This window comes from Gordonia caeni (genome assembly GCF_039537105.1).
GTDB classification, from domain to species: Bacteria; Actinomycetota; Actinomycetes; order Mycobacteriales; family Mycobacteriaceae; genus Gordonia; species Gordonia caeni.
This window is the reverse complement of record NZ_BAAAZW010000001.1, coordinates 508,791-566,461: the sequence shown is the minus strand read 5'-3', so window position 1 is coordinate 566,461 and position 57,671 is coordinate 508,791. Positions and strand designations below refer to the sequence as shown.

General features: G+C 70.5%; 47 protein-coding genes (2 of these 47 cut by a window edge). 19 read left to right on the top strand and 28 right to left on the bottom strand.

Annotated features, from left to right (window positions below):
* Positions 1 to 3,652 carry the 3' portion of an alpha-(1->3)-arabinofuranosyltransferase gene (locus ABD732_RS02600; RefSeq protein WP_425552965.1) on the top strand. Its footprint begins 794 nt before the window's first position, so only the last 3,652 of its 4,446 coding nucleotides appear in the window; the start codon falls outside the window, past its left edge; it ends in the stop codon at positions 3,650 to 3,652.
* 122 nt (positions 3,653 to 3,774) lie between these two features.
* Positions 3,775 to 4,173, top strand: a complete 399-nt coding sequence (locus ABD732_RS02595; protein WP_344780271.1) for a hypothetical protein — start codon at positions 3,775 to 3,777, stop codon at positions 4,171 to 4,173.
* Here ABD732_RS02595 and ABD732_RS02590 read toward each other — a convergent pair whose 3' ends face one another.
* Positions 4,174 to 5,382: an acyltransferase family protein gene (locus tag ABD732_RS02590; protein ID WP_344780269.1), complete on the bottom strand. Its 1,209-nt coding sequence runs from the start codon at positions 5,380 to 5,382 to the stop codon at positions 4,174 to 4,176. It lies immediately after the preceding gene.
* Positions 5,383 to 5,476: 94 nt separating this feature from the next.
* Between ABD732_RS02590 and pgfA the strand changes: the two genes are divergently transcribed.
* A complete protein-coding gene (pgfA, locus tag ABD732_RS02585) occupies positions 5,477 to 6,580 on the top strand; it encodes a cell envelope lipid trafficking protein PgfA (RefSeq protein ID WP_344780267.1) in 1,104 nt (367 codons plus the stop codon).
* Here pgfA and ABD732_RS02580 read toward each other — a convergent pair.
* Complete coding sequence (locus tag ABD732_RS02580; RefSeq protein WP_344780265.1) at positions 6,534 to 7,742, bottom strand: polysaccharide biosynthesis protein; 1,209 nt, start codon at positions 7,740 to 7,742, stop codon at positions 6,534 to 6,536. The two genes, pgfA and ABD732_RS02580, sit on opposite strands and share 47 nt — an antisense overlap.
* A 150-nt stretch (positions 7,743 to 7,892) precedes the next feature.
* Here ABD732_RS02580 and ABD732_RS02575 point away from each other — a divergent pair, with 150 nt between their 5' ends.
* A complete protein-coding gene (locus ABD732_RS02575) occupies positions 7,893 to 8,807 on the top strand; it encodes an HpcH/HpaI aldolase/citrate lyase family protein (protein ID WP_344780263.1) in 915 nt (304 codons plus the stop codon).
* A gap of 97 nt (positions 8,808 to 8,904) precedes the next feature.
* Complete coding sequence (locus tag ABD732_RS02570) at positions 8,905 to 10,623, top strand: MmpA family trehalose lipid delivery protein (RefSeq protein ID WP_344780261.1); 1,719 nt, start codon at positions 8,905 to 8,907, stop codon at positions 10,621 to 10,623.
* Positions 10,624 to 10,690: 67 nt separating this feature from the next.
* On the opposite strand, the gene ABD732_RS02565 is transcribed toward ABD732_RS02570, so the two are convergent.
* Positions 10,691 to 11,833 (bottom strand): glycosyltransferase family 4 protein, encoded by a 1,143-nt coding sequence (locus ABD732_RS02565; protein WP_344780259.1) that lies wholly within the window; start codon positions 11,831 to 11,833, stop codon positions 10,691 to 10,693.
* A 29-nt stretch (positions 11,834 to 11,862) separates the two neighbouring features.
* Here ABD732_RS02565 and ABD732_RS02560 point away from each other — a divergent pair, with 29 nt between their 5' ends.
* Positions 11,863 to 12,606: a class I SAM-dependent methyltransferase gene (locus tag ABD732_RS02560; RefSeq protein WP_344780256.1), complete on the top strand. Its 744-nt coding sequence runs from the start codon at positions 11,863 to 11,865 to the stop codon at positions 12,604 to 12,606.
* Positions 12,607 to 12,619: 13 nt separating this feature from the next.
* Here the strand turns inward: ABD732_RS02560 and ABD732_RS02555 are convergent, their stop codons facing one another.
* The 7 genes from ABD732_RS02555 to ABD732_RS02525 all read right to left on the bottom strand — a co-directional run bounded on the left by ABD732_RS02555 (position 12,620) and on the right by ABD732_RS02525 (position 21,112).
* A complete protein-coding gene (locus ABD732_RS02555; RefSeq protein ID WP_344780254.1) occupies positions 12,620 to 13,351 on the bottom strand; it encodes a hypothetical protein in 732 nt (243 codons plus the stop codon).
* 43 nt (positions 13,352 to 13,394) lie between these two features.
* A complete protein-coding gene (locus ABD732_RS02550) occupies positions 13,395 to 15,971 on the bottom strand; it encodes an ABC transporter permease (RefSeq protein ID WP_344780252.1) in 2,577 nt (858 codons plus the stop codon).
* A gap of 3 nt (positions 15,972 to 15,974) precedes the next feature.
* Positions 15,975 to 16,739, bottom strand: coding sequence for an ABC transporter ATP-binding protein (locus ABD732_RS02545; RefSeq protein WP_344780250.1), 765 nt, complete (start codon positions 16,737 to 16,739; stop codon positions 15,975 to 15,977).
* Positions 16,740 to 16,856: 117 nt separating this feature from the next.
* Positions 16,857 to 18,683, bottom strand: coding sequence for a phosphoenolpyruvate carboxykinase (GTP) (locus tag ABD732_RS02540; protein ID WP_344780248.1), 1,827 nt, complete (start codon positions 18,681 to 18,683; stop codon positions 16,857 to 16,859).
* 131 nt (positions 18,684 to 18,814) lie between these two features.
* Positions 18,815 to 19,177, bottom strand: a complete 363-nt coding sequence (locus ABD732_RS02535; protein ID WP_344780246.1) for a DUF6802 family protein — start codon at positions 19,175 to 19,177, stop codon at positions 18,815 to 18,817.
* Positions 19,178 to 19,187: 10 nt separating this feature from the next.
* A complete protein-coding gene (locus ABD732_RS02530; protein ID WP_344780244.1) occupies positions 19,188 to 20,354 on the bottom strand; it encodes a hypothetical protein in 1,167 nt (388 codons plus the stop codon).
* A complete protein-coding gene (locus ABD732_RS02525) occupies positions 20,351 to 21,112 on the bottom strand; it encodes a hypothetical protein (protein ID WP_344780242.1) in 762 nt (253 codons plus the stop codon). The genes ABD732_RS02530 and ABD732_RS02525 overlap by 4 nt, the downstream gene beginning before the upstream one ends.
* Positions 21,113 to 21,194: 82 nt before the next feature.
* On the opposite strand from ABD732_RS02525, the gene trmB reads away from it, so the two are divergent.
* The 5 genes from trmB (at position 21,195) to ABD732_RS02500 (ending at position 27,659) form a co-directional block, all read left to right on the top strand.
* On the top strand, positions 21,195 to 22,022 hold the full coding sequence (trmB, locus tag ABD732_RS02520; protein ID WP_344780239.1) for a tRNA (guanosine(46)-N7)-methyltransferase TrmB: 828 nt from the start codon (positions 21,195 to 21,197) through the stop codon (positions 22,020 to 22,022).
* Positions 22,019 to 22,678 carry an NYN domain-containing protein gene (locus ABD732_RS02515; RefSeq protein WP_344780237.1) on the top strand — a complete coding sequence of 220 codons (660 nt, stop codon included), beginning with the start codon at positions 22,019 to 22,021 and terminating at the stop codon, positions 22,676 to 22,678. Before trmB ends, ABD732_RS02515 begins: the two co-directional genes overlap by 4 nt.
* Before the next feature lie 121 nt (positions 22,679 to 22,799).
* Complete coding sequence (locus ABD732_RS02510) at positions 22,800 to 25,898, top strand: MMPL family transporter (protein ID WP_344780235.1); 3,099 nt, start codon at positions 22,800 to 22,802, stop codon at positions 25,896 to 25,898.
* Between the two features lie 42 nt (positions 25,899 to 25,940).
* Positions 25,941 to 27,161: a lysylphosphatidylglycerol synthase transmembrane domain-containing protein gene (locus ABD732_RS02505; protein ID WP_344780233.1), complete on the top strand. Its 1,221-nt coding sequence runs from the start codon at positions 25,941 to 25,943 to the stop codon at positions 27,159 to 27,161.
* A 27-nt stretch (positions 27,162 to 27,188) separates the two neighbouring features.
* Entirely contained in the window at positions 27,189 to 27,659 is a 471-nt protein-coding gene (locus ABD732_RS02500; RefSeq protein WP_344780231.1) for a DUF3054 domain-containing protein, read from the top strand.
* Between the two features lie 202 nt (positions 27,660 to 27,861).
* Here ABD732_RS02500 and ABD732_RS02495 read toward each other — a convergent pair whose 3' ends face one another.
* Complete coding sequence (locus tag ABD732_RS02495; RefSeq protein WP_344780352.1) at positions 27,862 to 29,493, bottom strand: NTF2-like N-terminal transpeptidase domain-containing protein; 1,632 nt, start codon at positions 29,491 to 29,493, stop codon at positions 27,862 to 27,864.
* 99 nt (positions 29,494 to 29,592) lie between these two features.
* Between ABD732_RS02495 and ABD732_RS02490 the strand changes: the two genes are divergently transcribed.
* Genes ABD732_RS02490 through ABD732_RS02475 form a run of 4 tightly spaced genes read left to right on the top strand, consistent with a single transcriptional unit; the run spans position 29,593 to position 35,016 of the window.
* Positions 29,593 to 30,315, top strand: coding sequence for a pirin family protein (locus tag ABD732_RS02490; RefSeq protein ID WP_344780229.1), 723 nt, complete (start codon positions 29,593 to 29,595; stop codon positions 30,313 to 30,315).
* A gap of 26 nt (positions 30,316 to 30,341) precedes the next feature.
* Positions 30,342 to 32,336 carry a M13 family metallopeptidase gene (locus ABD732_RS02485; RefSeq protein WP_425552964.1) on the top strand — a complete coding sequence of 665 codons (1,995 nt, stop codon included), beginning with the start codon at positions 30,342 to 30,344 and terminating at the stop codon, positions 32,334 to 32,336.
* Entirely contained in the window at positions 32,330 to 34,453 is a 2,124-nt protein-coding gene (locus ABD732_RS02480; protein ID WP_425552968.1) for an MMPL family transporter, read from the top strand. The genes ABD732_RS02485 and ABD732_RS02480 overlap by 7 nt, the downstream gene beginning before the upstream one ends.
* 14 nt (positions 34,454 to 34,467) lie before the next feature.
* Positions 34,468 to 35,016, top strand: coding sequence for a potassium channel family protein (locus ABD732_RS02475; RefSeq protein WP_344780225.1), 549 nt, complete (start codon positions 34,468 to 34,470; stop codon positions 35,014 to 35,016).
* Positions 35,017 to 35,140: 124 nt separating this feature from the next.
* On the opposite strand, the gene ABD732_RS02470 is transcribed toward ABD732_RS02475, so the two are convergent.
* Positions 35,141 to 36,001: an alpha/beta fold hydrolase gene (locus tag ABD732_RS02470; RefSeq protein ID WP_344780223.1), complete on the bottom strand. Its 861-nt coding sequence runs from the start codon at positions 35,999 to 36,001 to the stop codon at positions 35,141 to 35,143.
* 51 nt (positions 36,002 to 36,052) lie between these two features.
* Here ABD732_RS02470 and ABD732_RS02465 point away from each other — a divergent pair, with 51 nt between their 5' ends.
* Together ABD732_RS02465 and ABD732_RS02460 are read left to right on the top strand one after the other, a co-directional pair.
* Positions 36,053 to 36,349 carry a hypothetical protein gene (locus ABD732_RS02465; RefSeq protein ID WP_344780221.1) on the top strand — a complete coding sequence of 99 codons (297 nt, stop codon included), beginning with the start codon at positions 36,053 to 36,055 and terminating at the stop codon, positions 36,347 to 36,349.
* Positions 36,346 to 36,675 carry a hypothetical protein gene (locus ABD732_RS02460; RefSeq protein ID WP_344780219.1) on the top strand — a complete coding sequence of 110 codons (330 nt, stop codon included), beginning with the start codon at positions 36,346 to 36,348 and terminating at the stop codon, positions 36,673 to 36,675. Before ABD732_RS02465 ends, ABD732_RS02460 begins: the two co-directional genes overlap by 4 nt.
* 66 nt (positions 36,676 to 36,741) lie before the next feature.
* Here ABD732_RS02460 and ABD732_RS02455 read toward each other — a convergent pair whose 3' ends face one another.
* On the bottom strand, positions 36,742 to 37,293 hold the full coding sequence (locus ABD732_RS02455) for a hypothetical protein (protein WP_344780217.1): 552 nt from the start codon (positions 37,291 to 37,293) through the stop codon (positions 36,742 to 36,744).
* On the bottom strand, positions 37,290 to 38,012 hold the full coding sequence (locus ABD732_RS02450) for a hypothetical protein (protein ID WP_344780215.1): 723 nt from the start codon (positions 38,010 to 38,012) through the stop codon (positions 37,290 to 37,292). Before ABD732_RS02450 ends, ABD732_RS02455 begins: the two co-directional genes overlap by 4 nt.
* A 160-nt stretch (positions 38,013 to 38,172) precedes the next feature.
* Here ABD732_RS02450 and ABD732_RS02445 point away from each other — a divergent pair, with 160 nt between their 5' ends.
* The gene (locus ABD732_RS02445; protein WP_344780213.1) at positions 38,173 to 39,135 is read left to right on the top strand and encodes a R2-like ligand-binding oxidase; all 963 of its coding nucleotides are present in this window, start codon (positions 38,173 to 38,175) and stop codon (positions 39,133 to 39,135) included.
* Positions 39,136 to 39,148: 13 nt separating this feature from the next.
* On the opposite strand, the gene ABD732_RS02440 is transcribed toward ABD732_RS02445, so the two are convergent.
* The 8 genes from ABD732_RS02440 to iolC form a co-directional block, all read right to left on the bottom strand.
* Positions 39,149 to 40,024: a sugar phosphate isomerase/epimerase family protein gene (locus ABD732_RS02440; RefSeq protein WP_344780211.1), complete on the bottom strand. Its 876-nt coding sequence runs from the start codon at positions 40,022 to 40,024 to the stop codon at positions 39,149 to 39,151.
* 25 nt (positions 40,025 to 40,049) lie between these two features.
* Positions 40,050 to 41,066 carry a Gfo/Idh/MocA family protein gene (locus tag ABD732_RS02435; protein ID WP_344780209.1) on the bottom strand — a complete coding sequence of 339 codons (1,017 nt, stop codon included), beginning with the start codon at positions 41,064 to 41,066 and terminating at the stop codon, positions 40,050 to 40,052.
* 41 nt (positions 41,067 to 41,107) lie between these two features.
* Positions 41,108 to 42,031, bottom strand: a complete 924-nt coding sequence (locus tag ABD732_RS02430; RefSeq protein ID WP_344780207.1) for a sugar phosphate isomerase/epimerase family protein — start codon at positions 42,029 to 42,031, stop codon at positions 41,108 to 41,110.
* Between the two features lie 87 nt (positions 42,032 to 42,118).
* Positions 42,119 to 44,047 (bottom strand): 3D-(3,5/4)-trihydroxycyclohexane-1,2-dione acylhydrolase (decyclizing), encoded by a 1,929-nt coding sequence (iolD, locus tag ABD732_RS02425; RefSeq protein WP_344780205.1) that lies wholly within the window; start codon positions 44,045 to 44,047, stop codon positions 42,119 to 42,121.
* The gene (gene iolB / locus ABD732_RS02420) at positions 44,044 to 44,973 is read right to left on the bottom strand and encodes a 5-deoxy-glucuronate isomerase (RefSeq protein ID WP_344780203.1); all 930 of its coding nucleotides are present in this window, start codon (positions 44,971 to 44,973) and stop codon (positions 44,044 to 44,046) included. Before iolB ends, iolD begins: the two co-directional genes overlap by 4 nt.
* Positions 44,974 to 45,020: 47 nt before the next feature.
* Complete coding sequence (locus ABD732_RS02415) at positions 45,021 to 46,541, bottom strand: CoA-acylating methylmalonate-semialdehyde dehydrogenase (protein ID WP_344780201.1); 1,521 nt, start codon at positions 46,539 to 46,541, stop codon at positions 45,021 to 45,023.
* Positions 46,542 to 46,594: 53 nt separating this feature from the next.
* Positions 46,595 to 47,509, bottom strand: coding sequence for a Cgl0159 family (beta/alpha)8-fold protein (locus ABD732_RS02410; protein WP_425552963.1), 915 nt, complete (start codon positions 47,507 to 47,509; stop codon positions 46,595 to 46,597).
* Position 47,510: 1 nt separating this feature from the next.
* Positions 47,511 to 48,464 carry a 5-dehydro-2-deoxygluconokinase gene (gene iolC, locus ABD732_RS02405; RefSeq protein ID WP_344780199.1) on the bottom strand — a complete coding sequence of 318 codons (954 nt, stop codon included), beginning with the start codon at positions 48,462 to 48,464 and terminating at the stop codon, positions 47,511 to 47,513.
* Between the two features lie 245 nt (positions 48,465 to 48,709).
* Between iolC and ABD732_RS02400 the strand changes: the two genes are divergently transcribed.
* Complete coding sequence (locus ABD732_RS02400) at positions 48,710 to 49,459, top strand: GntR family transcriptional regulator (protein ID WP_344780197.1); 750 nt, start codon at positions 48,710 to 48,712, stop codon at positions 49,457 to 49,459.
* A 6-nt stretch (positions 49,460 to 49,465) separates the two neighbouring features.
* Here the strand turns inward: ABD732_RS02400 and ABD732_RS02395 are convergent, their stop codons facing one another.
* The 6 genes from ABD732_RS02395 to ABD732_RS02370 form a co-directional block, all read right to left on the bottom strand.
* Entirely contained in the window at positions 49,466 to 52,138 is a 2,673-nt protein-coding gene (locus ABD732_RS02395; RefSeq protein WP_344780195.1) for a bifunctional acetate--CoA ligase family protein/GNAT family N-acetyltransferase, read from the bottom strand.
* On the bottom strand, positions 52,131 to 53,372 hold the full coding sequence (locus ABD732_RS02390; protein WP_344780193.1) for an acetoin utilization protein AcuC: 1,242 nt from the start codon (positions 53,370 to 53,372) through the stop codon (positions 52,131 to 52,133). Before ABD732_RS02390 ends, ABD732_RS02395 begins: the two co-directional genes overlap by 8 nt.
* Before the next feature lie 9 nt (positions 53,373 to 53,381).
* Positions 53,382 to 53,810 (bottom strand): universal stress protein, encoded by a 429-nt coding sequence (locus tag ABD732_RS02385; RefSeq protein WP_344780191.1) that lies wholly within the window; start codon positions 53,808 to 53,810, stop codon positions 53,382 to 53,384.
* A 44-nt stretch (positions 53,811 to 53,854) separates the two neighbouring features.
* The gene (locus ABD732_RS02380; RefSeq protein WP_344780189.1) at positions 53,855 to 55,357 is read right to left on the bottom strand and encodes a sugar porter family MFS transporter; all 1,503 of its coding nucleotides are present in this window, start codon (positions 55,355 to 55,357) and stop codon (positions 53,855 to 53,857) included.
* 252 nt (positions 55,358 to 55,609) lie between these two features.
* Positions 55,610 to 56,602: an inositol 2-dehydrogenase gene (gene iolG, locus ABD732_RS02375; protein WP_344780187.1), complete on the bottom strand. Its 993-nt coding sequence runs from the start codon at positions 56,600 to 56,602 to the stop codon at positions 55,610 to 55,612.
* A gap of 69 nt (positions 56,603 to 56,671) precedes the next feature.
* A protein-coding gene (locus tag ABD732_RS02370) for a Gfo/Idh/MocA family protein (RefSeq protein ID WP_344780184.1) crosses the window boundary here: on the bottom strand, positions 56,672 to 57,671 show its 3' portion. It continues 167 nt past the right edge of the window; the window shows 1,000 of its 1,167 coding nt (coding positions 168-1,167); the start codon falls outside the window, past its right edge; the stop codon is at positions 56,672 to 56,674.

Below are 57,671 nucleotides of genomic sequence, written 5' to 3'. Positions count from 1 at the left end.
CTTCATCGAATCGGCACGGGTGACCACCGAGTGGAGTTCGCTCACCGAGGTGCTGCGCGGCACCAGCTCGTGGACGCCGTTCGTCTCCACCGAGCGGGCGGCCGGGGCCGCCCTGGTGTCCGAGTCGGCCGCGGTCCTGGCCACCGGCGCGCTCGCGGCGGCCGGGCTGGCCGGCCTGGCGATGTCGCGGATGCCGTTCCGCCGCCGGCTGGCCGCGATCCTGGTGGCCGGAGTGGTCATCATGTGCCTGGGGTACCCCGGGTCGCTCGGGTCGCCGCTGGCGGAGTGGTACCGCGACTTCCTCGACGGTGCGGGGGCGCCGCTGCGGAACCTGCACAAGTTCGACCCGTTCCTGCGGATCCCGCTGGCCCTGGGCATCGCGCATCTCCTGGCCCGGGTACCGGTTCCGGTGGGCGCCGGCTCCTGGCGCGCGGTGAACCGGTCGGTCACCGGGAGCCGGCGCCTGGCGGCGGCGCTGGTGGTGGTGGTCGCGGCGATCTCGACCGCAGGCCTCGCCTGGACGGGCGGGATCGCACCGCCCGGCAGCTACCGCGCGATCCCCGGGTACTGGCAGCAGACGGCCGACTGGCTGGCCGGGCAGAGCCGGGACCAAGCCGCACCGGACCGCGCCCTGGTGGTTCCGGGCGCCCCGTTCGCCGATCAGCTGTGGGGCCTGACCCGCGACGAGCCGCTGCAACCGGCGGCCACCACCCCGTGGGCGGTCCGCGATGCGATACCGCTCACCCCGCCGGGCGCCATCCGCGCGCTCGACTCGATCCAGCGGGAGCTGGCCGCCGGGCGCGGCAGTCCCGGGCTGGCGCCGACGCTCGCGCAGCAGGGCGTCGGCTATCTGGTCCTGCGCGCAGATCTGGAGCCGTCCTCCTCCCGGTCGGCCCGGCCCCTGCTGGTGGCCCAGGCGCTGCGCGACTCCCCGGGGATCACCCGGACCGCCACGTTCGGCCCGCCGACCACGCCTCCGGCGGCGGACGGCTTCGTCGTCGACAACGGTTTGCGGCCGGAGCTGCCCGCCGTCACCGTCTACCGGGTCGACGCGACGACGGGGACGGCGCCGCGGCTGACTCCCCTGGAGGAGATGCCGCGGGTGTCCGGCGGTCCGGAGTCGCTGCTGGCGATCAACAACGCGCGGGCCCGTTCGGGCCTGCCGCCGCTCGGACCGGCACTGCTCGCCGGGGACGCCCGGCGCGCAGGACTCGGAGAGGGACCGGGACTGATCGTCACCGACACCCCGGTCCTGCGCGAGGTGGACTTCGGCCGCGTCGACGACCATTCCTCGGCCATCCGCGCCCCCGACGATCCGCGGCTGACCAAGAACACCGTCGCCGACTATCCCGTCGACGGCCAGGAGCCGGTGGCCGCGCAGTGGCTGCTGAACGGCGAACCGGGCGGGGTGCGGGTGCGCACCAGCGGCTCCGCCTCGGATGCGACGCAGCCGGGCCAGACCTCCCCCGCCGCCTCGGCGGCCGCCGCATTCGACGGTGATCCCCGCACCGCCTGGGTCAGCCGGGGGCTGGACTCGGCGGTCGGCCGATGGCTGGCCGTGGAGTTCGACGAACCGGTCAGCAACCTCGCGGTGACGGTGACCACCGCGAAGGCGATCGGCGCCGACGTGAGCTCGATCCTGGTCACCACCGACGCCGGAAGCGCGGTGGCGCAAGGACTCGAGCCCGGGGAACCGACCCGGATCGTCGCCCCGTCCGGGCCCACCACCCGCGTCCAGATCCGGGCGATCGAGACCGAGAACGGCGGCGGCAACCAGTTCGCGCTCGCCGAGGTGGAACTGTCGAGCGCGGCGACCGGGCTCCCGGTCTCCATTCGGCAGCGGGCGGTGCTGCCGGAGGTGAGCGGCGAGGTGTCCGACTGGGTCCTGGGCCCCGAGCTCGGCGGCCGCGCACAGTGCGTCACCGACGAGTCCGCGGGGCCGGACGGAACCGACCGGATCCGCTGCGCGGCGGCGCTGGGGCTGGACTCGGAATCACCGGGGGTGTTCACCCGGACGCTGTCGGTGCCCCGGCCGGAGACCGTGACCCCGTCGGTGACGCTGCGGCCGCTGCCCGGCGCCACCCTGAATCAACTGCTGGCCCAGCCCGGTGGTCTGCGCGCGGAGGGCCCCTCCGCGGTGACCGATGCGCGCGGCACCGCGGCGGCCGCCGTCGACGGCGCCCAGAACACCGCCTGGATCGCCCCGGAGCCGACCGATCAGCGCAGTCGCCGTCCCACCCTGACCGTGCACCTGCCGCAGCCGGCCCGAGTGGGTGCTCTGCGGCTGAGCGTCCCGGACGATTATCCGGCGCGGCCCACCGAAGTCTCCGTCGACCTCGGCGACGGTAGCCAGACCCGCAAGGTCGGCGACGACGGCCTGGTGCGACTGGATCCGGCGCGCACCGACACCGTGAAGATCACCGTCACCAAGACCGAAGACCTTCTCGACACCAACGATCTGGGCTTCACTACGCGTGCCCCGGCCGGGATCAGCGAGGTGGAGGTGCTCGAGACGTCCGGGGAGGGGACGGCAGCGGTCGCCGCCGCACCGTTCGACCCGCAACGACCGATCGTGATCGGCTGTGACAGCGACCCGGCCGGTCCTCTCGGACTGGGCATGACCGCCTCCGGGCGGCTGATCCGGCTGCAGGTGGCGACCACCGCGGGTGCGCTGCGGGACGGCCGCCCGGTCGTGGCGCAGCCGTGCCCCGGTGAACCGCTCGAGTTGGCCGCGGGGCAACAGGAGATCGCGGTGAACCCGGGTGAGGCGTTCACCGTCGACGCCGTGGAACTGCGCACGCCCGCCGCCGCGGCGACCGCGGCGACCACCACTCCGCCGGTAACGCAGTGGGAGGCGACGCGGCGCAGCGTGGACGTGGCCGCGTCGCCGCAGGCGCAGGTGCTGTCGGTGCCGGAGAGCACCAACCCGGGATGGCACGCGCGCCTGGCCGGGCAGGAGCTGGAGCGCATCGTGGTCGACGGCTGGCAGCAGGGCTGGGTGGTGCCGGCCGGGTTGGGCGGCACCGTGACGCTCACCTACGACCTCGACGGCGCCTACCGCTGGTCCCTCGGTCTGGGGCTGCTCCTCGTGGTCGTGCTGTTCGTGGCAGCGGGCCGGCGCCGGCGGGGCACCCCCGGTTCCGGCTTCGACTCGGGACCTCCGCAAGCTCCGGTCCCGGCTCAGCCTGCGGGGAGCACTGTGCCGGGTGCTGAGCCGGGCGACGCAGGAGCCCGTGTCGAAGTACCGGGTGCTGAGCCGGGCGACGCAGGAGCCCGTGTCGAAGTAGCGGTTGCTGAGCCGGGCGACGCAGGAGCCCGTGTCGAAGTAGCGGTCCGAATCGCCGGGGCGCTCGCCGGTCTCGCCGCCGCCTGGCTCCTCTGCGGCTGGTGGGGACTGGCCGCCGGACTCCTCGCCGGCGCGGTCGCCGCGCGAGCGGGCCGGACCGCGCGGGTGGTCGCCGTCTTCGGCGCGATGTTCGTCGCCACCGTGCTGCTCGCGGCCGGTCCGTGGCATTCGGGCCTGCCGTACACCGGCTACGACCCGTGGCCCCAACTGGCGGCACTCGTCGCACTGTCGGTGCTGGTCGCCGGGCTCGTCGTACCGCCGCGGGAACCACCCGCACGGCCCGAACCGAGCGGTGAAGGCGCGTGATCGGCTGACTGCCCGGTCACGACAGGGCACAATGACAAACCATGTGAACCGCGCCGCGCGCGCAGAGCCACCGACAGCACGATCCACCGACAGCACCAACCATCGACAAAGGGGATTCCACGATGTCGCGAGTCAAGGCAGCCGTCGTCGCCGGATGCGCCGCAGCGGCGGTCGCCGCCACCCTGACGGCCGCACCGGCACAGGCCGCACCGCAGGGCAAGGTCGATCCGGGAATCGGCTTCTTCTCGGTGAATCACGGCGTCGGCTGCTCGTACAGCATGACGGTGCCGGTGAACTCCTCCGGCATGGTGAGCTTCTACGACTGGAAGGGCCCCGGCTATCCGCCGCTGTTCATCGGGCGGGCGATGGCCAGCGGCGGCAATGCCGCGGTCACCTGGTGGCCGAAGCGGCAGGGCCTGCGCAAGATCTACGCCGTCCAGAACGGGCAGAAGTCCGCGATCACCAAGGTCCGGGTGACGCAGGGTTACGGCAGCGGCGGCACCTGCTTCGCGTTCCCCTGATCAGTCGGAAGCCGACCCGGCGCGCTCTCGCAGCGCGACCGGCTGCGGCGGGTGCGCGCGGCGGCGCCGTTCCCAATTGGCCAGCCACCGGCGGCACGGATCCTCGACGAAGGCGTAACTGGCCGCTGAGACGCCCAGGGTGAGCACCACCGTCAGCACCCAGACCACCACGAAGTCGCCGGCGAACGGGGTGATCCCGAAGAGACCGAACACGCAGGTCAAGACAGCGAGATGCCAGATGAAGATGGCGTACGACCAGCGTCCCATCGCCGTCATCGGTCCCGAGTCCAGGAAGCGGAAGGGACCGGCGGAACAGACCAGCGGTGCGAGGATCGCGTAGGCGGCGACCGCACCGAAGACGATCTTGCCGACGTACTGCCCGTTGCCGAGGTCGCCCAGGCCGACCGGGCCGCTGAGCGGGGTGCACGCGAGGCCGTAGAAGACGACGGCCACCGCCAGCATCAGCGGGCGGTTGGCCGACACCGCCACCGTGCGGCGGACCATCCGCGAGGGCCGGTCGGTGAACTCGACGGTGGCAGTCAGTTCCGCCAGGATCAGTCCGGCCAAAAACCAGGGCAGATGCCCGAACACCCAGTTCTTGCCCTCGATCCCGTCGGGCAGGTTCATGGCGGTCACCGCCCAGGCCCAGCCGAGGCTGAGCACGCCGAGCCCCAGCAGGAGCGGGATCCGGAATCGGGCGCGGTCGCCGCGCAGCACCAGCAGGGCGTAGCCGATCAGCGGCAGCAGCAGGTAGAACGCCACCTCCACCGACAGGCTCCACATCTGGGTGAGGCCGGGAGCCAGGGTCAGCGGCACGAACACCTGCGTCAGCGTCAGGTTCGCCAGCCACACCTCCAGTGAGGCGCCGCGCGCCTGCGGGAGGAGGGTGAAGACCGCGACGACGGCCACCGCGTACGCCGGCCAGATCCGCACGAAACGGTGCCGCAGATACCGCGCGATGCCGGGTTCGTGCAGGTCCGCGTGCCGGGCCGCGGCGGCGTAGGGGCGCCACAGCAGAAAGCCCGACAGCGCGAAGAACAGGGCGACCGCCAAGTCGAGGCGGCCCAGGATGGGCCCGAGCACCGGCCATTCGACGGCCCGGGTCTGGAAGGCGACGTGGGTGGTGAGCACGCCGAGCGCGGCGACGGCGCGCATTCCCTCCAACTGGGGAAAGAAGCGCAGTCGCGGCGGGCTCACGGTGGTCGTCATGCTGACCGCCAGCGTAGCCCGGCCGGCCCCGGAGCCGACTCCGCTCGCGGTGTCGGCGGCGGCCGGCGCCGCGGCCGGGCAGTAGGCTCTGGCCATGCACGACCAGCGACCGCGCCTGTCCACGCGCGACCTGCTCGGTCCCACCGCAGTGTTCTTCGGGGCCCTACTCCTCGCCGTCGCCGTGGCGATCGGGCCGCTGCTGGGTGACGATCTGCGCAACGTGCCACTCGACGTCGACCAGACCCGGGTCGCCGACGGCTCCGACGGCACCCGGCTGCTCGACCGCTGTTCGCTCACCGACCCGCGGGCCCGCGTGGCCGAGGGCACGGTGCAGCAGCAGCGGCGCATCCTCACGGTGCGACCGGCCGACGGCGAGGTGGTGACCCTGCAGGCGGGCACGGCCCTGGGCGTCGATCGTCTGATCGTCGACGGCCGGTCCGTCGAACCCGACGAGACGTGCAGCGAACCGACGATCGCCGCCACCCTCGACCGCGTCACCCTCGACCGCCGCACCGCCGCCCCGACCGGCGAGTCGGAGGTCCAGTACGACGACGAGCGCGCCGCCGTCCCCATCACCGGCCGGGAGGGGTACACCTATCTGCTGCCGTTCGGATTCGATCCGGACGGCGCCCGGTACTTCGACGTGGTGACCCGGCACTCGCTGCCGATGACTCCGGTGGGGACGGCGACGATGGGCGGCCGCGAGGTGACGCACTTCGTGGTCGAGGTTCCCGAGACCGATCTGGCCGCCGTGCAACAAGATCCGCGGGCGGTGATCGAGAAGCCGGCCTCCTGGTTCGGCGAGTTCCCCGGGGTCGCACCGTCCGACCGGCTGGTGGCGACACTGCACCACCGCGCGAAGCGGGACCTGTTCGTCGATCAGAAGACGGGCGTGATCGTCGACGAGCGGGCCGAGATCGACGAGGCCTACCGCTTCGCGCCGGAGGTGCGGGCCCGCAACGATCGGCTGGCCGACTACTCGCTGACCAATGTGCGCACCACGCTGTCGTGGGATCAGCAGAGTGTGCGCGAGGCGGCCGCCTATGCGTCCAGCCGGGCGTGGCCGGTGGTGGTGACCACGCGCGTGGTGCCGATCGTCGCGGGAGTCCTCGGCGTGGTGTTGCTCGCGCTCGGCGGCCGGTTGATCCGGCTCAGCGGCCGGCGCCCCGCTGGGTCAGTGCGATCCACAACCGGGTGACGATCACCGAGACCGTCGCGCAGGCCGCGGCGATCACCGCGAGCGAGACGACGGAGTCGGCGACGGTCAGGATCAGGACGATCTCGCCGATCAGCACCACCGAGGCGGGAATGCCGCCGCGGGCGCGGTCGCGGGCGATCGCGGCCAGGAGCAGCAACTGCAGTACCGCCAGGGTGGCCCCGGTGTAGGCGAAGAGCCACAGCAGGTTGGCCACCGGCCGGTAGTCGGCGGAGATCACCGTCGGGACCAGCGGTCCGGCCGCCGCCGCGACCAGAGTGACCAGCACCCCGATCGCGGCCAGCATCCGGCTCGCCGAGCGCAGCGTCGCCCCCGACCGCACCGGATCGGCCAGCCGCGGATAGACCACGACACCCACCGCCTGCGGCAGCCAGAACGCGGCTTTGGTGGCGACCGCGCCCAGCGCGAACAGCCCGGCGTCGTGGGCGCTCAGCACACTGCGGGACAGCAGCAGGTCGGCGGACACGGCCACGATGATGACCAACTGGACCCCGGACGCCCACAGCACCGTCGCCGCCGGCACCCCGCGACCGTCCTCCGCGGTCTCAGCGGATGCACCTCGTGTCGCGGCGATACCCACCACCACGGCGGCCAGCACCGTGCCGGCGGTCCCCGCCGCGAGCGCCTCCGCGGCGCCGCCGCCGGCGACCACCGCGACGATCACCGGGACACTGCGCACGATGCCCACCCCGGCGAGCAGGCCACCGAGCTGCCCGAAGCGCCCGGCCCCCTGGATGAAACCCTGGCCACCGGCGATCACCGCGAGCGGCGCCGCTCCGGCCATCGCCGCGAACGCCGGTGCGGCACCCGTCTTCGCGATCCCCATCATCGCGAAGGCGCCGCCGACCGAGATCACCGCGACGGCGACGGTCACGATCGTGATCAGCCGCCACAGCGCGGTCCGGCTGCGGCCCCGGACCACCTCACGGGCCACCACGCTCTGCAACGCCAGCGCCGGCACCGACAGCACCAGCATCGCAGACAGCAGGACCGCGAACTCGCCGTACGCCGCCGGCCCGAGCAGCCGGCTGGCCGGCAGCTGCACCAGGTACGCGAGGAGGTTGGCCACCAGCGATCCGGCGGTCACCACCCCCATCGACCGCACGGTCGCCCCTCTCGGCGACGGTGACACGACGGCTGCCATACCGATCAGTCTGCCCTGCCGCTCCGGGCCGCCGGCATGGTGACCGGTCGGCGTGCCCCGCTCCCGCGAGGTCCATCCGGGGTGTGGGCACCTCCCCTATAGACTGCTAGCGCAGCATCCGCACTGAACAGACAGTAGGCAGCCGACCCGATGTACGACACCCAACCCTTCACCGAGCAAGACCCCACCGACATCGGTTCACGCATCGACCCGGTACTCGCCCGCAGTTGGCTCCTGGTGAACGGGTCGCAGGCGGATCGTTTCGAGTCCGCCTCCCGGTCGCGGGCCGACATCGTCGTCTTCGACATCGAGGACGCGGTCGCCCCGAAGGACAAGGACTCCGCGCGCGAGAACGTCGTCCGGTGGATGAATCACGGTCACTCGGACTGGGTCCGGATCAACGGTTTCGGCACTCCGTGGTGGGCGGCCGACATCGAGGCGCTCGCCAAGACCACGGTCGGCGGCGTCATGCTGGCCATGGTCGAGTCCGTCGACCACGTCACCGAGACGGCCCGGCGGTTGCCGAACGTGCCGATCGTCGCGCTGGTCGAGACCGCCCGCGGGCTGGAACGCATCACCGAGATCGCCGCCGCCAAGGGCACCTTCCGGCTGGCCTTCGGAATCGGCGACTTCCGCCGGGACACCGGCTTCGGCGAGCATCCGGCGACGCTGGCGTATGCGCGGTCGCGTTTCACCATCGCCGCCAAGGCCGCGAGTCTGCCGTCGGCGATCGACGGCCCGACGGTCGGCTCCAGCGCTCTCAAGCTCAGCGAGGCCACCGCGGTCAGCGCCGAGTTCGGGATGACCGGAAAGATCTGCCTCACCCCGGACCAGTGCGCCCCGGTCAACGAGGGGCTGTCGCCGTCGCAGGACGAGATCAGCTGGGCGCGTGAGTTCTTCGCCGAGTTCGAGGCCGCCGGCGGCGAGATCCGCAACGGCTCGGATCTTCCCCGTATCGCGCGCGGCACCAAGATCCTGGATCTGGCCCGCGCCTACGACATCGTGCAGAACGACTTCGACGACGCCGACCATCGGCCGCCGCCCACCGACACCTTCCACTACTGAAGAGCTCGCGCCCTGCGGTAGCCCAACCACACCGGGAACGACGTTGATCGCACGCAGCAGAGGCCGCCCGGCTTCCACCGCGTCCGAGGATCCGCCGGTGTCGCGCTCATCCCCGGCCCCGGTCGCTGCGCTCAGCGCGGTCCTGACCGCGGTGATCTGCTGGCCGCTGTTCGGCGGCTACCTGCTGCACCGCGATGCCGTCGCCACCCCGCGGTCGCCGCTGACCGCCGCCGCCTTCGGCATCGACGGCGCCCCGCCTCGGGCGATCCCGCAGGACGGCCTGCTCGCCCTCGCCTCGCAGGTGGTCGACGGCGGTTTCCTGGTCGCCGCAATCACCGCGCTCGCGCTCTTCGGCGCCGGTGTGGGCTACGGGCGTCTGGCGGGACGCCTGCTTCCCGGCGCGGGTACCGCCGGGATGCTCGCGGCCGCCGTCGCCGGCATCTGGAATCCCTTCGTGGCCGAACGCCTGCTGCAGGGGCATTGGAGTCTGCTCACCGGATACGCGGCGCTCGGCTGGATCGTGTGCGCGGTGCTCGACGTCCGGGACCGGCCCGGGTGGCGGTCGTGGGCGGTCCTGGCCGGCGCGTTCGCGGTCGCCGGGTTCACTCCGACGGGGGCGGTGTTCGCCCTGATCGTCGGGGCGGTGTGCGTCCTGTCGGCCCGCCCGACGCTCCCGCGGGCGGCGGCCGTCGCCGGGGTGTGGACGGCGACCGCGCTGCCGTGGCTGGTCTCGGCCGGATTCAGCGAGTCGCCGACCGGCCCGGTCGGCGGCGCGGAGGCGTTCGCGGCCCGCGCCGAGACGGGGCTGGGCACCGTCGGCTCGGTACTGGGCCTCGGCGGCATCTGGAACGCCGAGGCGGTGCCCGCCAGCCGCGCCGGCTGGTGGGCGGCGGTGGCGACCGGGTGCTTCCTGGTGCTGCTGATCGTCGGCTCGGTGCTGCTGGTGCGTACCCGCCGCGCGCTGCCGGCGGCGGTGCCGGCGCTGGCCGCCCTGGCCCTGGCCGTGGTGCTGCTGGTGACTCTGGCCGCCACCGGGCCCGGACTGGATCTCACCGGCGCCCTGCTCACGCACGTCCCCGGTGCCGGCCTGCTGCGGGACACGCAGAAGTATCTGGCGCTGGCGGTGCCGTTCGTCGTGCTCGCCGTGGCCGCCGTCGCTGGCCGGTTGCGCACCTGGGTGCCCACCGGTTTCGCGGTCGCCACGATCGCCCTGCTGCTGATCGCCCCGCTGCCCGACCTCGCCTGGGGTGTCGGCGGCAAGCTCCGCCCGGTCGACTATCCGCCCGACTACGCACGCGTCACCGCGCTGATCGGGCACGACGACCGCGCCGTCGCCGTATGGCCTGCCTCCCCCATGCGCGACTATCCGTGGAACCACGGTCCGTCGCTGTCCCCGCTCCCCCGGATGCTCGACGCTCCGGTGGTGCTCGACGAAGAGTTGGCCGTGGACGGTGAGGCGATCGATCGGTCCCCGCAGCGGGTGCGAGAGGTGATCGACGTGCTCGAGGCGGGCGGGGGGCCCGCGGAGCTGGCCCGGCTCGGCGTCGGCTGGGTGGTGATCGAACGCGACGCCGCCGGGAACGTGGCCGTTCCAGCGGCTCTCGATCGCCTCGCCGACGATTCCCGGTCGATGGCGCGGGTGTACGACGGGCGGGATCTGACGGTCTACCGGATCGACGCGGCCCGCGTCTACCCGCCGCCGGGTACCGGGGCCTGGATCGCAGCCGGGATCGCGCACGGGGTGTGGGTGCTGTGTCTGCTCGCGGGCCTGGCGGCCGCCGTCGCGCGGCTGTCCGCACGCCGTTCGCGCTACTAGCCCAGACCCAGCGCTCGTCCGCATTCCCAGCAGTCGCGACCGCTGGGTTTGCAGACGACTGCTGGGTTCAGCCCCGGCCGGCAGCAGCCGCGGACAGAACCTCGCCGAAGCGGTCGGCGGTGTCCGACCAGGAGTAGCCGGCCGCGCGGCGTCGTGCGTTCTCGCCGAGGCGGCGCACCTGCGCGGGGTCGTCGATGAGTGCGGCGACGGCCTCGGTCAACTGCGCGGGGTCGTCGACCAAGACTCCGGTCCGGCCGTCGACGATCGAGTCGGTCAGGCCCGCCGAACTGCGGTAGCCGAGGGTCGGGACGCCGTGCTGCGCGGCCTCGATCACCGCCAGTCCCCACCCCTCCTTGCGGGACGGAAGCAGGTGCAGGTCCGCCCGGGCGAGCAGCTGGTGTTTGGTGCGCTCGTCCACGTAACCGTGGAACTCGACCCTGTCCGACAGCCCGAGATCGTCTGTGCGGGACAGCAGTTCGGGCGACCACCAGCCGTCTCCCACCACGTCCAGGTGAACGTCCAGGCCGCGATCGCGCAACCGGGCCACCACGGCCAGCGCGTGCTCCACCTGCTTGTGCGGTACCAGTCGGGACACGACGATGAGCCGGTGGCGTCGGCCCTCGGTTTCGTCGTCGGCCACCCCGGCCGGCACCGGATCGATGCCCCCGCGCACCACCGAGATCCGGCCGCCGTCCACCCCGAGGGCCACCAGTTCGTCCGCCGACGGCCGGGAGACCGTGATGTACCGGCTGCGCCGGTGCACCCGCGGCGACAGCCACGATTCGACGAACCAGCCGATCCGGGCCAGCACCGGACCGGCCACCGGCCACTGCTCGCGGTGACAGTGGTGCACCAGCACCACCGTCGGCGCCCGGGCGACCAGGGTGGCGAAGAAGGGCACCCCGTTCTGCGTGTCGACCACCACGTCGGGCCGGTAGCGCGCCAGTCGGCCCACGCCGAGCCGCGCCCCCAGCAGCATCAGCAGGACACGCGGATAGACGGTGAGCCGCCCACCCGTGCGCAGGACGCGCATGCCGCCGTGCATCTGCTTGCGCGGGGCCCCCGGATAGGCGGCGGTGAGCAGAGTGACCCGCACTCCGCGCGCGGCCAGTGCGGCACCGACCCGTTCCAGGTAGCGCTCACTGCCGCCGCCCTGCGGATGTCCGGTGTCGCGCCAGCACAGCAGCAACACCTCGGTCGGAACGCTCACCGGATCCAGGATATGCGAGAGTGACAGCCATGCCCGCAGCCTTCGCCCGCCACGCGACGTGGGGTCGCGCACGGCGGCTGCTGCGCGAGTTCGGCTACGAGCAGACCGATCCCGACCGTTTCTACTCGGCGCTCGCCGAGGACACCGCTCAGCTGGTGGCGGCGGTGCACCCCGGGCCGCTGGCCGGTGCCGCGGTACTCGACGTCGGCGGCGGTCCCGGGTTCTTCGCCGACGCCTTCACCGCGCGGGGCGCGCACTACCTGTCGGTGGAACCCGACGCCGGTGAGATGCACGCCGCCGGTATCGATCACCGCACCTGCATCCGCGCGCAGGGCCAGCATCTGCCACTGCGCACCGGTTCGGTGGACGTGGCCTATTCGTCGAACGTCGCCGAGCACACCGACCGCCCGTGGGAACTGGCCGACGAACTGGTCCGCGTCACCCGTCCGGGCGGCACCGTGATCCTCAGCTACACGCTCTGGTGGGGGCCGTTCGGCGGCCACGAGATGGGCCTGACCCACTATCTGGGCGGACACCGGGCAGTCCGCCGGTACACGCGCAAGCACGGAAAACCGCCGAAGAACCTGTACGGGGTCTCCCTGTTCCCGATCACCGCTCAGGCCGGGCTGAACTGGGCACGACAAGCCCGCGATGCGCGGCTGGAGTCGGCCTTTCCCCGCTACCTTCCGCGCTGGGCGTGGCCGGTGGTGAAGGTGCCGGTGCTCCGGGAAGTGGCCGCCACCAACCTGGTGCTGGTGCTGCGCCGCCGCTGACCTGCCGGGAGTCTCAGTTCGGGACCGTCGCCCGGCAGGTGAGCGGCCCGCCGTTGCTGGTCGACGAGGCCAGCTGCTCTTCACCGTGCATGATGGTGCAGGTCACCGGGCCGTTCACGACGATCCCGGTCAGTTCGGCGGTCCCGGAGTCGCCGACGCTGGTGTGCACCGACCACGGTGCGCCGGCGGTCGCCAGCACCTGATCGCCCCCGGCGGTGGTATAGCGGACGGCGACCAGGCTGCCCGAACCGGTGAACTGGTAGATCACCTCGCCGGGCGCCGCCGTCGGCCGGGCCCGGGTGCTCGTCGGCGACGACGTGGCGCTGGTGGAGGTCTCCGACTCCTCCACCGTGGAGGTGGCGGTGGTGGTGCTCGAACTCTCCGCGGCAGCGGTGCCGCCGGAATCGGACGAGTCGACGCTGCGGAAGACCAGGAACCCGGCCAGGATCAGGATCGCCAGGGCCAGCAGCGCGATCAGCGACAGCATCACGGTGCGCCCGGTGTTCGACTTCGGGGGCGGCCCGGGCGGCACGGCGGCGTCGCCGTACCCCGGCGGCGGCTGTCCGGGCCCGCCGGCCGCCGGCGCGGTGTACGCCGCGGACTCCGGGTACGCACCGGGCCCCGGATACGCGCCGGTGTCAGGGAGGGCACCGGTCTCGGGAAGGGCGCCGGTCCCGGCGGACGGATCGATCGGTTCCATCCGCCGGGTCGACGGGCGTTCCTGCTCGCGGTCGTCGTCGGTCATCTCACCAACTTACCGCCGCCGGCCCGCAGCGCTGCCCGCCGCACTACTCGGTGATCGCCTCGAGCGGCTTGGTGCGCGCCGCCGAGACCGCCGGCCACAAGGCCGCGACCACGCCGACCACCGCCGAGCCGAGCAGCGTGCCGATGATCAGCGGCCACGGCACCGCGATCACGTCCAGGCCCCAGTGCCGCAGGGCGTGCACCAGCGGCAGGCCGATGGCCAGCCCCACCACGACGCCCAGCAGGGCGCCGAAGATCGCGATGTAGGTGGACTCCAGGTAGATGGTCCGGCGCAGTTGCGCCCGGCTCATGCCGATCGCACGCAGCATGCCGATCTCCTGGCGCCGCTCCACCACCGACAGCGCGAGGGTGTTGATGATCCCGAGGACGGCGATCAGCAGGGCCAGGCCCAGCAGCGCGTACAGGGTCGCCATCATCTGGTCGATCACCGAGGCGAAGCTGTTCTTGAACTCCTGCTTGTCCTGAACCTGCGCGGTCAGATACGGCTTGAGGGCCGTCTCCAGCTGGTCGCGCAGCGCAGCCGACGACACCCCCGGCTCGGCCTTGACCAGCACCACGAAGGTCATCCGCTGGGCCGCTGCCGGCGTCAGCGCGTCGAAGGCCTGATTGCCGATGATCCAGTCGCCGAGCGCCGGGTTGTCCTCGTAGATGCCGGTCACCCGGACGGGCACGTCCTCGCCCGTCGTCGACGTGAACGTCACCTCGTCACCGGTGGCCCAGTCCCGCGACTTGGACACCTGCTCGCTGATCAGTATCGAGTCGGCGCCGATCGCGTCCGAGCCGTCGATCATGTCGATCTGCAGGACGTCGCTGATCGGGCCGCCGACGGGCGTAGTCAGTGACACGTTCTGGTCGCCGAGCTTGGCGAAGGCGATGTCGAAGGCGACGACGGTCTGCGCGTCGGGCACCTCCTCCACGGCGCCGCCCACCGCGGCCGACATCGGCGCGTTGTTGCTGCCGGAGACCACGAAGTCGGCGCGCAGCTGCTTGTCCACGCCGGCGTCGATCGCCCCCTTGAACGACGCGCCGAGGGTGCCGATGATCACGACCAGGATCAGTCCGATCGTCAGCGCGAAGGCGGTGGCGGCACTGCGCCGCGGATTGCGGATCGCGTTGGTGCGGGCCAGCTTTCCGACGGTGCCGAAGGGCACCTGCAGCACCCGTCCGATCGCCCCGACCACCGGCTGCGACAGCGCCGGAGCCCCGAAGACGACGGCGAGGATGATCAGGACCGCGGCCAGACCGATCAGCAGGAGGGCCCCCGCCCCGGTGACGAAGATCCCGCCGATCAGCAGCGCGATCCCGATCAGGCCGATCACGATGCCGGCGAGGGTCCGGTGGCGCAGCGATCCGGCGCCCGGCTCGGCGGCACTGTTCCGCATCGCCTCCACGGGAGGGATGCGCGAGGCCCGGCGCGCCGGGAACCACGCGCTGAGCAGCGTGACGATCACACCGACGAAGACCGCCGACAGGATGGCCGCCACCCCCACCTGGAGACCGCCCGAGGGCAGTCCGCTGGAACTGGTGAGGGCCTGCATGATCGCGGCGATACCGACACCCAGCCCCAGTCCGATCACACCGCCGATGAGGCCGACGATCAGCGCCTCGAGCAGCACCGATCGCGAGACGTTCTTGCGGCTCGCGCCGATCGCGCGCAACAGCGCCAGTTCGCGGTTCCGCTGGGCGACGATCATCGAGAAGGTGTTGTAGATGATGAACGTGCCCACCACCAGGCCGATGGCGGCGAACGCCAGCAGGATGTACCGGAAGATGTTGAGGAAGGTCGCCACGTCGGCCTTCTGGTCTTCGCGGACCTGCTCACCGGTGCGCACCTCGTAGACGGGTTCGGCGTCGGGGTCGTTCGGGTCCACCGGGTTGACCACGGCGTTCACCCGGTCACGCAGCTCCGTGTCGCTGACGCCCGGCACCGCGGACATGTCGATCGATCCGACGAACTTGCCGTCGGAGAAGATCTCCTCGGCCTGCGACCGCTCGAACTGCACGTTGACGAAACCGCCGGTGGCGGCGGGCATGTCGAGCAGGCCGACCACCGTCACGTCCAGGGGCGCAGTGGTGCCGGCACCGAGGGCGACGACGGTCTTCGAGCCCACGCTCAGGCCCGCCTTCTCGGCGGCGGTGTTGTTGAGCACCACCTCACCCGGTGCGGACGGCGCATGGCCGTCCACCAGCGTCCAGCCCGACGAGTCCACGGCGTCCTCCGGCGGGATGTACGCCGAACCGATGCTCGGTGCGCCACCGGTCTGCAGCCCGGAACCGTCGGCGGTGGCGATGGTGACCGGTCCGGAGAAGTCCACCTGCAGCTTGTCGATGCCCAGCTCCGCGCGGTCGGCGCGCAGCTGATCGGCGAGCGCGATCGGCACTCCGGGCCCCTGCGGATCGGCCGGGGTCACCTGAGTGGCGACGCCGCGCGCCACATTGTCGAAGATGTTGTTGAACGAGGACTGGACGGTCGAGGTGAAGATCACCGCGGCCGCCACGAAGCTGGTGCCGAGCACCACGGAGAAGACCGTGAGGATCAGTCGAAGTTTATGTGCGGCAAGGCTTCTCAGGGAGACCTTCCGCATGACGGAGGAAGCCATGCGTCAGTTCTCCCCGCCCTCGCCCAGAATGCGCATCACTTCGAAGACGTCGTCAGCGGAGGGGGAGTACAGTTCCCGGACCAGCTGGCCGTCGGCCAGGAACACCACGCGGTCGGCGTAGGCCGCGGCGCGCGGGTCGTGGGTGACGATGACGACGGTCTGCGAGAACTCGTCGACGGCCGCCCGCAGGATGGACAGCACCTCGCCGGAGGACCGCGAGTCGAGGTTGCCGGTCGGTTCGTCACCGAAGATGATGTCCGGCTTGCCCACCAGGGCGCGAGCGCAGGCCACGCGCTGCTGCTGGCCGCCGGAGAGTTCACTCGGCCGGTGGGTGAGCCGGTCGCCGAGGCCGAGGCGACCGACGATGGCGTCGAACCACTCCTCGTCCAGCTTGCGGCCGGCGATGTCGATCGGCAGGGTGATGTTCTCCTTGGCTGTCAGCGTCGGCACCAGATTGAACGCCTGGAAGACGAAGCCGATCCGGTCGCGGCGCATCCGGGTGACCTCTTTGTCCGACAGCCCCATCAGTCCGACGTCGCCGATGCGGACCACGCCGGAGGTGGCGTTGTCCAGGCCGGCGAGGCAGTGCATGAGGGTGGATTTGCCCGAACCGGACGGGCCCATGATGGCGGTGAACTGGCCGGCCTGAAAGTCGATCGAGACATCGCGGAGCGCATGGACCTCGGTGTCACCCGAGCCGTACGTCTTGACTACGTGCTGCGCGCTGGCGGCGACCGTTCCCTGGGAGACCTCTGTTGCGTGAGTCATGGGCAATACGCTTCCAGACTGCAGTGCCTCCTGTCGATGGGGGAGGTCCCCCACATCGCCCGGATGCACCGATCCCCCGGGGAACTCCCGGGGGATCGGTGATCGTCGAGGTGCCGATCAGGCCTTGTCGAGGCGTTCGACCAGCGCGTCGAGCTCGTCCTGCAGGCCGCCCGGCAGCTTGTCGCCGACGAACTCGTACCACTCCTGGATGGACGGGATCTCGCCCTTCCACTCGTCGGCGTTCACTGCGAGCGCGGCGGCGACGTCCTCTTCGGACACGTCCAGGCCGGTCACGTCCAGCTCACCCGGAGCGGCGACGATGCCGATCGGGGTCTCGACGCCGTCGACGTTGCCCTCGATGCGGTCGACCATCCACTTGAGGACGCGGCTGTTCTCGCCGAACCCGGGCCACAGGAAGCGGCCGTCGTCGCCGCGGCGGAACCAGTTGACGTAGAACACGTCCGGCAGGTTCGCCCCCTCGCGCTTGCCGATGTTCAGCCAGTGCTGGAAGTAGTCGCCGACGTGGTAGCCGAGGAACGGCAGCATGGCCATCGGGTCGCGGCGGACGGTGCCGACGGTCCCCTCCGCGGCGGCGGTCTGCTCCGAGCCCACGGTGGAGCCCATGAAGACGCCGTGCTCCCAGTCGCGGGCCTGCGTCACCAGCGGGACGGTGGTCTTGCGGCGACCGCCGAACAGGATGGCCGAGATCGGCACACCGTTCGGGTCGTCCCACTCCGGGGCCAGCGTGGGGCACTGGCTCAGCGGGGTGCAGTAGCGCGAGTTCGGGTGCGCGGCCTTCTCGCCCGACTCCGGGGTCCAGTCGTTGCCGTGCCAGTCGATGAGGTGGGCCGGGGGCTCGCCCATGCCCTCCCACCAGACGTCACCGTCGTCGGTCAGCGCCACGTTGGTGTACAGGGTGTTGCCGGCCTCGATGGTCTTCATCGCGGTCGGGTTCGAGTCGTCGCTGGTGCCCGGGGCGACGCCGAAGAAGCCGAACTCCGGGTTCACCGCGTACAGGCGGCCGTCCTCGCCGAAACGCATCCAGGCGATGTCGTCGCCGACGGTCTCGGCACGCCAGCCGGGCAGGGTCGGCTCGATCATCGCGAGGTTGGTCTTACCGCAGGCCGACGGGAAGGCCGCGGCGATGTAGTAGACCTTGTCCTCCGGGCTGATCAGCTTGAGGATCAGCATGTGCTCGGCCAGCCAGCCCTCGTCGTGCGCCATCGCGGAGGCGATGCGCAGCGCGTAACACTTCTTGCCCAGCAGGGCGTTGCCGCCGTAGCCCGAGCCGTACGACCAGATGACGCGGTCCTCGGGGAACTGGACGATGTACTTGTCGGGGTTGCAGGGCCACGGCACGTCTTCCTGGCCGGGCTCGAGCGGGGCACCCACCGAATGCAGGGCCTGGACGAAGAAACCGTCCTCGCCGAGCAGCTCGAGCACCGGGGTACCGACGCGGGTCATGATCTTCATCGACAGCACGACGTACTCGGAATCGGTCACCTCGACACCCAGCTTGGGGTCGTCGGAGCCCAGCGGTCCCATGCAGAACGGGATGACGTACATGGTGCGGCCGCGCATGCAGCCGCGGTACAGGTCGGTCATGGTGGCGCGCATCTCATCCGGATCCACCCAGTTGTTGGTGGGGCCGGCGTCTTCTTCGGTCTTGCTGCAGATGAAGGTGCGCGATTCGACGCGGGCGACGTCGGCGGGATCGGACAGAGCCAGGAACGAGTTCGCCTTGCGCTCCTCGTTCAGCTTGACGATGGTGCCCGCCTCGACCAGCTTGGCCGTCAGGCTGTCCCACTCCTCGTCGGTGCCCGCGATCCACACCACGCGGTCGGGCTGGCACAGCTCGGCGACCTCCGCGACCCAGGCCAACAGGCCGGCGTGATTCGTGGGTGCGCTACCGGCCTCCAAGCCGGGGATGGTCGCAGCGGTCATTGAGCTGTCTCCTCGCTATTGCTGACTCTGCGCACTTCACGACATATGCGCAGTCGAGGCCATAATACCGCCGGGCGCCAGGGCCGCAGTCACCCCCGTCACCCGGGGGGTCTTTCGGCCCAGTGACGCACTCACTCCAACCGGCCCAGAACACTCGCCTGCCACAGCCCGGTATCGGGATCCAGATCGCTCACCGAGCAGCGGCCGGTGGGATCCATCTCGGTGATCCGGTCCACCCGGCCGTCGGAATCGGTGTCGGTGTAGACGGTGATCTGACCGTCGGCTCCCCTGGTCAGCGAATCGGGCACTCCGTCGGCGTCCGCGTCCAGCTGTGCGGGCCCCAGGTCCCACACCGTCTCACCGGCCAGGATCCACAGGTGGTCGTCCAGCGCCCCGCGCTCGCCGTTCCCGCCGTCGAGGTCGGAGCCGCTGAGAGATTCCTCACCGCCGTCGCCGAGGGCCCCGGAACCGGCCGGCTCGCCCCAGTCGTTCATGACTCACTCCTCACTCTCTAGATGGTTGGACGCACGAGGTGCCGGTCCGGTTCCATAACTCGCGGCTCAAGTGCGCCTCCGCCGCACCGAGCCGGGAGGCCGCCGCGTGTTCGAGCGCGCTGCGGGTGGCCGCGATCGATTCGGCGGCGGCCCGCCGGAGGGCGGCGCGCGCCGCGGTCTGCCGCCGGACACCCACCACGGCGGCCGCCACCGCCAGGCCGGCGAGCACGGTCAGCACCGTCCCGGCCGCCCCCAGCCCCGCCCAGTGCACCAGTGGCGCCACCGTCACTCGGCCGAGCCCCAGCCCGGCCGAGCCGCCGAGAGCCAGCAGCACCAGCTCTTCGGCCGACGGCGACCGGCCCGGCACCGCCGGGGCGCGCACCGATTCGGTGACCGGCGCGGACTCCTCCGCCGGGCCCGCCGTCGGGCCGGGCAGCCCGGACAGGGCGGCGGCACGTACCTGGTCGATCCCTTCCTCGAGGTCGGCGCCGATCCGGTCCCGGTAGACCTCCAGCGACGCCTGCAGCCAGCCGGTGAACGCCGCGCTCTCCGGCCGGCCCAGGTGGTCGCACGCCGCCTGGGCCCGGTCGCCGAGGTCATGGGCCCCCGAGCGCGCGGACGCGGCGAGCCGGGCCCGCACCGCAGTGAATCCGGCCCGGGCGCCGGCCAGCCGCTCGGCGCGCTGGAAGCCGCCGGGGCGCACTTCGTCCCGCGGCGCACCGGCGGCATCCGAGGCGGGCGCGGACCGCTCCGCAGCGCCGTCGACCGGCTCGGGGTCGGCGCACCAGCGGGCCACCGCGTCCAGGCCACCGCCGTCCGGGTCGCCCGCGCGCAGCAGTTCCAGGGAGACCGCGAACACCGGCAGCCGGTGACCGGGATCCAGCCGGGTGCGGGCGGCGGCCAGCCGGGCGGGCCAACCGCCATCCTGTCCGGCGCCCACGCCGACCAGTGCCACCGGCGCCCCGGTGGCGACCAGCCCGGCCAGCAGCTCCTCGTCCGCCGTGCCCGCCGCACACGACAGGTCCACCGCCAGCACCCCCGCGTGCAGCCGGGCCGGCGCCGGAACGCCCGGACCGAGCACCAGCACCGGCTGCGCGTCCGGCCCGGACAGCGCCGCGGCCAGTTCGTCCGGGGCGGCACCGAGCGGGCCGGCGATCGCGATCGCACCGGGAGTCACCGGATCCACCGTGCTTCCAGCTGGTCGCGGCCCGGGCCGCGGGCGGCCAGGACGGTGAGACCGCGGCGGCGGCGGCGCGTCCGCCGGTCAGCGGCGACCGCGGTCCCGCACGCCCGGATCGGTTCCACCAGGGCCGCCAGCCCGCTGAGCGCTCGGAGCCGGGCGGTCAACGCGGCGGCCGGCAGTTCGGGGTGGGCGGCGTGCAGCCGCAATGCCGCGCGCAGCCCGGCCGCGCCCACCGTGGCCAGGGCCAGCGATCGGCGCCGTCGTTCGTCCGGTTCCACACCGTCGGCGAAGGCGGCGGCGAGGACCGGGACTTCGATCCCGGCGCCCGCCCACCCGCGCAGCGCCGCATGCAGCGCGTCGTCCACCGTCGCCGCGGCGAGCAGTCCGGAGACCGAATACACCGGGCACTGCAGGTCGGCGGCCGCGCCGGCAGCGAGCCGGGCGGCTCGTTCGGGCCCGCCGCGCAGATCCGCTTTGCCGCTCAGCACGATCACCGGGCGGCGCTGGGCCGCCAGGAACTCCCGGTCGCAGTCCCGGACCCCGGCTCCGAGGACGTGCACGGCCAGATCGGCGTCCGCGCGATCCTCGGGCGGTGCCTGCGTGTCCAGGGCGCGGACCCCGAAACGGGCGGTCAGCGCCGCCGCGACGGTGTCCCGGCCGGTCCCGTGATGTCCGGTCACCGCAATCGTCAGCGGCGCCCGCCAGCGCCGATCCAGCGCCGCCACCGCGGCCGTCACCGTCTGATCCCCCATGCCCGCCTCCCCCAAGGCCGATGGTGAAGAACCGTACTCGTGCTCGGCTGTTTCGGGTGTCGGATACGAACAACCGCGCCGGATGCGCGACGATGGTCGGGTGAACACCGACGCCTCCGCCGGTCCGCCGCACGACACCGACCGTTCGCGGCTGTATCCGCGCGTGACGAGTTTCCGTTTCCGGCGCGGCTCCTTGACCCCCGGCCAGCAACGCAACTGGGAACAACTATGGCCCACGCTGGGGCGCGATCTGCGCACCGGACCCGACCGCGCCGAGGAGCCGCCGCTGGACGCGCCGGACTGGTTCGGCCGCCGGGCCCCGCTGATCGTGGAGGTCGGCAGCGGCACCGGAATCTCCACCGCCGCGATGGCCGCCGACGAACCCGAGCACGACGTGCTGGCCGTGGAGGTCTACCAGCCGGGCCTGGCCCAGCTGCTCGGCCTGATCGACCGCGGCGGTCTGTCCAACATCCGCATGGTCCGCGGCGATGCCACGGTGGTGTTCACCGAACTGGTGGCTCCCGACAGTCTGGCCGGCGTCCGGGTGTTCTTCCCCGATCCGTGGCCCAAGTCCCGCCACCACAAGCGGCGCTTTCTGCAGTCCGGGACCATCGAGCTGATCGCCGACCGGCTGGCGCCGGGCGGGATCCTGCACATCGCGACCGATCACGCCGACTACGCCGGGTGGATCGCCGAACTGCTGGCCACCCAGGATCCGGCGCGCCCGCACGTGATTCCGCTGACCTACGACTCGCCGATACTGCTGGACCGGCCCACCACCAAGTTCGAGGGCCGCGCCGAGCGCGAGGGCCGAGAAGTCAACGAGTTCGTCTACGTCAAACCCCGTCCCCGGACCGCAGGTGCGCCTGCCGGCGACGCCGAGGCCGCCACGCAGGAGGAACCCGCATGACCTACACCGCAGGATTCGCCTCCCCCGTCGCCGCCGACGGCACCGCCAAACGAGTTCTGCTGGTGTGGGACGCGCCCAACATGGACATGGGCCTGGGCGGCATCCTCGGCGGCCGGCCCACCGCGGCGCACCGGCCGCGGTTCGACGCCCTCGGCCGCTGGCTGCTGTCGCGCACCGCCGACCTCTCCGAGCACGACGACGACCCCATCGAGCCCGAGGCGACGGTCTTCACCAACATCGCCCCGGGCAGCGCCGACGTGGTACGCCCGTGGGTGGATGCGCTGCGCAACGTCGGCTTCGCCGTCTTCGCCAAGCCGAAACTGACCGACGACAGCGACGTGGATCAGGACATGCTCGACCACATCGAGCTGCGGCACCACACCACCGGCCTGGCCGGGGTGCTGGTGGCCTCGGCCGACGGTCAGGCCTTCCGCGAACCGCTGCTGGAGCTGGCCCGCGAAGGCATCCCGGTCACCGTCATCGGTTTCCGCGAGCACGCGTCCTGGGCCACCTCGGCCACCGAGATCGAGTTCATCGACCTGGAGGACATTCCGGCGGTGTTCCGGGAGCCGCTGCCGCGGATCAGCCTCGACGCACTGCCGGAGGACGGCGCCTGGCTCACCCCGTTCCGCCCCCTGGCGGCGCTGCTGAAGTAGCAGCCCACCGAGGTGTCCATGTAGTTTGCACACCACCACGGCCTCGGGGGCATGCTGCGTTTTCTCAGGCCGACCTGAGAGAATGCCCAACGGGTTTTGTCCGCGGAAGGAAGGAACCGGCGTGTTCGGATCCATCGGCACATTCGTCTACCGGATGCGCTACACCGTCATCGCCGTCCTCATCGTGCTCATGGGCGGTCTCGGTGTGTACGGCCTGGCTCTGCCGAACTACCTGTCGCAGAGCGGCTGGTTCGACCCCAGTTCCGAGTCGGTCACCGGCTCGATCGTGGCCGACACCGCACTCGGACGCGACCACAAATCCGACGCCCTCCTGCTGATCACGCCCCCGGAGGGCACGTCGATCGACGACCCGGAGTTCGGCGCGCAGATCGAGACCATCGTCGACGACATGGTGGCGCAGCACCCCGGCATCATCAGCCGCGAAAGCCCCTCGGGCGCCGACGACCTGGAACACGCGGGCCTGATCGACCCGTTCCCGGACGGCACCAACGCCGCCGACGAGTCCGCCCAGCAGATGAAGCGCGACCGGATGTGGAATCTGGAGGACAACCGCGGGTTCATCTCCATCGGCATCGTCGGCAACGACGACACCACCATCCTCGCCAACTACAAGACCGTCGAACCGTTCTTCGACAACCTCGCCGAGCGGTACGACATGCCCGGCACCGCCTTCCAGCTGGCCGGTCTGCAGCCGATCGCCGGGTCGATGAGCAACGGCATGGAGCAGGACATCAAGCGGGCCGAGCTGATCGCCCTGCCCGTGGTGGCTCTGATGCTGCTGTTCGTCTTCGGCGGCGTGGTGGCGGCCGTGCTGCCGGTCCTGATCGGCGGCCTGACCATCGCCGGGTCGCTCGGCATCATGACGATGCTGGCCCAGGCGACCGAACTGAACGTCTTCGCGCAATCGGTGGTCACCCTGATCGGCCTGGGTATCGCGATCGACTACGGCCTGTTCATGGTGAGCCGATATCGGGAGGAACTGGCCGCGGGCTACACACCCGAAGCGGCGGTCCGAAGATCGGTGATGACCGCGGGGCAGACCATCGTCTTCTCGGCCACCATCATCGTGGCCGCCCTGGCCTGTCTGCTGATGTTCCAGCAGCCGTTCCTCAAATCCGTGGCCTACGGCGCCATCGCGTCGGTGTCGCTGGCCGCGCTGCTGTCGATCACGGTGCTGCCGGCGATCCTGGCGGTCCTGGGGCGCCGCATCGACGCGCTCAGCGTGCCCTTCCTGCGCCGCACCAAGACCCGCGAAGAGATCGTCAACGGCTTCTGGGGCAAGCTCTCGAGCTGGGTGATGCGCCATCCGCTGAAGACCGCGATCCCCACCGTGCTGCTGCTGCTGGCGCTGACCGTGCCGTTCACCAACATCGCCTTCGGCGGCATGAGTGAGGCCTACCTGCCGCCGAACGACGACCGGCGCGTGGCCCAGGAGGACTTCGACCGCTACTTCCCGGCCGAACGCACCGAGGAACTCAAGGTCGTGGTGCTCTACGACCAGGAGGACGACGAGGCCGGCACCAAGCTCCAGGCCATCGCCGACGAGGCCAACAAGATCCCCGGGTTCACCAAGAAGTTCTCCCCGACCGCCGACGGCGGCGGCCTGGACGGCATCTACGGCGACGAGGACACCGGGCTGGGCGTCACGCAGATGTCCGCCGGGCTCGTCGACCGCGAGACCGCGGCCGAAGCGATCCGGGAACTGCGCGCCGTCGACACCCAGGGCCTGCAGGTCTACGTGGCCGGCATGCCGGCGCTGACGCAGGACTCGATCGATTCGCTGATGGACAGACTGCCGTTGATGGCGGTGCTCCTGGTCCTGGTGACCGGCCTGCTGATGTTCCTGGCCTTCGGCTCGATCATTCTGCCGATCAAGGCGGCGCTGATGTCGGCGCTGGGCCTGGGCGCGACCCTGGGCATCCTCACGTGGATGTTCATCGACGGCCACGGCTCGTCGCTGCTGAACTACACGCCGGGCCTGCTGTTCGCGCCCATGCTGGTGCTGATCATCGCGATCGTCTACGGCCTGTCGACCGACTACGAGGTCTTCCTGGTCTCACGCATGGTGGAAGCCCGGCAGCAGGGCGCCTCGACCACCGAGGCCATTCGCGACGGCACCGCCCTCACCGGGCGCCTGATCACCGCCGCGGCCGCCATCCTGGTGGTGGTCACCGGAGCGTTCGCGCTGTCGAACATCGTGATGATGAAGTACATCGCGTTCGGCATGATCGCCGCGCTGATCCTGGACGCCACCGTCATCCGCATGCTTCTGGTGCCGTCGGTGATGAAGCTGCTGGGCGACGATTGCTGGTGGGCCCCGCAGTGGATGCTGAAGCTGCAGCGCAAGATCGGTCTCGGGGAGACGATCCTCGAGGACGAGCCGCAGTTCAAGGAGCCCGCGCTGGTGGGGGCAGGCGCCACCAGCGCCGGCGGTGTGGTCGCCGTCGCGCAGGCCGAGACCACCCAGTTGCGCGCCCAGTCCCCGGACGACGAGCGCCCGCTCGCCGAGCGTCCGGCCGCCGGACAGGCCGAACCGAAGCGTCTGCGCGCGCTCGCGCGCCGCACCCGCAAACCCGATGAGGAACCCATCGACGACGCCGTCGACTCCGGTCCGATGCCGGCCGGGCCCGAACTTGCCGAAGGCCACCTGGAGGACCTGGTGGACGGCGATCCCGCTCCCCGGCCGACCGCACCGCGGTCCTCGGCCGGCGAAGGCGCCCGCCCCGACACCGGCTCCTGGCGCCTCGGCGCCGGCGGCGTCCGGCTGGGCAATCGGGACCTGCGCCCGCGCCCCCAGCCGATCCCGCCGCGATCGGGCACCACACCGTCCGGACCGCAACCGGAGGTCCCGCGCGGGCCCGCCGCGCCCCGGCAGGCTGCGCCGCAGCGTCCGCCCGCGCCTCCTGCGCCGCCGCGTCCGCGTCCCGCTCAGGGCCGTCCCGGCCGCGCGCCGGCCCGGCCGCAGCCGCCAGCGGCTCCGCGCCCCCAGGCCGGCCCCTACCCGGGTCCGGTGCAGGGCGGTCCGCCCGCGATGCCGCCGCAGTACGGCCGGCCCGCTGATCCGCTCGACCCGAACGTCGACCTCGATCAGCTGCCCCCCGAGCGGCCGACCCGGGAGCGCCGGGCCGACCGGAGCGGCCAGATCAGCGTGCAAGACCTCCTGCGCCGTAGCCGCGACGAGGGCTCGTCGAAGGATTGAGGGGTTGGTGTCCCGCCTATGAGGGACACTAGGGTGACGACCATGGCCGACCAGACCGGAGACGCCGGCGCGACCGGGCAGCCGGAACCGACCCCGGCGGTCGGGGCGAATCCGGAACCGGACGCGGTGGACGGCGACGGTCCGGCCGCCGATCACGCCGAACCCGCCGGCAAGGACGGCGGCCGACAGCGGAACTGGAAACGCTGGCTCCGCATCGCCACCCCGATCCTGATCGTCGTCATCCTGGCGATCGAGGCCCGCATCGCCTGGCCGCATCTCGCCCCGACCTGGCACGAGGGTCATCTGGGGAGTCGACTCGGCGACATCCGCTGGTGGTGGGTCCTCGCCTGTATCGTCGCCGCGCTGCTGTCGATGGACAGCTACGCCCAGGTACAGCGGATCCTGATGCGCTCGGCGAAGGTGCACGTCAGCCAGCGCGAATCCCTCGCGGTGATTCTGGCCTCCAACTCGATCTCGCAGACCATGCCCGGCGGCCAGGTCTTCGCGCCCGCGTTCATCTACCGGGAGAGCCGCAAGTGGGGCGCCAGCCCGGTGGTCGCCTCCTGGCAGCTGGTGATGTCCGGGCTGCTCGCCGGTGTCGGTCTGGCCATCCTCCTGCTGGGCGGGGCACTGCTCACCGGCGCCCAGACCAACCCGTTCTCGGTCGTGATCAGCATCGCGAGCTTCATCATCTTCGTCGTGGTGATGCAGTACCTGGCCTCTCACCCGGAGTCCCTCGAGGGCCTCGGGCGGCGCGTCCTCAGCTGGGTGAACGGATTCCGCGACAAGCCCGAGGACCACGGCACCGACCGCTTCCACCGCATTCTCGGGCAACTGCGCGCAGTTCACCTGCGGCGGCGGGACGCCGGTGAGGCGTTCGGCTGGAGCCTGTTCAACTGGATCGCCGACGTCGCGTGCCTGGCCTTCGCCTGTTACGCCATCGGCGCGCACCCGGGCTTCGCGGCACTGATGGTCGCCTACTCCCTCGGCAAGGCGGCCGGCAGCTTCATCCCGCTGCTGCCGGGCGGTATCGGCGTGGTGGACGCCGTTCTGGTGGCCGCCCTCGTTCCGTCCGGCATGCCGACCGCCGACGCGATCGTCGCCGTCTTGATCTACCGGATCATCAGCTACTTGCTCGTCTCACTGATCGGCTGGGTGGTGATCGTCTTCCGCTACCGGGCCGCCATCGGCTCGCGTGACGACATCCGGCACGCGATGGAGCGTGAGGAAGGCGACATCGAGCCCGGCCCGGCCACCGCCTGACCCGATCGCGCAGCTAGCGTGGGAGCCATGACCACTCCTGCAGCGGACGATCCGGCCGCTCGCCGGGCCCCGGCGAAGACGCTCGGCCTGGCTGCGATCTGCGACATCGTGGTGATCTGCGTCTTCGCCGCCGTCGGCCGGTCCAGTCACGACGAGCACCTGGGCGTCTCCGGGGTGTGGCAGACGGCATGGCCGTTCCTGGTCGGTGCGGCGATCGGCTGGCTGATCACGCTCGCGGTCGCCCGCGGCCGCGCCCCGGTGGCGGGTGCGTTCACCGGCTGGTCGCCCGAACGGTTGTGGCCGGCCGGGGTGGTGATCTGGATCAGCACCGTCGTGATCGGGATGCTGGTGCGTTCCGCCTCCGGCGGCGGTGTGGCGGCGGCCTTCGTCGTCGTGGCGTCGATCGCGACGGCCGTCCTGCTGCTCGGCTGGCGCCTGCTGGCCGCGGTGGTCCGCTCCCGTCGACCGAACGACGTAGCCGCCGATTCAGCACCGTAGCCGGCTGATTGAGCGCCGTAGCCGCTGATTGAGCGCAGTCGAAATCAACGCACACGGCTTCGACACGCTCTCGCCCCAGCGGGCTCGACCGGCTCAGGCGCGAGGAAGGCACGCTCCCCAGCGGGGCTCGACCGGCTCAGCCGGCGAGAGAAGGATCAGCCCCGCCGCTCAGCCGGCGAGAAGGAAGAACCAGCCTCACCGCTCAGTCGAGCCGGTAGTACTTCTGCGCCACCTGCAGGGCAGCGGTGCCCGAGCGGGCGCCCTCGCAGTAGACGACGAGGACCTTGCCGCCGGAGATCCCGACGAACCATCCCGGGCCGTCCGGGCCGTTGGTGCCGACCAGGGCGCGCAGTCCCGGCGCACCCGTGATGTCGCCGGCGTCGCCGGTGCGCGCAGTGGCGCTCATCGCCGCCGCGATCCGGCGGGTGGTGTCCGCATCCAGCTTGCCAAGGTCGCCGCCGGAGACCTTGGTCTCCAAGCCCTTGATCAGGTGGGGTGCCACCGAGTCGACGTCGCCGCCGGAGAACCGGGCGATCGAGACGCCGAGCGCCCCCATGTTGAGCATGGTGGCGGTGAAGTCCTGCGGGCGGAACGAGGCGGCGGCGACCGACGACCCTCCGCCGTCCCGGGGAGCGGCCACGCCCGGAACGGTGAAGGTCAGGCCCAGCCCCAGGTGATGCAGCCGCTGGTCGGCCTCCTCCTGAGTCTTCGACGTCGCGTCGAGCGCCCCGAACACGGGATCGAGAGTGCTGCCGGTCGGGTAGGCGACGTCGGCGAGGATGCGGCGCTGCGCGGCGGCGCTGTTCTGCGCCATCGCGAGGATCGCCCCGCTGTCGGCGTCGAGGGTCATGATGGTGGCCGGCTGCGCCACCTCGACCACCGCGTCGCCGAGGGTCAGCTGTTCGGACTGATTGACGGTGGTCATGATGTCCGGTCCGGCGCGACCCTGCTCCCCGGCCAGCTTCTCCGGTCTGGCCCCGGCCGCCGCCTGCTGGACCTGCCAGCCGGCCGTGGCATCGCGGACGGCCTGCCAGTAGTTGGTCAGCCCGGTCGACAGCGGCGTGCTCAGCCGCCGGTCCTTCATCACCAGCATGCCGGTTTTGACGATCGTGACGCCCGCGATCCGCTCGGGGTCGAAGGCCAGGACTTTCATGTCCGGGTCGCGCAGCGTCACGGCCACGGCTTCCCCGCCCTGTGCGGCCACGATCTTGTCGTTGATCACCTGCGCGGTCACCAGCGGGGCGATCGGCTTGATGGCCGCCGCCAGCGAGTTCACCGATCGTTGCAGGTTCCGCGTGGCGGCCGGGTTGATGATGATCTCGTTGACCGGCTGCATCTGCATGAAGGTCTTGCCCGAGGTACTGCGCACGGTCGGCGCCGGGGTGGCGTCGGTGCGGACCATCTGCAGGCGCCCGCCGATCGGCATGCCGGTGTTCAGCAGGCCCGGCTCCCACTGGACCTTCCAGCCGGTGGACAGCCGCCGGAGGCTGCCGTTGGTCTTGGTGGTGAACTCCCGGTCGTCGGACCACTTCCAGGTGGTGCGCATGGAGAACGACGCCGTGCCGTCGCTGTATTCGACCGTGTCGAGCACGCTGGCCTCGACGGTGCGCGCGTGCATGCCGGCGAAACTCACACTGAGCGAGTCCGCGGCCTGGGAGGGCGACGTGGTGAGGTCGGCGGTGGCGTCCACATTCTGGCTGGACATGGCCGCGGTGAAGGCCCGGGCGGCCTTGGCGGGTTCGCTGTTGTCCTCGCCGCCGCAGGCGACCATGGCGAGCACGCAGACGGTACTGACGCACAGCACCATCGCGGAACGCCACGACCGCAGACTCATAGTCACAGTCTTCACTCTAGTAACAGGGTATAGCCACTCGTGCCGTTTACGGTCCGGCGTCTAACTGGTCACGATCAGGTCTCCGTTGATAATGGGAACATGTCCCTGCACATCATCCGGAGTACCGAACGCGCTCTGACCAGCACCGCATGGCTCACGTCCCGGCACGGGTTCTCGTTCGGAGACCACTACGACCCTACCGACACCCATCACGGCGTGCTACTGGTTCACAACGACGAGACGGTGGCTCCGGGGCAGGGGTTCGACACCCATCCGCACCGGGAGACCGAGATCGTCACCTGGGTGCTGTCCGGGTCGCTGGTGCACCAGGATTCGCAGGGGCACAGCGGCGTCATCTATCCCGGACTGGCGCAGCGGATGAGCGCGGGCACCGGGATCCTGCATTCCGAACGCAACGACGATGCCGAGCACGACGCGCCCGCCCACTACCTGCAGATGTGGCTGCTGCCCGACGAATCCGGCGCCGAGCCCGGCTACGAGCAGCGCGACGTCACCTCCGAGCTCGCCGCGGGCGGGCTGCTCCCCCTGGCGTCGGGGAACCGGGCCCACGACGCGGCCATCCGGATCGGCAACGCCTCGGCGACCCTGTGGGTGGGACGCCTGCGCGCGGGCGAGCAGGTGCGGGTGCCGTCCGCACGCTTCACCCACCTGTTCGTGGCCGCCGGTTCGGTCGAGACCGCCGGCGCCACCCTGGGCCCCGCCGACACCCTGCGGGCCGCCGATCTGGGCGGCACCGCACTGACCGCGCTCACCGCGGCCGAGGTGCTGATCTGGGCGATGGACTCCGCCCTCGGTGAATGACCGCCGGGTCCGGCAGTATGGGGGACGTGACCAACGACGCGACGAAGACCTCCGGCCTGGACCTGCAGTGGATCGACGACTCCCACGCCGTGGGCGACGACCTATTCTCCCACGTCAACGGCCGGTGGCTGGCCGAGCACCAGATCCCCGACGACCGCAGCATCGACGGCGCGTTCCACGTCCTGCGCGACAATGCCGAAGAGCACGTCCGCGAGATCATCGAGACCTGCGCGTCCGGCGGCGGCGAGCCCGGCTCCGACGCACGCAAGATCGGTGATCTGTACGCGTCCTTCATGGACGTCGAGCGCCTCGAGGAGCTGGGTGCCGCGCCGATCGCCGACGAGTTGGCGCGCATCGCGGCGATCGCGGACACCGCGGAGCTCGCACGCGTGCTGGGCGACCTGCAGCGCCAGGGCGTGACCGGCCTGTTCGGCTACTACGTCGACACCGACTCCAAGAACTCCGACCGGTATCTGGTGCACCTGGTGCAGAGCGGACTCGGTCTGCCCGACGAGTCGTACTACCGCGAGGACAAGCACGCCGCGACGCGCGAGGCCTACCTGGCGCACACCGAGCGGATGTTCGCCCTGGCCGGGATCGAGGACCCGAAGGCCGCAGCCGCGACGGTGCTCGAGGTGGAGACCGCGCTGGCCGCGCACCACTGGGACGTGGTGCGGCGCCGGGATGCCGAAGCCACCTACAACCTGCACAGCCGCGATCAGCTGGTCGAGTCGGCCCCCGGATTCGACGTCGACGCGTGGACCGGGGCCCTGCTGTCGCGCGACGGTGAACACGCCGCGACCTTCGCCGAGGTGAACGTCGGGCAGCCGTCGTTCGTGACCGCCGCGGCGCAACTGGTCGCCGAGCGTCCCCTGGACGACTGGAAGACCTGGCTCACCTGGCGACTGCTGCGGGCGGCGGCGCCCTACCTATCGTCGGCGTTCGTCGACGAGAACTTCGACTTCTACGGCCGCACCCTGACCGGCACCCCGGTGAACCGGGACCGGTGGAAGCGCGGCGTGGGCTTCGTCGAGGATTCGGTGGGCTTCGCCGTCGGCGAACTGTACGTGGACAAGCACTTCCCGCCGGCGGCCAAGGCCCGGATGGACGAGCTGATCGACAACCTGATCGAGGCCTACCGCCGCAACATCAGCGACCTGGAGTGGATGACCCCGGCCACCCGGGAACGGGCGCTGGCCAAACTCGACCTGTTCACCCCCAAGATCGGCTACCCGGCGCGCAGCCGCGACTACGGCGCCCTGGAGGTGGACCGCGACGACCTGATCGGCAACGTGCGCCGCGCCTCCGCCTTCGAGAACGACCGTGAGCTGGCCAAGATCGGCCGACCGGTCGATCGCGACGAGTGGTTCATGACGCCGCAGACCGTCAACGCCTACTACAACCCGGGCATGAACGAGATCGTCTTCCCCGCCGCGATCCTGCAGCCGCCGTTCTTCGACGCCGACGCCGACGACGCCGCCAACTACGGCGGTATCGGCGCGGTGATCGGCCACGAGATCGGTCACGGCTTCGACGATCAGGGCGCCAAGTACGACGGCGAGGGCAACCTGGTCGACTGGTGGACCGACGACGACCGCACCGAGTTCGGCAAGCGCACCACCGCGCTGGCCGCGCAGTACTCGGAGTACACCCCGGACGGGCTCGATCCCGAGCACAAGGTCAACGGCGAGTTCACCCTCGGCGAGAACATCGGCGACCTCGGCGGCCTGTCGATCGCGCTCGTGGCCTACCGGATCGCCGGCGAGAAGAGCGGGCAGCAGCCGCCGGTGATCGACGGCCTGACCGGCGAGCAGCGGGTCTTCTTCAGCTGGGCGCAGATCTGGCGGACCAAGACCCGCGACGAGGAGGCCATCCGGCGGCTGTCGATCGACCCGCACTCACCGCCGGAGTTCCGGTGCAACGGCGTGGTCCGCAACGTCGACGCCTTCTACGACGCCTTCGAGGTCCCGGTCGAGTCGCGCCTTTACCTGGCGCCCGAGGCCCGGGTGCGGATCTGGTGAACCCCCGGATCAAGGCGATCGCCCGCTGGCTGCTGCCGGCGGTCGCGATCGTGGTGTGGCTCGGCATCGGCGGTGCCACCGGTCCGCTCGCCGGCAAGCTGAGCCAGGTCACCACCACCGAGGCGAGCGCCTTCCTGCCCGCTTCGGCCGAGTCGACCAAGGTCGCCGAGCAGCTGCCCGCCTTCACCGACACCGACTATTTCCCGGCCATCGTCGTCGCCGAGAATCCCGCGGGCTTGACCGCCGCCGACCGGGAGTTCCTGGCGCAGGCCACCGCACCGCTGGCCGGGACCCCGGGCTTCGGCCCCGCGTTCTCGCCGGTGCTGCCGTCCTCGGACGGGCAGGCCGCGCAGCAGTTCGTGCCGATCTCCACCGACGGCAAACCCAAGGAACCCGTCGCCGAACTCCGCGAGGCGCTGGCCGATCCGCCGGCGGGCCTGGTGGTCGCGGTGACCGGACCGGCCGCGCAGGCCGCCGACCTGTCCGGCGCCTTCGCCGGGATCGACGGTCTGCTGCTCCTGGTGGCCGGCACGCTGGTGCTGCTGATCCTGATCGTCGTCTACCGCTCCCCGATCCTGCCGATCGTGGTGCTGATCTCGGCGATCCTGGCGCTGGCCCTGGCCTCCGGGCTGGTCTACTGGATGGCCGACTCCGGTGTGCTCGAACTCAACGGCCAGAGCCAGGGCATCTTGTTCATCCTGGTGTTCGGTGCGGCCACCGACTACGCGCTGCTCCTGGTGGCCCGGTACCGCGAGACCCTCGCCGAGATCGACGACGCCGGAGTCGCGCTGCGCACCGCCTGGCGCGCCACCCTGCCGCCGATCGCCGCGTCCGCAGGCACCGTGATCCTCGGCGTGCTGTGCCTGCTGCTGAGCGACCTGAACTCCAACCGCAGCCTGGGCCCGATCGCCGCCCTGGGCATCGCGGCCTCGTTCCTGGCGTCGATCACCTTCCTGCCGGCGGTGCTGGCCCTGTTCGGGCGCACCGCCTTCTGGCCGCGCCGCCCGCATCCGGCGACCGGCGACGAAGCCGCCGAGGGCGGCACCCACCGGATCTGGCAGAAGATCGCCGGCTTCGTGTCCGCGGCCCCGCGGAAGGTGTGGGCGGTGACGCTGCTGGTGCTGCTGATCGGCGCCGCCTTCGCACCGATGTTCCGCTCCGACGGCGTGGCCACCAACGACTTCTTCCTCGGCCAGGTGGAGTCGGTGGAGGGCGCCGAACTGCACGCCCGCCACTTCGAGGCCGGCTCGGGCACCCCGACGTGGATCCTGGTCCCGCAGACCGACGCCGAACCCGCCGCCGAGGTCGCCGATGCCACCACCGGCGTCGCCTCGGCCGCGGTGCTGGAAGAGAACGGCGCCCCGGTGGTGCACGACGGCACCGCCGCGGTGCAGGTGACGCTGAGTGACGACCCGGATTCGCTGGCCGCCCAGGACACCGTCGCCGAGCTGCGCGAGCGCCTCAACCGGATGCCCGGCGCCCTGGTCGGCGGCTCGACGGCGGTCGATCTGGACACCCGGATCACCGCCGCCCACGACCGGAACCTGATCATCCCGGTGGTGCTGATCGTGGTGCTGGCCGTGCTGATCCTGCTGCTGCGAGCGCTGGCCGCGCCGATCCTGCTGCTGGCGACCACGGTGCTGTCGTTCGGCACCACCCTGGGCATCGCGGCGCTGATGTTCAACGGCCCGTTCGGCTTCCCGGGCGCCGACCCGGTGGTGCCGCTGTTCGCCTTCGTCTTCCTGGTGGCGCTCGGCATCGACTACAACATCTTCCTGATGACGCGCGCCCGGGAGGAAGCGAAGATCCACGGCACCGAGAAGGGCATGCTCATCGCGCTGACCAACACCGGCGGCGTGATCAGTGCGGCAGGCATCGTGCTGGCGGCCACGTTCTCCGCGCTGGCGGTGATTCCGCTGCTGTTCCTGGCGCAGGTGGCGTTCCTGGTGGCCGTGGGCGTGCTGATCGACACGCTGGTGGTGCGGTCGCTGCTGGTGCCCGCGGTCACCCTGGACGCCGGCCGCCGGATCTGGTGGCCGAGCGCGCTGTCCCGATCGGGCGGCGAAGACCGGCGGCACACCGCGGATGGCCAGTCGGCCCCGTCGCCGGTGGAATAGACGACGATGGACAGATGACCGCTTCTCCGCCGCCGTCGTCTCCGCCGCCGTCGACTCTGCCTCTGGACAAGCGCTGGGTGGCCGCTGCGATCCTGCGGCCGCTGTTCGCCGCGACCGTTCTGCTGATCGGCTACTTCCTGCTGCCGATCAACCACGAGAGCCGTTGGAACTTGGTAGGCCTGGCCGTCGGGGCGCTGATGCTGGCTGGTTTCTGCGGCTGGGAGGTCTGGCAGTTCCGGCACTCCCGCCATCCGGTGCCCGTCGCTCTGGAGTTGCTCACCGCAGTCGCCGGCTTCTACATCGTCGCCTTCGCGACGGTGTACTTCCTGTTCTCCGATTACGCGCCGGGCAGCTTCAACGAGAAGCTGACCCGCGTGGACGCCCTCTACTTCTGCCTCACCGTGTTCACCACGACCGGCTTCGGCGACATCGACGCCGTCAGCCAGGGTGCCCGGATCGCCGTCTCCGCGCAGATGGCGACGTCCCTGGTGCTGCTCGGTCTGGGCGTCCGCTTCCTCACCGCTCTGGTGAGCGACCGGGTGCGGCAGGTCCGCGCGAGTTGAGCCGTGGGACGCCGCCCGTCCGGCAGCGCCACTTCGGGTACGCGCATTCTGCCGAGTGTGGATTTCCGAAGTGGGTGCGCCGCTGATCGAAGTCAGTGCGCATGCACGACGACGACCCCGGTCGTCAGCGCGCCAGGAAGGCCGCGACCGTCGACTCGAAGGCTTCCTTGGCTTCGATCATCACCCAGTGCCCGCACTCGGGGAAGATGTGCAGCTCCGCCTTCGGGATCAGCCGCATCGGCACCATCGCCATGTCCGGGGGGCTCACCCGGTCGTCCCGGCCCCAGGTCAGCAGGGTCGGGCACTTGACCTTGTGCATCATCGCCCAGTAGGGCGCGATGTCGGCGTCGGCCATGAACTTCTGCTGCATCTCGAAGGCCGCCGAGCTGTACATCATGGCGGCGGTCTTCTGCGCCTCCGGATCGGTGGCCGCTTCCCAGCGCTCTTCGATCAGCTCGTCGGTCACCAGGGAGCGGTCGTAGACCATCGAGGTGAGCCAGCGGACCAGCTTGTCGCGGTCGGGCGCATCGGTGAACTCCTGCAGCAGCCGCAGCCCCTCACTCGGGCTGGAGCTGAAGACGTTGGGCCCGACGCCGCCGATGGTGACCAGCTTGGTGATGCGGTCCGGGTACTTGATGGCCAGGTTGATGCCGACGACGCCGCCCATCGAGTTGCCGACCACCGCGGCGGAGGAGATCCCGAGGGCATCCATGAACCGGATCACCGACTTGCCTGCGGTCAGCACCGGGTGGCCCTCGACCGGGTCGGAGACGCCGAAGCCGGGGAACTCGACGATGTAGACGTGGTGCGTCTTCGCGAAGAAGGCCAGATTGCCGCGGTAGTTGCGCCAGCCGTTCACGCCGGGGCCACTGCCGTGCAGCAGCAGCAGTACGTCGTCGTTCTCCTCGCCGGCCTCGTGGTATCGGATCACGCCCTCGTCGGTGATCAGAGCGGCCTGGGTTTCCTCGTAGTATGTCGCGTCCACGCCACCATGTTAGAACGTGTTCTAGTTCGGCGCGACGACTAGGGTGAAACCATGAGTATCGATCCTTCGGTTCCCGCTGTCGCCGCCGGCCTGATCGGCGGCTACGCCGTCGCCCGTTACACCGGACGGCGCGAACTCGGTGGCGTCGCATTGGCCGCGGCGGGCGTGGTGGCCGGGCGCAGCTGGCTGCAGCGCGGCCCCGCGGTGACGGCGGGCCTGTCCGCCGCCTACTTGGGCGCCTTCGGCGTCTCCCACCCCCTGGCGAAGAAGCTCGGCGCGTGGCCGTCGGTGCTGACCGTCACCGCCGCGGCGACCGGACTCACCGCGGCCGTCACCTCACAACGGTGACGACCGCGGTCGTGGCGGCGCTGGTTGCCAGCGTGCTGCTGCACTCGTGGTCGGCCCTCGCCGCGGATCGGCGCACTGACGACCCGCGACAGGCAGCTGGCCCCGCCACACGGCCACCCGCTGATGGTGCGCTCGTCCGGCGAACTCGAGCTGCCGGGTGGCTACTCAGCCTGATCGGGGCATTCCTGATCGGCGACCTGCTCTGGGACTCCGCACCGTGGCTCGGTATCGCACTCGGTGCGGCTGCGCTGGTTGTCGTCAATGCGGCACCCGCCTTCGCGGTCACCGTCCTGCGCAACTCGAGACCAGCGCGCACCCAGCCGTAAACACAATCAGACTGCGGCAGAGGCCATTTGATAGGTACGTCGAGAAGCGACCTCGGCGACCCCGCCTTACAAATCCGGCCATTGGAGGCCGCAGTGTTCGAGCCAGGGGCCGAACGGGGTGCCGATGACGCCGAGTTCGTCGCTGACCGGGGTGGGGTCGTCTTCCAGTTCGAGTAGAACACCGGCGTCGACGCCGTAGAGTTGCGCGGCAGCCTCAGCGGCGCCCGCCCCGGAGATCGTGCGGGCTGCGGTGGCCGGCTCGGGATCGGCGTCGGGGTCGTGGACGTAGGCCCGGTACAGGCACTGGCCGCCTCCGGTATCGAGGCGCCACACCTGAAAGACCACGCCGTACTCGTCGCCGTCCTCGCAGATCACTGCCCGACCAGCGGGCACGCCGGTGAAGAACTCGGCCTCGCGGTGATCGGCGACCATCCCCTGCACATTGATCGACACCTGCACACCGGTCGCCGTCTGGTCGATCTGGTACTCCAGATCCTCGACCGGACACGACCCTGACCCCCAACTGTCCCGCAGCACCGATGTCACTCGATCCACCGGATGTTCGGCGGCGTCGTTGCCGGGAACGTCAGCGATGACGACCAGACCGTATGTACTCACCAGGGCACCTCCAGGGTGCGAAAGACCGGATCGGGGATCTGCGAATCCGAGAGACCGAACGAGCGCAACGTATCGGCCCGCGTCTGCGCCAGCAACTCCTGCACCGCACCCCGATCACCGGTCTGCATGCGGGCATACAGATCCTCCCAGTACGCCCGCAGGATTGCCTCACTTTTGCTGGCGCTTCCACCACTGAAGATTCCGTAGGTACGGAAGCGGTCATCGTCCAGCACTCGACGCACGTCCCCGATCAGGTCTGGTAACGGCCGGGATCCGCACAACACCCGCTGAGCTACTAGGTGCTGCAACGCGATGCCCTGGTAGATCCGGTCCGCCCGGCCGTCAGCGCAGTTCTTGATGTAATACTCCTCCGAGACCGCCGCGGCGTGGTGCACGTCCAGATACGGTTCGAGCTTCAACTCCACGGCCGCCGCGGCGAAGTCGGCCACCACGGCCGGATCGCTGACATCGTGAAAAAGCACGTCCGGACGATCAGGCACCTTCAATCGCTCGCCGACGACCCCACCCATCCCGACCTGCGTGGCCGGCAACGGAAACGACAACAAACCCTGATAAGCCACCATCCGCCCACTGGAGGTCGCCTCCTGATACACGAACTGCAACCACCACTGCGGCTCCGACCGCATCAACGCCGTGTCCCGGCCTTTGCCGGCCACCTGCCAACCCCCGCCCAGCAGGTCGGCGGCCTCGGTGACCACCGCCCGTTACTGCTTCACCGTCAAAGCCACGACACACCCTCCCCACCACGAACATTGTCCTTGTCAGATGTCGAGACTATGGTCTCGGTCACAGTCGCAATCATCGGCCCCGCCGCCGGCCCAGTCGGCACGGTGCCGTCGCAGCCCGAGGTGATGCCCGATGACCACGCTTTCTCCGCAGACCGACAGCCGGAAAGGGTTCGCCTCTCTGAGTGCGGGCGGCCTGCATTGGGATGCCTTCCCGCTGCGTCTTTTCACCAAGGGCAACGGCAAGTTCTGGGATCCGGCCGCGATCGACTTCTCCCAGGACGCCGCCGACTGGGCCGGGCTGACCGACGAACAGCGGCGCAGCGCGTGCTTCCTGGTGTCGCAGTTCGTCGCCGGTGAGGAGGCCGTCACCCAGGACATCCAGCCGTTCATGTCCGCGATGTCTGCCGAGGGCCGGTTCGGCGACGAAATGTATCTGACGCAGTTCTGCCTGGAAGAAGCAAAGCACGCGCAGGGCTTCCGCCTGTGGATGGACGCCGTCGGCCTCACCGACGACATGCACGCCTACGTCGCCGAGAACCCCTACTACCGCCAGATCTTCTACGAGGAGCTGCCGCAAACACTGCGGATCCTGCAGACCGACCCGTCACCGCACAATCAGGTGCGCGCCAGCGTCACCTACAACCACGTCGTCGAGGGCAGCCTCGCCCTGACCGGCTACTACGCGTGGAACAAGGTGTGCGTGGAGAACGGCATCCTGCCGGGCATGCAGGAGTTGATCGGGCACATCGCCGACGACGAGCGCCGCCACATGGCCTGGGGCACGTTCACCTGCCGCCGCCACGTGGCCGCCGACGATGCGCTGTGGGAGGTGGTGACCACCCGGATGGGCGAGCTGATGCCGCTGGCCCTGGGCATGATCACCTGGGTCAACGAGCAGTTCGACGAGATGCCCTTCGGGTTCGACAACGACGAGTTCGTCACGTACGCGGCCGACCGGGCGCAGCGCCGGCTGGGCGCGATCGAATCGGCCCGCGGCCGTCCGGTCGCCGAGATCGATCTCGACTACACCCCGGCCGTCCTGGAGGACACCTTCGGCGACGAGGACGCGGCCGCGATGGCCGCCGGTACCTGACCGGCCACCCGGCTCAGGAGTGAGCGGCGATCAGTTCGCGGATGCGGGCGAGCTGCGCCGCCGAGACCTCGTCGGCGCGTTCGTTCTCGCCGAAGACGTTGGAGCACAGGATCGCGTCCTCGCGCGCCAGGAAGCCGCTGCGGCCGAGGGCGCCGAAGAGCTGATCCCAGTCCACGTCGCCGTCACCGATCTCCTGGTGCTGGTGGACGCGGACCGCGTTGCCCGGCGGGTTGGTGATGTAGCGCAGCCCGTGCGACCGGGTGTGGTCGAACGTATCGGCGCAGTACACCGCCCCGAGCCGGTCCCCGAGCGCCGGGATCAGCGATTCCGCGCGATCACCCATGTGGAAGGTATGGCTGGCGACGTAGACGAAGCCCACCGCGTCGCTGTTGAGGCCGCGGATGATCTGCCAGCCGGCGAGGCCGTCTTCGACGAAGTCGTCCGGGTGCGGGTCGATGTTCAGCGTCACCCCGGCGCGCTCGAGGACCGGGATCAGCTCCTCCATCGACCGGTAGAACCCGGCCTCGGACTCCTCGGCGCGTTCAGGGCGTCCGGAGAACTCGGTGTTGATCACCGACACCCCGAGCTCCTGCGCGATCTCGATGGTGCGAGTCAGATTGCGGACCCCCGCCCGGCGCAGCGGTTCCTCCGGCCACGACAGCCGCTGCACGGGCAACAGCGAGGTGATCTGCACTCCGGTCGCGGCCGAGCGCTCCCGGACCTTGCGCACGTAATCGTCGTCGACGCGGGGATGACCGAAGAACGGAATCCAGTCCGGGTGCGGGGTCAGCTGGATCCACTCGTAGCCGTTGGCCGCCGCGACATCGAAGAAGTCGAGGAACTCGTGCGTGGAGTGGTACGGGGTGGGGTCGAGGGCGATGCGGACCATCGTCGTCTCCTGTGGTGGTGAGCGGTCAGGCGTAGAAGTCGGGGACGGGCGGCAGCTCGACGGCGACGGGGCCCGGGGTCTCCAGCGCCTCGACCCCGGCCTTGCAGCAGACAGCCACCTTGTAGCCGTCCCAGGCGGTCGGGCCGGCGATCTCGCCGCGCTTGGCGCCGTCCACCCAGGCCTGCACCTGACGGTCGTAGGCCTCGACGAAGCGGGTGGTGAAATCGGCGTGCTCGCCGATCGAGTAGGTGGCGTCCTGCCACACCTGCACGCCGGAGGGCTGGCCGATCCGGGCGATGCCGTCGGCCATCACGGCCTCGGTGGCCACCTGGTAGCCGAAGCGGACCGAGACGTTCATCTCGACGTCCACCAGCACGCCGTTGTCGAGCTCCATCAGGACCAGGATCGGCTCGCGCAGGTGATCGGGGGTGTTCGGATTCCGCCGCCCGTGCCGTACCTCGATGGAGGCCACCGAGCCGCCGGCCAGCCACGGCACCACGTCGAACTCGTGCACCACCGAGTCGGTGATGAGCATGGGCTGGATGTAGCTGTCGGGCACCGACGGGTTGCGGTGCACCGCGTGGATCATCAGCAGTTCGCCGACCCGTTCGGAGGCGATCAGCTCGCGCAGCGCCTCGAACTCGCGGTCGAAGCGGCGCATGAAGCCGACCTGGATCAGCTTCTTGCCGCCGGCCATCTCGGCCTCCAGCACGCGCCACGACGACTCCGGATCCTGAGTGAGCGGCTTCTCGCACAGGATCGGCAGGCCCGCGGCGATGCAGGGCAGCAGGCCGGCTTCGTGGAACTGTCCCGGCGTAGCGATCAGCACGGCATCCATCGCGCCGGCGGCCAGCGCCTCGTCGATGTTCGCGTAGCCGCCCGCCAGCGGGGCGTACTCCAGGGCCGCCTCGCGGCGACCGGCATCGGGTTCGACGACCGCGCTGACGTGCGCCCCGGTGATGGTGGCGGTGAGACGCTTGATGTGGTCGAAGCCCATGGCTCCGGCGCCGACGACGCCGACGCGCAGTTCGGAGTTGGTCATGTCGGGAGTTGCCCTTCCGTGGAGCTGTGCGAGTGGGGTGATCAGTGCGTGCGGGTGAGCGGGTGGCAGCCGAAGATGTGCTGCCGGGTGCGGGTGGCGATGCCGGCGGGCAGGTCGATGTCGCAGCCGGGCATGTCCTGCTCGACGATCGCGAACATCTCCGGGTTGATCTTCACCGCGGCGTCGATCACCGGTGCGAAGTCCGGGATGCCGTTCGGCGGCTCCACCATGATCTTGCTGGCCGAGTCGGCGAACGGAAGGTCGTTCTTGAGGACCTCCCAGATCAGCTCGGGGTCGATCTGCTTCAGGTGCAGGTAGCCGATCCGCTCCGGGTACCGCTCCATCAGGGCGACGTTGTTGCCGCCGTAGTAGGCGAAGTGGCCGGTGTCCAGGCACAGGTTCACGTACCGCGGGTCGGTCTCGGCCAGCAGCCGCTCCACCTCGCCGGTGGTGCCGACGTGGCTGTCGGCGTGGCTGTGGAACTGCTGGCGGATGCCGAACTCCTCGAGGAGGGCCTTGCCGAGCTTGTCGTGGCCGGCGGCCAGCGCCTTCCACTGCTCGTCGTCGAGAGTGCGCGACTCCAGGGCCTCGCCGGTGAGGTCGCTGCGCCACAGGTCCGGGATCACGACGATGTGCTCAGCGCCCATCGCGCGGACCAGGGTGGCGACGTCGGAAACCTGCTGCCAGGCGCGGTCCCACTGGCCCTCGCCCTTGTGGAAGCCGGTGAAGATGGTGCCGCCGGAGATCTCCAGGTCGCGCTTGTCCAGCTCTTCCTTCAGGCGCACCGGGTCGGTCGGCAGGTAGCCGTACGGGCCCAGTTCGATGTAGTGGTAGCCGGCCTCGGCGACCTCGTCGAGGAAGCGCTCGTACGGGGTCTGGCGCGGGTGCTCGGGGAACCAGACGCCCCAGGAGTCGGGAGCGGTGCCGATGCGCAGGCCTTCGGTGTGTGCGGTGGTGTCGGTCATGTCGGGGGTCCTTCGTGGTGTTCTGGGGTTTGTGGGTCTCGACTTCGCGCGACCGTCGAGGGGTTCGCTCGGCCGGCGAAGCGGCGTTCAGCCGAGGAGCGGTCGCTGGCGCGTGCGCTGCTCCGTGTACTCGGCGAAGGCGGATTCGGTGCTGTCGATTTCGGACACCTCGGCCACCGGGACGTCCCACCAGCCGTCGCCTTCGGGGGCGTAGACGAACGGGTCGCTGTGCAGGTGGATCACCGTGGGTCCGTCGGCGGCCTTCGCAGTGCGGATTCCCGCGGCCAGGGCCTCGAGCGCTTCGGGGCCGGGCTCGATGTCGATCACCTCGCAGCCGTAGCTGCGGGCATTGGCGGCCAGGTCCACCGGCAGGAAGTCGCCGCGCTCGAAGGTGACGTGCGCCGGATCGCCGTCGGGAGAGGTCGCGAACCGGTAGCGGGTGCCGTACCGCTGGCTGCCGACGGTCTCGGACAGGTGACCGATCGAGGCGTAGCCCTGGTTCTGAATGATGACGACGATCAGCTTGATGCCCTCGGCCACCGCGGTCACCAGTTCGGTGTGCAGCATCAGGTACGAGCCGTCGCCGACCATCACCACCACGTCGCGGTCGTCGCCGTCGGCCAGCAGCCCGCGCTTGGCGCCGAGGCCGCCGGCGATCTCGTAGCCCATGCACGAGAACCCGTACTCGACGTGGTAGCCGAGCGGATCGGAAGGGCGCCACAGCTTCTGCAGGTCGCCGGGCAGGGAACCGGCCGCCTGGATGATGACGTCCTCGGGGTCCATCGCCTCCAGGACGGTGCCGATGATCTCCGGCTGACCGGGCAGCTCGCCGCCGGTGGGCACGAAGGCCTCGTCGACCAGGGCGTCCCACTTGCGCTTGGCGTCGGCGGCGGTCTGCGCGTAGCCGTCGTCGACGTGCAGGCCCGACAGCTCCTCGCGCAGGGCATGCAGCGCCTCGCGGGCGTCGGCGATCACCGGTAGCTGCGTGCCGTGCTTGTAGGCGTCGAAGGAGGCGACGTTGATGTTGACGAACGTGACGCCGGGATTCTGGAACGCGGTGCGGCTGGAGGTGGTGAAGTCGCTGTAGCGGGTGCCGACGCCGATCACCAGGTCGGCCTCGGCCGCGATCTGATTGGCCGAGGCGCTGCCGGTGGCGCCCACGCCGCCCAGGTTCAGCGGGTGGTCCCAGGGCAGGGAGCCGCCGCCGGCCTGCGTGGTGGCGACCGGGACGCCGATCTCCTCGGCCAGTTCGCGCAGCGCGTCGGTGGCGTCGGAGTAGATAACGCCGCCGCCGGCGATGATCAGCGGGCGCTCGGCCGCACGGATGGCCGCCGCCGCGCGGGCCAGCGGACCGCGCTCGGCGAGCGGCCGGCGGATGTGCCATTCGCGGTCGGCCAGGAAGGCTTCGGGCACGTCGATCACCTCCGCCTGCACGTCCTCGGGCAGAGCGATGGTCACCGCGCCGGTCTCAGCCGGATCGGTGAGCACCCGCATCGCGGCCAGCGCGATGGAGAACAGCTGCTCGGGACGCTGCACGCGATCGAAGAAGCGCGACAGCGGACGGAAGGCGTCGGAGACCTGAATGCCGGTGTCGTGCGGGTGCTCCAGCTGCTGCAGCACCGGATCGGCGACGCGGGTGGCGAAGGTGTCCGAGACCAGCAGCAGCGCGGGCAGCCGGTTCGCGGTGGCCAGCGCCGCCCCGGTCAGCATGTTCGCCGCGCCCGGCCCCACCGAGGCGGCGCACGCCAGGGTGGCGCGGCGGCGGTGCATGCGGGCGAAACCGACCGCCTGGTGCACCATGGCCTGCTCGTTGCGGGCCTGATAGAAGGGCATCAGGCCGGGTTCGGTGACCGAGGACTGCAGCAGAGCCTGGCCCACTCCGGCCACGTTCCCGTGCCCGAAGATGCCGAAGGTGCCCGGAACGGTCCGTTCGGTGTGATCGCCGTCCACGGTCCACTGGTGACCGAGGAACTCGATCAGGGCCTGGGCGACGGTCATGCGGCGCGTGGTGGTCATCGGCGCGGGGCTCCTTCGGATACGTCGCCGGCGGTGTACGGCAGACGGGGGTCGGCGTCGTGCAGCGGCCAGGTCTCGCGCAGCCAGGCCTGGTCGGGGTCGTCGCTGATCAGCCACACCCGCTCGGGGTCGGGGCCGGCCATGACGTTGAGGTAGTACAGGTCGTACTCCGGCGCGGCCATCGCCGGACCGTGGTAGCCGTACGGCACCAGCGCGACGTCACCGGTGCGGACCACCGCGTTGGTGTCGATCTCGCCGGCGGCCGAGGAGTAGGTGACGAAGCTGCCGAAGGCATCGGTGCGCTCCGGGACCACCCCGGCGTCGGCGTACTGCCGGGCCGGGGCGGCCTCGAAGTAGTAGATCTCCTCCAACCGGGCCTCGTGCCCGGGCACGTGTTCGTCGTGCTTGTGCGCCGGATGCGAGGACCAGTTGCCGCCCGGCGTGATCACCTCGCAGACGATCAGAGCAGCGGCATCCAGGGCCTGCGGGGTGCCGAAGTTGTGCACCTGCCGGGTGTCCCGGCCCGCGCCGCGAACCTCCACCGGCACCTGGTCGGCGGACAGGTGGACGGTCGGCTTCACCACGGCGGTGGGCGCCTCGGCGACGGCCACCCGGCCGGTGCCGCGGACCGCCGCCGCGGTGCCGGACCCGAGGTAGAGGACGTCGGTGGGGCCGGCGAAGACACCGGTGCGTCCGTGCAGATGCGTGGTGGTGCCCTCGTGGTCCACATCGAAGGAGCCGCCCAGCGGCACCACGATCCGTTCCACCTCGCCGGCGGGCAGGTCGAGTGCCGTCGCGCCGTCGAGCACCGCGACGCGAAGTCCGGTATGGCTCCATCCGTCGATGGAACCGTCGACCACCGACTCCCATCCGTCCCGGGCGAGGCTGCCGCGGGAGTGAAACCACTCGTTCGGGGTGGGCGTCATCGTCGTCTACCTCCTGGGTCGAATTGTCCGCGCCTGGAAAAGGCGTGTCAGTCGTTCTCGGGGAAGCCGAGGTTGATGCCGCCGTGCGCGGCGCGGTCGGCCGGGTCGGGCCAGCGGGTGGTGATGGCCTTGAGCTGGGTGAAGAACTTGACGCCCTCGGCGCCGTGCGCCTTTGTGTCACCGAACATCGAGGCCTTCCAGCCGCCGAAGCTGAAGGTGGCCACCGGGACCGGGATCGGGACGTTGACGCCGATCATGCCGACGGCGATCTCGCGCTGGAAGCGCCGGGCGGCGCCGCCGTCGTTGGTGAAGATGGCGGTGCCGTTGCCGAAGGCGCCGTCGTTGATCAGTTCGACGCCGTCTTCGTAGTTGGACACGCGGACGATTGCCAGGACCGGGCCGAAGATCTCCTCGGTGTAGACGCGCGAGGTGACCGGGACCTGGTCGATCAGGGTGGGACCGAGCCAGAAGCCGGACGGATCGCCGTCGGGCTGCACGTCGCGGCCGTCCACCACCACGGTGGCGCCGTCCTCGACGGCGATGTCGATGTAGGAAGCCACCTTGTCGCGGTGCGCCTGCGTCACCAGCGGGCCCATGTCGCTGCCGCGGCGGCCGTCGCCGACGCGCAGGTTCGCCATGCGGTCGGTGATCTTCTCGATGAGGGCGTCGGCGACGGGCTCGACGGCCACGATCACCGAGATCGCCATGCAGCGCTCGCCCGCCGAGCCGAAGCCGGCGTTGATGGCGGCGTCGGCGGCCAGTTCGAGGTCGGCGTCCGGCAGCACCAGCATATGGTTCTTGGCGCCACCGAGGGCCTGCACGCGCTTGCCGAACTTGGCACCCTGCTCGTAGACGTACTGGGCGATCGGGGTGGAGCCGACGAACGAGACGGCGGCCACGTCGGGGTGCTCCAGCAGGCCGTCGACGGCCTCCTTGTCGCCGTTGAGGACGGTGAAGATGCCGTCGGGCAGACCGGCTTCCTTCCACAGCTCGGCGACCCAGATCGACGCCGACGGATCCTTCTCACTCGGCTTGAGGATCACCGCGTTGCCGGCGGCGATGGCGATCGGGAAGAACCACGCCGGCACCATGGCCGGGAAGTTGAACGGGCTGATGATGCCGACCACGCCGAGCGGCTGGCGGGTGGAGAAGACGTCGACGCCGGTGGAGACCTGCTCGCTGTACTCGCCCTTCAGGTGCTCGGACAGACCGCAGGCGAACTCGACGACCTCCTGGCCGCGGCTGATCTCGCCGAGCGCGTCGGAGAGCACCTTGCCGTGCTCGGCGGTGATGATCTCGGCCAGCTCCGGCTTGCGCGCCTCGAGCAGCTCGCGGAACTTGAACAGCACGTTCTGCCGGCGCGCCAGCGACAGCGATCCCCAGGCGGGCTGGGCGGCCTTCGCCGAGGCGACGGCGGCGTCGATCTCGGCCTTGTCGGCCAGCGCGACCTTCTTGGTGGCAGTGCCCAGAGCCGGGTCGAAGACGTCGGCGGTGCGGCCGCTGGTCGACTCGTAGGGGCCGCCGTCGATCCAGTGGTTGACGACGGACTGAGCGGTGGTGATGGTCATCGGTGTTGCCTCCCTGAGGGCGAGCGGGTGGGTGGTTTCGAAGGTCTGCGGCCTCAGCCGTGGACCAGGGCTGTCGCCGTGTCGACAGCGGAGACGACGTCGCCGTCGTGCGGGTAGAGGAGCGTGCGGCCCACGGTGAGACCGTGCACGCCGGGCAGGGCGAGGGCGGACTTCCAGGAGGCGTACACCGTCTCCGGGTCGCCGCTGGGGTCGCCGCCGAGCAGCAGCGTCGGCAGCGTGGTCGACGCCATGACGCGTTCCATGTCGTCCACCACCGGCAGCTTCATCCAGCTGTAGGCGGAGCTGCCGCCGAGGCCGGCGGCCATCGCGACGGAGTTGATCACCGCGTCGGCGGACAGGTCGTTGACGATCTTCCCGTCGACCCGCCGGCTGAGGAACGGCTCCAGCATGATCGGCAGCTTGGCCGCGGCGGCCGCGTCGACGGCGCGGGCGGTGGCCTCCATGGTGGCGACGGTGCCCGGGTCGTCCAGGTCGAAGCGCACCAGGACCTTGGCGAAGTCGAGGCCGTCGCGGGTCATGGCCGGGACGTCGTAAGCGGTGTAGCGGTCGTCCATCTCGAAGGCGGCGCCGCGCAGGCCGCCGCGGTTCATCGAGCCCACGACGATCTTGTCGTCGAGCAGCCCGAGGAGGGCCAGGTCGTCGATGATGTCCGGGGTGCCAAGCACCCCGTCGACGCCGGGACGCGAGAGCGCCGTGGCCATGCGCTGCAGCAGGTCGTAGCGGTCGGCCATTGCCATCGGGTCCGTGCCGACGCCGAGGGCGCCGCGCGCCGGATGGTCGGCGGCGATGATCATCAGCCGGGAATCGCCGCGCACCACCGGCCGGCGGGTGCGCCCGGCGAAGGCGCGCCCGACGGCGTCCGGGTCGGCCATGCGCGTCTGCCGCAGCGCGGCGAAGTCGTCGTTACTGATCGGCCCGGGTGCCGACAGCGGGGGGATGGCGGTCATATCAGTCCAGTTCCTTCAGGATGGTCTCCACCTCGGCGGTGGTCGGCATGGCGGTAGAGCACTCGCGTCGCGAAGCGACGATCGCCCCGGCGACGTTGGCGAAACGCAGAATCTTCTCCAGGCCCCAGCCCTGCAGCAGCCCGTGACAGAAGGCGCCGCCGAAGCTGTCGCCCGCCCCGAGACCGTTGATCACGTCGACGAAGTACGGGGGGACCTCGACCCGCTCGTCACGGGTCTTGGCCAGTACGCCCTTCGGGCCCTGCTTCACCACGGCCAGTTCCAGTCCGCGTTCCAGGAGCGCGTCCGCGGCCCGGTCGGGCTCGGTCTCCCCGACGGCCACCTCGCACTCTTCCTTGTTGCCGATCGCGATCGTGACCTGTTCGAGCGCCTTGCCCACCTCCGCGGAGGCTTCCTGGGCAGACGTCCAGAACATCGGGCGGTAGTCGAGGTCGAGGATCGTGCGCGGCGCGCGGCCGCGAGCCTCCCAGGCGACGTGGTGCGCCGAGCGGCTGGGATCGCGGGAAAGGCCGGTGACCGTGGACCAGTAGATGCCCGCGTCGGAGATGGCCTCCAGGTCGAGCGAGTCGCCGTCCAGCATCAAGTCCGGCGCGATCGGATCCCGGTAGAAGTACAGCGGGAAGTCGTCGGGCGGGAAGATCTCGCAGAAGGTGACCGGGGTGTTCAGTTCGGGCACGGTGGCCACGTAACGGTTGTCGACGCGCAGGCGGGTCAGTTCCCGGTGCAGGTAGCGGCCGAAGGCGTCGTCGCCGGTGGCCGTGATGACCGCCGAGCGCAGCCCGTGCCGGGCGCCGGCGACGGCGACGTTCGCGGCACTGCCGCCCAGGTACTTGCCGAAGGTCTCGACGTCCTCGAGCCCCAAGCCGTCCTGCAGCGGATAGATGTCGACGCCGATCCGGCCGATGGAGACCAGGTCGAACGGTGCGTGGGTCGTCATCGAGTCGCGGCCCTTCCTGCCGGTTGCCAGACGTGATGTCAGCAACATTGCGTATGTTTGTCAGTACAATATATCTAAGGGGACTAAGTTTGTCTACAGCGTCCAACCAGGCGGTTCGCGGCGGCCCCGGACGCCCGTTCCGACTGGATGGTACCGCCCGCTCGCTCATATGTCCGGACATTGAAGTGGCCCGCCGCGGCGCGCATCTGCGCAGGTGAGGATGACTGTGGAGGTATTGACCTAACATGAATAGCGTGAGTCCCACCGAGATCGACGTCCAACTCGATCGCCTGAGCCCCGTCCCGCTGTACTTTCAACTGGCCCAGGCGATGGAGCACGCCATCGTCGGCGGGAAGCTGCAGCCCGGCGATCGCATCGAGAACGAGATCGACCTGGCCAAGCGGCTCAGCATGTCCCGGCCGACCGCCCGGCAGGCCATCCAGGCGCTGGTCGACAAGGGCCTTCTGGTCCGCAAACGCGGTGTCGGCACCCAGGTGGTGCGCAACGAGGTGCACCGCGCCGTGGAATTGACCAGCCTCTACGAGGACCTGGTGGACGACGGCCGAACCCCCACCACCGAGTTGCTCGACTACCGTCTCGGCCCGGCCGGCGCGGAGATCGCCGACGAGTTGGGCATCGACCACGACGCATCCGTCGTCCAGATGCGCCGGCTCCGCCTGGCCGACGGCGAGCCGATCGCGATCCTCACCAATTATCTGCCCGCCGACTTCGCTCCCGCCCCGGACGAACTCAGCCAGAAGGGCCTGTATCAGTGCCTTCGCTCGCGCGGGATCACCATCCAGCTGGCGCGGCAGCGCATCGGCGCACGACTGGCAGAAGGCGACGAGGCCGAACTGCTGCACGAGGACGACCTCTCGGCCGTCCTGGTGATGCAGCGCGTGGCCTACAACGAGATGGGCAAGGCGATCGAACTCGGCCGCCACGTGTACCGGTCGTCGCTGTACTTCTTCGACGTCTCAGTCCACAGTCGCTGAACACACTCAGCTGATCCGTCGCGGATCGATGCCACGACGCGGTGGCGCGGTGCCGATCCTGACGTGTCCGGCCAGGACGGCGGCGCCGTCCGCCGAGGCGAGGATCGGCTCCAGCCGCAACTCGCGGATCTCCGGGATCCCCTCGCACAGGGCCGAGACCCGCTCGACGAGATCGGCCAGTGCTGCGGCGTCGGCCGGTTCGGTGTGCGCGACCCCCGCCAGGAGCGGTGCCGCCCGCGGCGCCGCGATCAACTGGCGGGCGTCTTCCGGGCCGAGTGGCAGCGCCCGGAACGCCCGGTCGCCGAGGAGTTCGGTGATCATCCCGGACAGCCCGAACGACACCAGCGAACCGAAAGACGGATCGTCGTGCACTTTGATCACACAGCCGATCCCCTTGTGCGCCATCCGCTGGACGTGCACCAGCGGTGAACCCGAGGCGGCGGCCAGGCCCTGATACGCCCGCCGAACCTCCCCCGGACCGTCGAGGTCGAGGCGCACCCCGCGCAGGTCGGGTCGGTTGCGCCAGCCGTGGCTCGTCGCCTTCAGCGCGACCGGATAGCCGACCTGCTCGGCGGCGGCCACCGCTTCCTCCGCGGTGAACGTCTCGCGGAAGTCCACCAGCTGAATCCCGAAGCAGGCCAGCAACTCTGCGGCGTCGAGATCCGAGAGCCAGCCGCCGGCGGTCTCACCGCGCTGCAGTGCGGTCACGACGATGCCGTGGGCGCGTTCGACGTCGATTCCTTCCGGTGCCCGCGGCTCCGATACCGGCCGGCTCCGCCACACCGCGTACCGCCACACCCGCTCCAAGGCCCGGACCGCGCGGTCCGGATCCGGGAACGACGGCACCGACCCGAACTCGGGCATGCCGTCCGCACCGTTCACCGCCAGCAGTTCGGGGATGCCGTTCTCCCCGGAGAATGTGGTCAGGATCGGCTTCGCCGAGGTCCGGGCCACCGCCCGCAGCGGCGCGGCGAAGGGTTCCATCGGTATCGGCACCGGTGGCACCACCAGCGCGACCACCGCGTCGACCTCCGGATCGGCCACCACGTCGGCCAGCACCTCGGCGAACTCCTCCGGACCGGCGGTGGGACCGATGATCTCGGTGCGCGCCGGCGTGAGGCCCGCGGACCTCGCGGCATCCACCGCAAGCCAGCCCAGCGGCGCACTGATGCTGATGACGGCGATCCGCGGACCGGCCGGCAGCGGCTGATGGCACAGCACCGTGGCGCAGTCGAACATCTCCACGATCGAATCGACCGCGATCACTCCGGCCTGGCCGAACACGTTGGCTGCCACCGTGTTGTCGATCGCCGGCGCCTCACCGTGCGCGTTCGGCTGATCGATCCGGCTGCTCCGCACCACCACGATCGGCTTGTCGCGGGCCATCCGCCGCGCGAGGTTCATGAACTTGCGCGGGTTGCCGAGGGACTCCAGATAGGCCAGCACCACGTCGGTGTCGGGGTCGGAATCCCAGTACTGCAGGAGGTCGTTCGCGGAGACGTCGGCGCGGTTGCCGGCAGAGACGAAGGTCGACAGACCCAGCCGCCGGGAGGCCGCTTCGCGCAGCACCGTCGCACCGAGCGGATCGGACTGACAGAAGAATCCCGCTCGGCCCCACCCGGGCAGTTCGGGTGCCAGCGTCGCGTTCATGGCGACCGCCGGATCGTTGTTGCCCACGCCCAGGGCGTTGGGCCCGACCAGCCGCATGCCGTGCGCACGGGCCTCCCGGACCAGTCGTCGCTGGGCGGCGTATCCGTCGGCGTCGGAGTCGGCGAAGCCGGCCGACAGCACCACCAGGCTCTTGACGCCCTTGCCCAGGCAATCGTCGAGGACCTCGTCGATGTCGGCCGCCGGGACCGCGACGATCGCGAGGTCGACGGTGTCCGGGATCTCCCGGACCGTCGGGTAGGCGCGGACGCCCTGCACCGCGCCGCGCGTCGCGTTGACCGGGAAGATGGGGCCGGTGAATCCGCTCCGGAGGAGGTTGGCCAGCACCGCGTGCCCCACCTTGCCCGCGGTCGGGGAGGCGCCGATCACCGCGATCGATCGAGGCGACAGCAGGTTCCGGATGCTGCGCGCCTCGGACGCGCGTTCGCGCGCATTGCGCACCTGCTGCAGTGCCTCGCTCGGGTCGATCGCGAACTCGAGCTCCACGATGTAGCCGTCGTCGGTGCCGTTGACCTGGTATCCGGCATCCTCGAAGACCCGCACCATGCCGGGATTCTCCGCGAGCACCGAGGCGACGAAGGTCTCGATGCCGTTCTCCGCGGCGGCACCGGCGAGGTGCTCCAGCAGTACCGATCCGAGTCCCCGTCGCTGATGGGCATCGTCGACGACGAAGGCGACCTCGGCGGTGGTCGCGTCCGGTTCGCCCTCGTAGACGCCGACGGCGATGATGTCGTCGCCGAGAATCGCGAGCAGTCCGACGCGCGAGCGATTGTCGACGTGCGTGGCCCGGTAGACCTCCTCCGCCGACAGCTTCGGGTGAGCCTCGAAGTACCGGAGGAACCGTGTCGCCTCGGACAGCCGCGAGTGGAAGGCGACCAGCCGGAACGCGTCGTCGGGCGTGATCGGGCGGATGTGCACCACACCGCCGTCGGCGGCCAGGACGTCGGCCCGCCAGTCTTCCGGGTAACTGGGGCGCTCGTCAAGCGCCTCCCCGGCCGGACCGCTAGTCATCGGGGCCGTCCGGGTCCAGGCTGAGCAGCGGGAACACCGCACGGCGCGTGTCGGCGATCGCCGCGTCCACCCGGCTCAGCCGGTCATCGGCGCCGGGCCCCTGCGCTGCTTCGTTCACGCTGCGCCACGGGGTGTAGCGAACGTCGCCGCCGTCACCCATCGCGGTGGGCAGTTCGACGTCCGCGGCCAGAGCTGCGGCGTGCGCGCGCCACGACTCCGGCAGCTCCGTGGCCATGTCGACGGTGGCGCCGAGGGCCACCGCCAGCAGGTGCGTCCAGGCGCGCGGCACCACTCGGATCAGGTCGTATCCGCCACCGCCGACAGCCAGCCAGCGCCCCTGTGCGCACTGGTCGGCCAGCGCACGCATCGCCAGGAACGCGGCCTGCTGCCCCTCGACGGTCAACGCGAACTCGCCCAGCGGGTCCTCCAGGTGCGTGTCCACCCCGCACTGGCTGACGATGATGTCCGGCTCGAACGCGGTGACCACCTGCGGGACCACCGCGTGGAAGGCGCGGAGCCACTGGGCATCGTCGGTTCCCGGGGGAAGCGGGAGGTTCACCACGCTGCCGACCCCGCGGCCGGCGCCGACGTCCGACGAGTACCCGGTGCACGGCCACAGCGTCTCCGGATCCTGGTGCACCGAGACCGTCAGCACGCGCGGATCCTCGCGAAACGCGCGCTCGACGCCGTCTCCGTGATGCACGTCGACGTCGATGTAGGCGATGCGGTCGAAGCCGTTCTCGAGCAACCAGGAGATCGACACGACGATGTCGTTGTACAGGCAGAAGCCGGCCGCATGCTCCCGCATGGCGTGGTGCATGCCACCGCCGATGCTCACCGCCCGGCGGGCATCCCCGGCGGCGATGGCCTGGGCCGCGCGCAGGGTTCCGCCGACGATCATCGCCGCCGCCTCGTGCATGTTCTCGAAGATCGGGTTGTCGTCCCCGCCGAGCCCGAAGTCCGCCGCCGCCTCGTCGTCCATGGACGGCTGTGCGTTCTGCACCGCGCGGAGGAACTCCGGCGTGTGGGCCCGGAGCAGGTGAGCTTCCTCCGCCTGCTCCGGAACCACCACGTCGACCCGGTCGAGCAGTCCGAGAGAACGCGCGAGCCGCATGGTGAGATCCAGGCGGACCGGGTTCATCGGGTGGTACGGCGACCACGCGTACTCGAGGAACTGCGGACTCCAGACGACCGCTCCGGGCTCGTCGGCCAGGCCGGTGCTCGGCTGCGGCATCGTCGGGTGCTACCCCGTGACGCGCGGGATGCCGCCGGGCATCTCGCTCAGCGCCGTCGACTGCATTTCGTCCTCCGGCAGCTTCACCGCCAGCACCGGCACCGGGCTGATCAGCAGCAGACGCTGGCTGACGCTGCCCAGGATCACCTTCCCGACCGGCGTCCGGCGCTTGACGCCGATCACCAGACGATCGGCGTTGCGCTTCACGATCTCGTCCAGCACGAGCTCGGCGGGGTCGCCCTTGGGCTTCCCGTTGGCGCCGACCTGCTCGACGACGGTGATCTCCACCCCCGAGACGTCGACGCCCTCGGTGCTCAGGCCCCGGGCGCCGAGGTTCACGGCCACCAGATCGGTGCCGAGCATTCTGGCCTCGGCGATCGCCTCGATGAAGGCGTTGCGGCTCTCACGGTTGTCGGACACTGCGACTACGACGGTCATAGCTATCTCCTTTGCAGATGTTCAGTGGTCGAAGGCCGGCGCGATCAGTGCATGTGCCGGTCGTAGAAGAGGCCGGCGAACGGGAGACGACGGGGCAGCGCCTGATAGATCTGGCCGTCGAGAAGACTCTCTTCCAGGCTCTCAAGTGTGCGGCCGCGAGTCTCGGGCACCTCGTGCCAGAGGAAGCCCAGCATGATGATGCCGATCAGAGCGAACAGGAAGAAGGTGGTCAGACCGAGCGCGGTGACCAGCGTCGGGATGTACAGCGCGAGGACACCGTTGACCATCCATCCGAAGAACACCGAGATGCCGATGGCCAGTCCGCGGATGTTCAGCGGGAAGATCTCGGCCAGCCACACCCACACGGCGATGTTCAGGAACGACTGCATGGACAGCACGAACAGGAAGACCAGGACGGCGATGACGTACGGGCGGGCCGGGTTGTCCTCGGGGATCAACCAGCCCGCGGTGCCCACCAGCAGGTGGCAGAGGGTCGTCAGCGAGAGACCGATGATGAACGTCGTGCGGCGGTCGAGCCGGTCCATGTTCCGCAGCGCGATCACCCCGCCGATGACGGCGGCGAGACCGAAGGCGGTGGCGGCGGTGAGCGCCGCCGACTCGTCGAAGCCCGACTCTTCGAGCACGCGCGGACCGTAGTACATGATCGCGTTGATACCGGTCAGCTGCTGCGTCACCGCGACACCGATACCGACCAGGACGATGCGTCGCAGCCACTTGTTCTCGAACACCTGGCGGATTCCGGGCTTGCCGGTCTCCTCTTCCTTCTCGTCGATCGTGACACCGACGACCTGCTCGAGCTCGGCCTTGGCGCGCTGCTTGGACCGGATGGTGTCCAGGACGGCCAGCGCCTCGTCGACCCGGCCTTTCTCGACCAGCCAGCGCGGCGACTCCGGCATGCGCAGCATCCCGAAGAACAGCGCCACCGCCGGGACGGCACAGACCGCGAACATCACGCGCCAGATCCCGGTGACGTGACCGAGCGAAGCGTTCAGCATCGCGTTGACGCTGAACGCCAGGAACTGGCCGGTGACGATCGCCATCTCGTTGCGGCCGGTGATCGAGCCGCGGATCTCGAACGGAGCGAGCTCAGCCAGGTAGACCGGCACCACGGTCGACGCCCCGCCGACGGCGAGGCCCAAAACGATGCGTCCGAAGACGACCACCGCGAAGCCGGCGTCCGGCGTACTCGGGGCGAAGACCACGAAACCCACGCCGACGAAGAACATCACCGCGAGCACCAGGATGGTCTTCCGGCGGCCGATGGCGTCCGACAGCCTGCCGCCGATGAAGGCACCGATCGCGGCGGCGAAGACCAGCGAACTGATCACGACGCCGGTCTGCAGGTCCGACAGCCCGAGCTCGCGGGACATCGGGCCTTCGGCACCGGACGAAACGCCGGTGTCGTAGCCGAAGAGGAGGCCGCCGAGACAGGCGACGATCGAGATCAGCCCGATCCGTCTACTGTGCGGCCCCTTGGTCAGCGGCGGCAGATGAGCTTCCGCCGCCGATACTCCGTGTGCACTCATCGGAGAGCCGCCTTACTGTCGAGAATCACCATCATCCTGTCCTTTCGTTCGAGCGACGCTCCCGGTCGGACCTGCGGTCCGCACTGCCCGGTTCGGTGGTGCGTCCGTGGCGCTCGCGCCCAGCAGCCCCCCGGCAGACAGTCTGTGCGGTGCGTCACACGATTGAGAATAGCGCATTTGTCCATACATACGGTTGTTTTGACTTGATTTGTCCGAACTAGTCCGCGTGGTGCGCTGATCCCGTGCGCTCGACTAGCCGATCCGGACCGTCTGACCAGTACGAAGGCTCTCCGCCGCCGCATCCGCCAGGGCCAGCGCCGCCCGCCCGTCCTCGAACCCCGGTGACGGCTTGGTCCCCGTCTCCAGGCAGTCCAGGAAGGCCTCGAACTCCGCTCGGTAGGCCGGGGTGTAGCGATCGAGGAAGAAGTGGTGGATCGGGGGAGCGGACTCCGTCGTCGACGCGGTGGACAGCCGCACGCTGGTCGGATGCTGGTTCCGCGCCTCCAACATGCCCAGTTCGCCGAACGCCTCGACGCGCTGGTCGTAGCCGTACGCGCAGCGACGGGAGTTGGTGATCGTCGCCAGCTGCCCGTTCACTCCGCGAAGGCTGACCACCGCGCCGTCGATGTCGCCGGCGTCGGCGATCTCCGGGGAGATCAGGTTCGCGCCGAGCGCGGTCACCTCGGCCACGTCACCGAGGAAGAACCGCGCCATGTCGAAGTCGTGGATCATCATGTCGCGGAACAGTCCGCCCGAGGTCTCGACGTACTGCCGCGGCGGGGCCGCCGGATCCCGGCTGATGATCGTCAACTGCTCCAAGTCACCGATGTCGCCCGAGGAGACCCGGGCGCGGACGTCGGCGAACGACGGATCGAATCGCCGATTGAATCCGAGCATCACCCGGTCGGTGAGTTCACCCAGATCATCGCGGCAGGCATCGACCAGCGCCAGATCGAGATCGATCGGCTTCTCGCAGAGCACCGCCTTGCCGTTGCGGACGGCCCGGGTCATCAGCTCGATGTGGGTCGGCGTCGGCGAGGCGATGATCACCGCGTCGATCGAGTCGTCGTTCAGGACGTCGTCGACGTCGGGAGTCCATACGGCGCCGTACGCCTCTCCCACCGGCCGTCCGGCGGCTTCGAACGGGTCGAACACCACTGCCAGCTGGGCCCGGCGGCTGGCCGCCACCGAGGCGGCGTGGACCTGCCCGATACGGCCGCAGCCCAGAATTCCGATGCGCTTCATATTCTTGTCCTCCAGATCAGTTGTGGTTACCGCCGCGAAAGCGCACGGCTCGTTTGGTTTCAGAACGGGTCAGCGGCCCACTCGGACCCACCGCCCGCTGTTCGCCGACTCGACGAGCGCGTCCAGCGTCTCGGCCATCGCCACCGCGTCGGCGATGGTCGCGCCGACCGGCCGGTCCTGCTCGATCGAGGCGAGGAACCGCTGCGCCTCGATCACCTTCAGATCGTCGTAGCCCATCGGATTGGCCGAGCCCGGCTGAAAACGCCCGTACTCCCCCGCCGACGGCCCGACGAACACGCTGGACACCGGCGCATCCTGATAGCCGTCGCCGGCGGCCAGTTCCAGCTCACCCATCCGGCGGTAGTCCCAGCGGATGACGCCGGCGGTCCCGTGGATCTCGAATCCGTACGAGTTCTGCTCGCCGACGGAGACGCGGCTCGACTCCAGAACGCAGCGCGCCCCGGAGGTCATCCGCACCAGCGCGCCGACATAGTCTTCGTTCTCCACCGGACCGAGCTCGCCGCCGGTGGCGAGTTGATGTCCGCTGGTAGCCGCGGTGGGACTGGGCCGCTCGGAGATGAAGGTCGCGGTGTCGGCGACCAGCGCGTCGATCTCGCCGAGCAGGTATCGCATCAGATCCACCCCGTGCGAGGCCAGATCGCCCAGCACTCCGTTCCCTCCCCGCTCGCGCGAATAGCGCCAGCTGAGGGCTCCGTCCGGGTGTGCCGCGTAATCGCTGAACAGGCGGAATCGCGCGTGGGTGACGTCCCCGATCGCCCCCTGGGCGAGCAGTTCGCGGGCACGCTCGACCGCGGGAGCGTTCCGGTAGTTGAACCCGACCGCCGTCTGCTTGCCCGCGGCGGCCGCGGCACGGTTCACCGCGGCGGCGTCGGCGGCGGTGAGTCCGACCGGCTTCTCGATCCACAGGTGCTTGCCCGCTTCGAGGACGGCCGTGCCGATCTCGGCGTGCAGGAAGTTCGGCACGGTCACCGACACCGCTTCGATCTCGGGATCGGCGAGCAGGTCGCGCCAGTCGGAGTAGGCCCGCCCGGCGCCGTACTGCTGCGCG

Coding starts and splice junctions, on each gene's coding strand:
- ABD732_RS02595 (WP_344780271.1), top strand. CDS start 3,775: ATGTCGCGAGTCAAGGCAGCCGTCGTCGCCGGATGCGCCGCAGCGGCG.
- ABD732_RS02590 (WP_344780269.1), bottom strand. CDS start 5,382: ATGACGACCACCGTGAGCCCGCCGCGACTGCGCTTCTTTCCCCAGTTG.
- pgfA (WP_344780267.1), top strand. CDS start 5,477: ATGCACGACCAGCGACCGCGCCTGTCCACGCGCGACCTGCTCGGTCCC.
- ABD732_RS02580 (WP_344780265.1), bottom strand. CDS start 7,742: ATGGCAGCCGTCGTGTCACCGTCGCCGAGAGGGGCGACCGTGCGGTCG.
- ABD732_RS02575 (WP_344780263.1), top strand. CDS start 7,893: ATGTACGACACCCAACCCTTCACCGAGCAAGACCCCACCGACATCGGT.
- ABD732_RS02560 (WP_344780256.1), top strand. CDS start 11,863: ATGCCCGCAGCCTTCGCCCGCCACGCGACGTGGGGTCGCGCACGGCGG.
- ABD732_RS02555 (WP_344780254.1), bottom strand. CDS start 13,351: ATGACCGACGACGACCGCGAGCAGGAACGCCCGTCGACCCGGCGGATG.
- ABD732_RS02550 (WP_344780252.1), bottom strand. CDS start 15,971: ATGGCTTCCTCCGTCATGCGGAAGGTCTCCCTGAGAAGCCTTGCCGCA.
- ABD732_RS02545 (WP_344780250.1), bottom strand. CDS start 16,739: ATGACTCACGCAACAGAGGTCTCCCAGGGAACGGTCGCCGCCAGCGCG.
- ABD732_RS02540 (WP_344780248.1), bottom strand. CDS start 18,683: ATGACCGCTGCGACCATCCCCGGCTTGGAGGCCGGTAGCGCACCCACG.
- ABD732_RS02535 (WP_344780246.1), bottom strand. CDS start 19,177: ATGAACGACTGGGGCGAGCCGGCCGGTTCCGGGGCCCTCGGCGACGGC.
- ABD732_RS02525 (WP_344780242.1), bottom strand. CDS start 21,112: ATGGGGGATCAGACGGTGACGGCCGCGGTGGCGGCGCTGGATCGGCGC.
- trmB (WP_344780239.1), top strand. CDS start 21,195: ATGCGCGACGATGGTCGGGTGAACACCGACGCCTCCGCCGGTCCGCCG.
- ABD732_RS02515 (WP_344780237.1), top strand. CDS start 22,019: ATGACCTACACCGCAGGATTCGCCTCCCCCGTCGCCGCCGACGGCACC.
- ABD732_RS02505 (WP_344780233.1), top strand. CDS start 25,941: ATGGCCGACCAGACCGGAGACGCCGGCGCGACCGGGCAGCCGGAACCG.
- ABD732_RS02500 (WP_344780231.1), top strand. CDS start 27,189: ATGACCACTCCTGCAGCGGACGATCCGGCCGCTCGCCGGGCCCCGGCG.
- ABD732_RS02495 (WP_344780352.1), bottom strand. CDS start 29,493: ATGAGTCTGCGGTCGTGGCGTTCCGCGATGGTGCTGTGCGTCAGTACC.
- ABD732_RS02490 (WP_344780229.1), top strand. CDS start 29,593: ATGTCCCTGCACATCATCCGGAGTACCGAACGCGCTCTGACCAGCACC.
- ABD732_RS02475 (WP_344780225.1), top strand. CDS start 34,468: ATGACCGCTTCTCCGCCGCCGTCGTCTCCGCCGCCGTCGACTCTGCCT.
- ABD732_RS02465 (WP_344780221.1), top strand. CDS start 36,053: ATGAGTATCGATCCTTCGGTTCCCGCTGTCGCCGCCGGCCTGATCGGC.
- ABD732_RS02445 (WP_344780213.1), top strand. CDS start 38,173: ATGACCACGCTTTCTCCGCAGACCGACAGCCGGAAAGGGTTCGCCTCT.
- ABD732_RS02440 (WP_344780211.1), bottom strand. CDS start 40,024: ATGGTCCGCATCGCCCTCGACCCCACCCCGTACCACTCCACGCACGAG.
- ABD732_RS02435 (WP_344780209.1), bottom strand. CDS start 41,066: ATGACCAACTCCGAACTGCGCGTCGGCGTCGTCGGCGCCGGAGCCATG.
- ABD732_RS02430 (WP_344780207.1), bottom strand. CDS start 42,031: ATGACCGACACCACCGCACACACCGAAGGCCTGCGCATCGGCACCGCT.
- iolD (WP_344780205.1), bottom strand. CDS start 44,047: ATGACCACCACGCGCCGCATGACCGTCGCCCAGGCCCTGATCGAGTTC.
- iolB (WP_344780203.1), bottom strand. CDS start 44,973: ATGACGCCCACCCCGAACGAGTGGTTTCACTCCCGCGGCAGCCTCGCC.
- ABD732_RS02415 (WP_344780201.1), bottom strand. CDS start 46,541: ATGACCATCACCACCGCTCAGTCCGTCGTCAACCACTGGATCGACGGC.
- ABD732_RS02410 (WP_425552963.1), bottom strand. CDS start 47,509: ATGACCGCCATCCCCCCGCTGTCGGCACCCGGGCCGATCAGTAACGAC.
- iolC (WP_344780199.1), bottom strand. CDS start 48,464: ATGACGACCCACGCACCGTTCGACCTGGTCTCCATCGGCCGGATCGGC.
- ABD732_RS02400 (WP_344780197.1), top strand. CDS start 48,710: ATGAATAGCGTGAGTCCCACCGAGATCGACGTCCAACTCGATCGCCTG.
- ABD732_RS02395 (WP_344780195.1), bottom strand. CDS start 52,138: ATGACTAGCGGTCCGGCCGGGGAGGCGCTTGACGAGCGCCCCAGTTAC.
- ABD732_RS02390 (WP_344780193.1), bottom strand. CDS start 53,372: ATGCCGCAGCCGAGCACCGGCCTGGCCGACGAGCCCGGAGCGGTCGTC.
- ABD732_RS02385 (WP_344780191.1), bottom strand. CDS start 53,810: ATGACCGTCGTAGTCGCAGTGTCCGACAACCGTGAGAGCCGCAACGCC.
- ABD732_RS02380 (WP_344780189.1), bottom strand. CDS start 55,357: ATGAGTGCACACGGAGTATCGGCGGCGGAAGCTCATCTGCCGCCGCTG.
- iolG (WP_344780187.1), bottom strand. CDS start 56,602: ATGAAGCGCATCGGAATTCTGGGCTGCGGCCGTATCGGGCAGGTCCAC.